Here is a 57,054-nt window from a genome sequence, read left to right as displayed (position 1 = left end):
TGTGCACTCCGAGCTTGGGGTAGGCAGAGTTGAGGTAGTTCTTGACGGTGCGGGGCGAAAGGAACTGCGCCTGGGCAATCTCGTCGTTGCTCATGCCCGACGCGGCGGCTTCCAGCACGTCCGCCTCCCGCTCGGTCAGGCGGGCCCGCAGGGGGTTGAGCCGCCGCGGGGTGGACACCGGCCCAGCCTGCACGGCGTTGGCCGCCTCCCGCCCGAGCACCATTCCCCCGGCGCGGCAGGTGGCTAGCGCCCCGGCGATCTCGTCGGCGCCCAGCTGCCCGTGCACCAGGTAGCCGCGCGCCCCGCTGGTGAGGGAGCGGCGAATGGTCTCGGTGTCGTCCCGGTTGGTCAGCATGATGACGGCAGAGGTCAGGGCGAGGGTGGGCAGGGCATCCAGCCCGTTCATGCGGGGCATCTGCACGTCGAGCAGCACGACGTCGACGTTGTTCGCCTGCGCCACCTCGATCGCTTCCTGCCCGTCGCCGGCCTCGAAGATCTCCACTGGGTCCTGCAGGCGACTGAGCACGGTCCGCAATCCGGCACGGACGATCACATTGTCGTCAACAACTAGCACCTTCACCTTGATTCCTCCCTTAGTGGCACCCGCACCACCGCCCGGGTTCCGCCAGCCTCGCGACGGCTTAACTCGAGGGTACCGCCTAGGCGAGCCAGTCGTTCGCTAATGCCTGCGATCCCGTAGTGCCCCTGCAAAGCCAGCTCCGGACGTTGGGTGATTTCCGAGCTTAACCCACGTCCGTCGTCTTCCACGGCCAAAAGGAACTCTACTTCCGCGACATGGATGAAGACCCACACAAAGCTGGCGGCCGCGTGCTTCTCGACATTGGTGAGCAGCTCTCCCAAGACCTGCGTGATGGCCCACTGCCATTCGGCGTTAGGACGCCGCTCGTCCAGGCTGCCCTGCAGGTGGACCGAGACGATGACGCCGGTGCGGGCGGCCCACGCCCAGGTCAAGGCTTCCAGGCGGTGCTCGATCTGTTCGGCTCCCCCACCGCGCAGACCGTCGAGCACGATGCGGGCCTCGCGGGAGGCGTCGTCGGCGCTTTGGAAAATGAGGTTCGCCAGGTCCAGGTGGCGCGATTTTTCTGCGGCCAGCTCGTCGCGAAGCGCCTCGGCGAGCATGCGCATGCCGTGCACCGACTTCGCCAGGGAGTCGTGTAGGTCGCGGGCGATGGCCAGGCGCTCGGACTCGGCGGCATCGCGGGCCTGGGTGGCGATGGCTTGCCGCGCCAGTTTGCCTGATTCCCGCAGCTTTTGCCCGAGCACGCTAGCAAACCACATGAAGCCCGCCAGGATGATGGGGGCCCACCAGAAGTTGGGCCAGGACTCGTACGGCGTGGATTGTGCGACGAGGAACGTCCCGAGGAAGGCTCCGCCCCACATGGCGATAATGTTTCGACGAGCGGTCATCCCGATCAAAATTGCCGATTCCGCTAGGTAGAGCGCGGTGATAGCGGCTCCCGCCGTGGAGCGCGTACCAAATCCGGCGATTACCCCGGTAATGATCGCGTCGGCCAGCGGAAACTGCCAACCCTGGGACATCTGTTCGGGCTGCCGGGCCCACAATCGCAACGGAATCCAACTCATGGGCACCGCCAGCAGCAACGTCCAAAACTCGATATCCAGGTGCTGCATCTGCACGGCGGAGATGACGATCAGTAGCGACAGCGTCACGAGCCGGACGTCGCACAACACCCGGGCAGGAGCAGCCAACGCCTCGTGTTCGAAGCGGTCGCCGACGTTGTCGCTACTTTTTGTCCTCAAGTTCTCCCCCACACTGGGTCCAACGTAGCCGCTGCCCCGCGTGGGCTGCTGAGGCGCAACCGTGTCGTGGAACAAACGACCCGCGCCAACCCTATCGCACAACGTCGTCACATTTCCGACACAGGAATGTCCATGGTTTGCGGAACCAGGCAGCGAAAGAACCTAAAGGGTCACTGCCGGAGACACACTGCCATTAGTGTTTGCCCGCCTGCCTGCCCCGCCCGGTCTGATTCTGTCCCGGACCGGACTCGGACGACAACTGGAGGGTTAATTCGATGAAGGCGAAGGACGACTCGAGCGTGTCGCGGATTTCGGCGTACTCCTCGGTCATTAGCAGGGTGACCACCGCCGTTTGCTTGCCGTCGCTCAGTGTCCAGTTCCAGCCGGGGTACTTTTCGTTATGGGTGAGCGGCGTGCGGATAGCGGTAAGGCGGCTGCAGCGATAATTTCCCCTCGGCTTCCACGACTAATGTGGGATGGAGAGGATCATCGCTGGCATCCGCGGTGAGCTGACCGCTCGGCGCCAGCGAGGGCGCACTACTGACCTCGGTTGCCACTTTTTCACCAACGGCCGAGGAGCTGGCTGCCGGGTTAGGAGCGGGCTGGGCTGTCTCGCCCTGCCCGCATGCCCCCAAGCCCCCGCGTAGCACCGCCGGGACCAGCGATCCCACCCATTTTTCTACCGTGTCATAACCGTCATTTTCCCGCTGCCACTTTCCAATCTGCGCATTTGCCTACCGAATTTTCGCATCAGCAACTGGCTGCTCGCAGGAAATTCGACCGCAAGTTAACTAGCGCTTCCCATCATTCCGCGAATTGCTCCCGCCAGGGAACCTAATATCTCACTGAGCTGGCCGCGAAAAGCCATAGCCAAGGCCACGACAACGAAAACGATGCCGACTCGTTCGACGGCAGTCTGCCCTCGTTCATCGCTACGCAGCTGCTGCAGCCACACCAGTGCTGCTACTTGCAGGGCCCTCAGCTTGTCTCTGCCCACGATTATCCCTTCGCGTGCGGTCACGACGGGGCAGCTGGCGCGGGCGGCCCCAGCTACCGAACGTAGCAGGCAGTTCAGGAAGGGGGACAGGGGCGGGTGCCCCAAGGACACCTGCCACCTGCCCCCGCTTCACCACCGTGGGTGGGGCAAGCTCGTTTACTCGGTCACCGCTACTCACACTTAGTTAAACGCGAATGACGCCTCAATGGTGTTGTGAAGGCCCTCGTACTCCCCGGTCGTCAACCCCCGCGCGGTCAGTGACAACACGAGCCGGTCGATCCCGTCCAGGCGGCGCTTGCGCTTGGGGACGATGACGGGCTCGAACGCCCCGTCCCGTTCCCTGGGCACCTCGATCTCGACGGGGCAGATCTCGGTGAGCACCGTCTTCGAGCCGGTGCCCTTACGCATGTTCACCCCCAGCGGGGTCTGGCCGTGTTCGTGACCGAGGTATTCGGTCAGCTCGGCGTTCAGCGCGGTCTCGAGGGTGTTCTACGTCAGCTGGTTCAGCAGGCCACCTGGCCGACCAGGCTCACGCCCTGCCCCTTGGTCTGCGTCGGCGGGCGCTCGGCGAGCTCTTTGTGATTGATGATCTGTCCGGTCACGCGGGATCAATCATCACCTCGTCTAACAGTTCGGTCGTGTCGTCCACGGCCATCTCCTCCCGGATCAGGCCAGACCCCTACACACCGTGATTCAGACAGTCGCCGCAATCGTTCTACTGCGCAACCGGAACATCGCTGATTCGCCACCCCTCGCTGTCTGCTCGCTCGCCGTTGACGTCAATCGTTGCTTTGTCTCCACCAAGGTCCGGCCACACCGCGGTCACGGTGTAGACGGACTTTCCGTTCTCTGCACCAGTTCTGTAGAGGTTCGGATCGGTCAGCGCCAGCCGCCCCTCGGCAAACTCGAACTCCACCGGGAACACCCGCTCGTCGCCAGCCAGCAGGGCCAGCTGCGTGGCCGGTGTGAACGGCCCTTCCGGCTGGTTATCCCGGTGAGGAGCCGAGGCAAGCACCCGTCCGAAGGCCTTCCAGGCGAAACCGTCGGTGCACTGCTCGCAGCTGACCTCCAGCTGTCCGACCAGGAACTTGCCGCGCCGTTCCAGCGAAGCCACCCGCACCGCCAGCTCTTCCTTTGAAACATCGGCGGGCACACGAAGCGTGTCAGTCCCTTGGCCCGTGACCGCCCCGGCGGCCGGACTGGGAACGGCAGAGGCGACCGCCGCTTCCTCCCGCCGCTTGCCGGTCACCCGCAGCTCCACCCGGCGGTTCAGCTGGCGGCTCTCGTCGTCCGTCTCCTCGACCCGCGGCTCGCTCTCGCCGCGCCCGTCGACCGTCACCCCGAACCCCTGCAAGGCGCCGAGTGCGTCCAGCCGCTGCCGCACCGCCTCCGCGCGTCGCCGCGACAGCTCGAGGTTGTGGGCATCATCGGCCACCGAGTCCGTGTGGCCCACGATCTCAACCTGCCCGCCTTCGAAGACCCGCAGCTGCGCGGCCGCGTCCTGCAGCACGCCGTCAGCCTCCCCGGACAGCTCGGCGGAATCCACGGCAAACAGCACATCGGCGGCCAGGTTCACCTCAACCTCTTCGGCCGCGGCTGCCACATCGAAGGCCCCGTCGACCCGCTCCCGATACTCGGTCAGCGGCAGCGGTTCCTTGACCACGGTGCCCCGGTCCACCGAGGCCAGAAAGTCCTTAGCGCTTTGCGGGGCCGGGCCGTCCACCACCGGGACGTCGTAGACCATGCCGGAAAAAGGCACCAGCACATCCACCGTGTCTTTGGTCGTCTGCCCGAAGAATGCAAACGTCTCCAATTCTCCCTTCTCGCCGCCAAAGGAGGCAAAAATCGGGCTACTCTTCGCCCCCGGTTGCGCCGTGCCGGCCTCGAAATCGACCAACGTAAAACCTGATGTGTCCCCCAGCGAACTTCCCCCTGTCCACGACGACTCAAGCAAAGTCTCAGGTGCTCCCTTTTCCGGCATCACCCGCACCGGCAGCAAGGTGCCGCCGTCCATCCGGTAGGCAGGCCCTACCTCCAGCACCGCCGGTACCCCCAGCACTGAGCGCTCGACGCGCACTGCCTCGGCCGCTGGCGTCGCCACCCCGGAAGATGCAGCCGTGGGCGCCGTCGAGCTAGACGGCACCGCCGTGGGGGCGGGGTCAGAATCGGCACCACAGCCCACCAATCCCCAGGCGACCGCCACGGCGACTCCAATTCGCCAAACCCGCATTTCACATTCCTTTCCTCGACGGCCGATCGGCCGCACCACCTAACCCAAGAACGAGAACGAGTCTCGATTGGCAAAGAACATGCCCCCCAGCATAAGAATCAGAGTCGCCAGAATCAGCAGGAAGGTCGCCACCATGGACACCTTCGGGGTGGCCTTGGCCGCGGCCCGCCGCATCCGCTGGGAGCGTTCCTTGCGGATCTCGCTGGAAATCTCGTTGCGGGCATCGCGGTCCTTCTGCCGCCAAGCGCAGCATGGGGATCATTTTCGCCGCCGCGACGGAAACGGCCCCCCCCCCGCTCGGACCGTATTCTGCCCATCTTCCTCCCCCTCACTTCTCGTAGACAATGCCAGATTGGACCACCACCGGGGGCAGCTGCAGCAGCGACGGCACGTGCACCGATGCCTCGCCGCTACCGCCCCGCGGGGGCAGGCAGCAGGCTCACCCCGCCCCGCAGCGGGTAAACCACTGCGCTCAGCTCCCGACCTCCCGCCTCCAAGGCGATATTGGCGCGATCGGCGATCGAACGCCGCACTCGGGCCCCGCCGCACGACGCCAGGTCTCCCTGTCGCACGTCCAAATCCATCAAGCAAGTGTGGGTGAACTGGCTAAACTCCCGGGCCAGCAGCATCGAAATCATGGAGGTTCCCACTCCGTCCTTGGCGCCCACCACCGCAACGGTGTAGCTCAGCACCCGCGGGCGGGAACCCCCTTCCGGCGCCGGACTATCCGAGGTCTACTTCTGCCCCTCTGCCGGAATCTGCCCGTCGTCACCCACCTCACGCAGGGCAAGACGGACCTTCACGGCAAAGCTCTGCGCAAACGCCAACTTCAAAGAGTTCTCCGTATTGAGTACGAACGTCACCGGCACCCCCTCGGTTTCCTGGAAGCCTACGGTCTTAGAGTCCTCCTCAGTGGTGGTCACGACGCCCACGTCAATGACCAGGGCCTTTTGCACCACCACCCGCGCGTCACGCACCTTGGTATTCGGGTCCTCAAGAGTGGCGATGTTGTCCCCCCGATCCTCGGAAGAGACCTTGCCGACGACGCCGACCTCGGCGTTGACCATGATGGCCACCTCACGGTAGCCGGGCTCCAGCCCCGGTGTCTGCATCAGCATGCCGCGTTGGAGAGAGGAACCCTCGGTGAGCTACCCGGCGGTAACCTTGCCCGCTTGTTCCTCGATGCTGTTGAGGGACGACGTTGGCAGCCACCGCTCGGGCATCTGGACCACCCCGCTCTCCTCTGCGGAGAGTTTGCTGAGGCTGGGTACCGTGCGCTTCAGCTTTACTACATCCGCCATCGGCCCCACCTGGATGTTCTGGAGCAGGTAACGCGCCACTTGCACGATATCGGCGGGCAACATCGAGACTTCAATAAATTCCTTGGCCTGCCACACCGCCGAAGAGTCAACCTCGAAGCCGGGGCCAGGCAGCCTGCAACGCCGTAGCCTCGTCGTCTGCTTGCACGGCAGTCCCCTGCGCGGCATCACGCCGCGTCCCCGCCACTAGCAGCGTCCACCCTCCCCAGCCGTCCGGCACGATACAGGATCCAATCAAGGCTATCCGCCTGACCCGGGCCCCTGCCAGAGCAAACGCCCCTAATCTGACGTCGGCTGCTACGGGACCACTGTCGCTTGTCTCGCCGAAGCCCAAAATGGGATCTTGTCAAGGGAAGGATGGACAATCGTGCCCACCAAACCAGTCTGGGCCGCCGACGGCGAGGCCCCAGCTCGGCTTGTTGTCGACGGCGTGCCCACAGCCGTCCCCCTCTGGGGCGCCCGTACGCACCGCTCCCAATCGCAGGGGCTATTGGGTACCGCGGATTCGGCCGCGGACCTCTGGATCGAGAAATGTCCCGGTAGTCACACGTTCGGTATGCGCTATCCGCTCCGCGTGGCATTCGTGGATAAGCACGGCGCTATTGTGGCGATAAAGACCTACAGACGAAACCGGCTCGGCGCCTATCATTGGCGAGCTGCGCACGCGGTGGAGTTTCCCCTCCCCCTCGGCGAGCAGCTTCCGCTTCGCCCGGGCACCAAACTCGAGATTGGCCCCGATGCTTAGCACCACGTTCATCCCCGCCTGCGCAGCAGCAGCAACCATCGCTTTGACCACCGGCCCCGGCGTCAGCTTTACAAACCACTACCTCCAGTCGGTAGGGGAAACCCGACGTGTGGGCCGTCTCTGGGCGGGATTAGCCGCCGCTGTTGGCTGCGGCATGGTTGGGTGGTTTGGCACTCGCCACGACATGCTCGCCACCGCCGCGCCGGTGCTGGTACTCGTCGGCGCCACGGTCTTGTTGACGGTAACTGACTTTTGGACCCATCGACTGCCAGACGTCATCACCCTGGCCTTGACGGCGGGCGCCGGGCTCAGCTGCCTCGTCTCGGCTCTATTCGGCCTCCTGCCGTGGGAGGCCGTGGGTCGAGCTTTTTTGGGGGCGCTCGCCGCCGTTATCACATTCGGGCTCATCTACCTGCTGCCCTCCGGCCTCGGGGCGGGCGACGTCAAACTCGCCTTCCCCCTCGGGCTGGTGGCGGGCTCGGTGTCGTGGACCTGCCTGGCCCACTCCTTTCTCTACACCTACCTGCTCGGAGGCCTGGTGGCGCTCGGGCTCTTGGCGGTGCGGAGGCAACGCGGCACGCACATGGCCTTTGGCCCCTACATGCTGGCGGGCACCCTCCTGGCCTGGCTGACCGCCCCCACCGGCTGGCTGGCCTAGTTGACTTCCACGTCGCTCACGCGCCAGCCGTCGACCCCGATCCGGTTGCCGTCCACGTCCACCGTTACCTTGTCGCCGAGCCCGTCTACCAGCGGCCAGATAACCGTCACGGTGTAGCCGCGGTTCGGTTCCATGGTCACGTCGAGCTTCCGGTCGGTCAGGTAATCCACGGTGGTGCCCTCGCGGTATTGGGCGGGGTAGATGCGGGCCTGCCCCTGCAACAAACTGACCATGTTGGCGGGGGAGGAAAAGCTCGTGGACAACGCCCCGGAGGCAGAAGAGGAGATGGCGGGCGTGCCCAAAAAGTCGATGGGCGCAACCGTCGAGTCGGGACCGTTGGCCAGCGCCAACTCGCCCACCAGGTAGTTGCCGCGCTTGGTCACCGAGCGCACGGCGATGCGGGCGGTGGTGTCCCGGTCCAGTTGACGGCTGACGAAAATCGCGTCCTTGCCGCTGGCCGTCGCCCCCACGGGGGCCACCATTTGCCCCGAGCCGGTGGAGACCACCTGCGGCTTTTCCACCTTGGTGCCCTGCACCAGCAGCTCCACCCGCCGGTTAGCAGCCAAATCTTCCGGGGAGGTGCCCTCGTTGCGGGGCTGGCTGGCTCCCCGTCCTTCCACGGTCGCTTGATAGCTGGCGGCATCGGTCTTCGTCGCCAGGTAGTCGTACACCGCCTGCGCACGCTGCACTGATAGCTCTTGGTTGTAATCGGCGTCTCCCACCGCGTCGGTGTGCCCCGTCACCGTCAACTGGCCGCCGCCGATTCCGCTGAGCTGGGCAGCGACCTGGTCGAGGGTGGCGGCCGCCTCCGGGCTCAGTTCGGCCGAATCGACGTCGAACAGCACATCGGACGGCACCTGCACCTTGATCTCTTGGCCCCGCACCTCCAACCCGAGTTGGCTCTCCGTGTCTTCCGAGAAGACCTCCAAATCCACGGGCAGGCGCCGGTCGGCGTTAACTTTCAACTGGGCCAGGTATTCCTGGGCCGCAGGCAGCTCGCCATCCACCACCGGAATGTCGTAGAGCATCCCGGTGACTGGCAGCATCAGGTTGGTTTTCTCGCCCGCCACGGGTCCGAAGACCGCGAAGGTGTTGAGCAGCTGGCCGTCGAGCACGAGGTCCTGGCTGACTGCCCCCAGCGGCAAGTACACCTGCCCGGCGTCGAAGTCCACTAGCCGCAACCCGGCGGAGCCGGAGTCGCCGAACCCGGCATCCCAAAACTCCCCCAGGTTGACGTCGGTCTGCTCGGACGACGACACACTAATCGGCACCACCGTCATGCCTTGGCTGCGCACCGCCGGGCCTGCCGTGACGCTGACGTGGACCCCGCCCGCCGACTGGAAGCGCGTCACGGCGGTGGCCACCGGCGCGGCCACGGCGCTGGCCGACGACGCCGCAGGGGTGGGGGTGGCGGTCGGACTGGCGCTACAGGCAGTCAGCCCCAGGCACAGCAGGCTCGCCCCCGCTGCCACGGCCACAATCCCCCGAGCCATCTCGTCCTCCTCGCATAACCAGTTCGGGCACTTGAAACATTTTACGGGCAACGGCGGTGCTGCTGCCCGCCGCCCAGTTGGCGGCTACGGCAAGGGGCGGCGCCCCATAGTGGGTGCGCCGCCCCTTGCCTAACCCTGCCTTAGGAAGCGTCTTCCGACAGCAGGTTGCGGGTCTTGGAGGCGTCCAGCGGGATGCCCGGGCCCATCGTCGTCGTCATGGTGGCCTTGATCAGGTAGCGGCCCTTGGCGGCCGACGGCTTCAACCGCAGCACCTCGTCCAGGGCGGCGGCGTAGTTCTCCACCAACTGCTCTTCGGAGAACGAGGCCTTACCGATAATGAAGTGCAGGTTGCCGTGCTTGTCGACCCGGAACTCGATCCGCCCACCCTTGATGTCAGTGACCGCCTTGGCCACGTCCATGGTGACGGTGCCGGTCTTCGGGTTCGGCATGAGGCCACGCGGACCCAGCACGCGGCCCAGGCGACCCACCTTGCCCATGAGGTCGGGGGTGGCCACGGCGGCGTCGAAGTCGGTCCAGCCACCGGCGACCTTGGCGATCAACTCGTCGCCACCGACCTCGTCGGCCCCGGCCGCCACGGCCTGCTCGGCGCGCTCGCCGACGGCAAAGACGATGACCCGGGCGACCTTACCGGTGCCGTGCGGCAGAGAGACGGTGCCACGCACCATCTGGTCCGCCTTGCGGGGGTCGACGCCGAGGCGGAAGACAACCTCGACGGTCTGGTCAAACTTCGCGGTCTGGCCCTTGGCCAGGCGCACAGCCTGCAGGGGGCTGTACAGGACGCCGTCGTGGATCTTTTCCGCGGCGGCGCGGTAGTTCTTGCTGCGCTTAGGCATAGCGTTTTGCTCCTTGCTATTCGTGGTCAACGGGCAGCGCCTGCCCTGCCACTGGGGTTTGCGGGACGGAAAAGCGTTCCGTCAGTCGACGACCGTGATGCCGAGCGACCGGGCGGTCCCGGCGATGATCTTCTCGGCGGCTTCGATGTCGTTGGCGTTGAGGTCCGGCATCTTGGTTTCGGCGATCTCACGCACCTGGGCGGCGGTGATGGTGCCGACCTTGGCGCTGTGCGGGGTGGCCGAGCCCTTGGCAACACCGGCGGCCTTCTTCACCATCTCGGCAGCCGGCGGGGTCTTCAGGACGAAGGTGAACGAGCGGTCCTCGTACACGGTGATCTCGACCGGAATGACGTTGCCGCTCTGCGCCGCGGTGGCCGCGTTGTACGCCTTGCAGAACTCCATAATGTTGACGCCCTTGGCACCGAGGGCAGGGCCCACGGGCGGCGCCGGGTTGGCTGCACCGGCCTGGATCTGCAGCTTGATGAGGCCGGTGACCTTCTTCTTCGGGGGCATGGATGTAAATCCTTCTGTGAACTTGACTAGCCGCCGGCTGTCTTCCGGTCCGACGGCGCCAGTGCCACGCAAGCACTGATGCGCACCGCACGTGGCGGCACACAAACCGGCATTCTACCGCTATCTTTCACCCGGCTGCTGGTGGACATCGTCACACCGCCCGGGGCGCTTGCTACCGGAGACGGCGGTGGGGGCGGTGCCGCCTGGCACCGCCCCCACCACATACCCGGTCAGAGGTTGACTTTCTCCACCTGGCTGAAGCTGAGCTCGACCGGAGTCTGGCGCTCGAAAATGGTGACCAGCACGGTGAGCTTGCGGGCCTCGATGTTGATCTCGGAAACCTCCGCCATCTGCTCTTCGAACGGCCCGTCAACGACCTTGACGATCTCGCCGATCTCCAGGTCGATCTGGATGTCGCGCGCCGCCGCGGCCTGCTCGTCGGCCGGGACCCGGTCCAAGGTCTTTTGGTGCTCGCGCACCGCGGCCTTGATCAGCGGGTCGAACATGTTCATGACCTCGTCCTCCAGGAGCGGGACGGGGTTGCGGGCGTCGCCGACGAAGCCCGTGACGGCCGGCGTTTCACGCACCACACGCCAGGCCTCGTCGGTCAGGTCCATGCGCACCAGCACGTAACCGGGGATGCGGATCCGGGAGACGGTCTTCTTCTTGTTGTCGCCCTTGAGCTCCACGACCTCTTCCATCGGCACCTCGACCTGGAAGATGTAGTCCTCCATCTCGAAGTTGGCGATGCGGGTCTCCAGGTTGGCCTTGACCTTGCGTTCGAATCCGGCGTAGGAGTGGATGACGTACCAGTCCCCCGGCAAGGAGCGCAGGTTGGCGCGGAAGGCCTCCACGGGATCCTCGACCGGCTCGGTGGCGGTGGCTTCCTCGGCAGCCTGCGCGGCGTCCTCGCCGACGGCGGGCGACTCCACGTCCTCCACCGTGGGCTCCTGCCCGGGATCGGGCGTTGTGAGCTCGTCAGTGAGGTCGGCAGGTTCGAACGGGTTAGCGTTGGCGGTCACTGTGACTCCTGGAGATAGTTACGGACGAGCTAGGCCGCCGTAGGGTCAGCCAAAGAGCAGTCTAGCCAGTTGACCGAAGACAAAGTCCAGCAGACCGACGAAAGCCATGACGGCGACAACGAAGACGATGACCACCAGGAAGTAGGTCCACAGTTCGTCCCGCGTGGGGGTGACGACCTTCTTCAGTTCGGCAATGACCTGGCGGATGAACAGCGCGATTCGCCCAAAGAACCCGCGGGTCTTCTCCGCCTGCTTCGAGCCAGCGTCGCTCACGTTGCTTCCCCTTGTCATGCTGCGGCGGCCATCCGTCCTTCGGATGGCAGGGCAGGCGGGACTCGAACCCACAACCGCCGGTTTTGGAGACCGGTGCGCTACCAATTGCGCCACTGCCCTTCGTCGTCATTGTTTCACACCCGCTGCGCGAGCCTGCCACAGTGGCGACCTGCCGAACTGTACACACACTCCGGCCGAACCAGCAAATGCGCGTGGGCGCCCCCCACCGTTCCGGGACGAAAGTCTCAGCCCGCGCACGTGTCATTGTCGCGAGCCTTCGGGCATGAAACGATTCTGGGGTGAACACTTCAAACCGTATTTCTCCGCGTCTGGCCGCCATCGCCGAGTCCGCGACCCTCGCCGTGGACGCCAAAGCCAAGGCTTTGAAGGCCGCTGGCCGCCCGGTCATCGGTTTCGGGGCCGGCGAGCCAGATTTCCCGACCCCGGACTACATCGTGGCTGCCGCCGTGGCGGCCGCCCAGGATCCGGTTAATCACCGTTATTCCCCGGCCGCGGGGCTGCCGGAGCTGCGCCAGGCGATTGCCACCAAGACCCTGCGGGATTCGGGCTACGAGGTCTCCCCCGCCGACATTCTGGTGACCAATGGCGGTAAGCAGGCAGTGTTCCAGGCGTTTGCCGCGATCATCGGGCCTGGTGATGAGGTGTTGCTGCCGACCCCCTATTGGACCACCTACCCGGAGGCCATTGCCCTGGCGGGCGGCAGGTCCGTCCCGGTTTTCGCCGGGGCGCAGGCCGATTACAAGGTGAGCGTCGAGCAGCTGGAGGCGGCCCGCACCCCCGCCACCAAGGCGCTGTTGTTCTGCTCGCCGTCCAACCCGACCGGCTCGGTCTACACCCCGGCCGAGGTGGAGGCGATCGGCCGGTGGGCGCTGGAACACGGGGTGTGGGTTATCACCGACGAGATCTACGAGCACCTGCTGTACGACGATGCCGCACCCGCCCCCATCGTGCGGATCGTGCCGGAGCTGGCCGACACCACGATCGTGCTCAACGGCGTGGCCAAGACCTACGCCATGACCGGGTGGCGTGTGGGCTGGATGATCGCCCCCAGCGACGTCATCAAGGCCGCCACCAACTTCCAGTCGCACCTGACGTCAAACGTGTGCAACGTCGCCCAGCGGGCGGCCCTGGCCGCCGTGGCGGGCGACCTGACGGCGGTGCACGAGATGCGCAGCCACTTCGACCGGCGCCGCCGTCTCATCGTTGACCTGCTCTCCCAGATCGAGGGCTTCGAAGTGCCGGTGCCGAAGGGGGCCTTCTACGCCTACCCGAGCGTGGAGGCATTCATGGGGCGCGAGGTGGCCGGCCGCACCATCAACTCGTCTGCTGACCTCGCCGCCGTCATCCTGGACGAGGCCGAGGTGGCGGTCGTGCCCGGGGAGGCCTTCGGCCCGTCGGGTTTCCTGCGTTTCAGCTACGCCATGGGGGACGACGACATTGTCGAAGGCATCGGCCGCGTCGCCCGCCTGCTCGGCTAGTCCGCTCCACGCACCCGTTGGGGGCGCCCGCCAAAACAGCGGGCGCCCCCAAACGTTTTCCCTCGCCCCCTAGGCGGCCGGGCCGTCGAAGAGCGAGGTGACCGAACCGTCGTCGAAAACCTCCCGAATGGCGCGCGCCAGGAGCGGGGCGATCGACAGCACCGTCAGGTTGTCGAAACGCTTCTCCGGCGGGAGGGGCAGGGTGTCGGTGATGATGACTTCGCGGGCCCCGCACTCGGCCAGGCGCTGCGTCGCCGGATCGTTGAGCACCCCGTGCGTGGCGGCGATCAGGACGTCCCCGGCCCCGGCCTCCTTCAGCACCCGCACGGCCCCCGCGATCGTGCCACCGGTGTCGATGAGGTCGTCCACCAGCACGCAGGTGCGGCCTTCGACGTCACCCACCACCCGGTTGGAGACCGCCTGGTTGGGACGAGAGGTGTCCCGGGTCTTGTGCACGAAGGCCAGCGGCCCACCGCCGAGTTTGGCTGCCCACTGTTCGGCGACGCGGATACGCCCAGCATCGGGCGAAACAACGGTGACGTTGGCGGTGTCCACGCGGGTGCGCACGTAGTCAGTCAGCACCGGCATGGCCCACAGGTGATCCACCGGGCCGTCGAAGAATCCCTGCGCCTGGGCGGCGTGCAGGTCCACACTCATCAACCGGTCGGCACCCGCCGTGTGAAACAGGTCAGCCATCAAGCGCGCCGAGATGGGCTCGCGCCCCAGGTGCTTCTTGTCCTGGCGGGCGTAGGGGTAGAACGGGGCAACAACGGTGATGCGCTTGGCCGACGCCCGCTTGAGTGCATCGACCATGATCAGCTGCTCCATCACCCATTGGTTGATGGGCGAGGTGTGGGACTGCAAAACAAAAACGTCCGCTCCCCGAACAGATTCGTTGAAACGAACGTAGATTTCCCCGTTGGCAAAGTCGTAGCTGGTGGTTGGCAGAATCTCGATGCCCAGTTCCCGCGCGACATCTTGCGCCAGCTGCGGATGCGCCCTCCCGGTGACTAGCACTAGGCGTTTTTCCCCGCTGGTGACGATCCCCGTCATTGACAAGCCTTCCGTTTGGTGCCGGTACGCGCCCGCCGCCACAGCCACTGCGGGCAGCAACGCGGCAATGGTATCGCCATTGCGTGGCCGCCTGCACCAGGAGGACCCGGCTCCGCCCCCAGGATTCGAACCCGGACTTCGAGGCACCAAAGGCCTGAGTGCTGCCATTACACCAGGGCGGATCGTCTTGCGACCTGCCCTATTGTGCCACCTCTTGGCATGATGGGCGACATGGACAGTCCCCGCCGTACCCGTATGACCGCCGTGGAACGTCGGGAGCAGTTGCTCTCCGTCGGGCGGACAGTGCTTGCCGAGAAGGGCTACGACGCGGCCAGCGTCGAGGAAATCGCCGCCCGAGCTGGGGTCTCCAAACCGGTGCTTTACGAGCACTTTGGCGGCAAGGAAGGCCTCTACGCGGTGATCGTGGACCGCGAAGTGCAGGCCTTCACGCAGACCATCCGAGACTCGTTGGCGGCGGGCGGCAATGCCCGCCAGGTGGTGGAGCGCACAGTCTGGGCGCTACTGACCTACATCGAAGACTCGCGGGACGGCTTCCGCCTGCTGGTACGTGATTCTCCTAACACCCAGGCCGCCCGCTCCTTTTCCTCCGTCATGGGCGATGTCGCCAGCGAGGTGGAGACCCTCTTGGCCGCCGAATTTGCGCAGGCAGGCCTCCCCCCTAGCCCCGCGCCGCTGTACGCCCAAATGCTGGTGGGCCTCTACGCCTTCATCGGGCAGTACTGGCTGGACGACGAAACGCGCACCAAGCAGGAGGTGGCCGCCCACGTGGTGAACCTGGCGTGGAACGGGCTGCGCGGCATCGACCCGACTCCCCGCTTGGTCACCCTGCCGCACCCCGACGTTTAATCGCCTTAATCACGTACCGAATCTCTCCGCCCCGCCTGGTCAGGGTCGCTATCGTGTGCACCACAGAACTCGGTGGCCGGGAGGGACCATGGCACAGTCGACGCACGACGAAGTCGATCGGATTCTCGCCGCCTGGCGCGCGGAGCGGCCGGACTTAGATTGCTCGCCGATGGCGGTGTGGTCCCGGCTAACGCGCCTCGCGCGCCACATGGAGCTGGCCCGTAAGGCGACGTTTGCCGCCCTCGACCTGGAAACCTGGGAATTCGATGTCTTGACTGCGTTGCGGCGGGCAGGCAGCCCCTACACCCTCACCCCGTCCCGTTTGGCTACCGAGACTCTGGTCACGTCGGGCACTATGACTAATCGCTTAGATCGCTTGGAACAGCGAGATTTTGTGCAACGCAGCACCGCCCCGGAAGATGGAAGGGGGATTCGCGTAACCCTAACCGCATCCGGTATAACGAAAGTTGATGCAGCACTTACATCACTCCTGGAGTTTGAGCAGGAAATGCTCACGGTTCTCTCTGATCCAGAACGTTTGGAACTGGCGAATCTTTTGCGGGCCATCCTGCTCCGCTTCGACACCATCTAACATCCCTCTGTCAACTAGGAGTTAAATAGTGAGACTCAATCGCGCGGCTGCCAGCTTTTTGTGCGCTGGGGCCTTAATCGCGGCGAGCACGCCTCCCGTTCACGCCGATCCCGCGGACCCCGTCGATCCCCTGCCGCAGTGGGCGGCGGAGCTAGATGGGCAGGCAGAACCAGCCGCGTATTTCGTCAGGCTGCGCACGACTCCCGCCGTGCAGCGCATCTCCCTCGCCTCCGCCGACCGGGACCCCACCACCCGCCTAGCCATTGAGGCCGAGGTGGCGGCAGACGTCAATGTAGACGCCCAAGAGATCCTCACCGAAATTCCTGAAGCAGATTTGCTTTACACCACCTCCAATGGGGTAAGCGGGGTGGCGCTTTACACCTCCGGCGAATCCCTCACCGCCTTGGCGGACCGCCCGGACGTTGCCTCCGTTACCCGCATCCCAGTTTTGTATCCCTCGACTAGCACCACCGACGTGGTGACCGAGGCCTTTAACACTTGGGGACAAAACACCGGCCGCGATGTCACAATCGCGGTAATTGACAGCGGGATCGACTTTACCCACAAGGATTTCGGGGGCGATGGCAATGCCGCCCAGTATCGTGACCCGGCGGCCCGGGCTGCCGCGCCCGCTGCCGACGACTTTCCCAATGAGGTGATTGTCGGGGGTTGGGACTTCGCCGGGGAGGATTACACCGGCGGGCCGGGGGCCCAGGAAGACCCCAACCCGATGGACGTACCGGCCGACTGGTGCACCGCCCCCACCCACCTGCAGCGCGTGGATGGGCACGGCACCCATGTGGCGGGCTCAGCCGCGGGCCGCGGGGTGACGGAGACCGGGGAGACCTTTACCGGCGACTACCCGTCCTTAAAGCCGAAGGATCTAGCGCGCATGAAGGTCGGCCCCGGGGTGGCCCCGGGCGCCCAGATCGTGGCGCTGCGCATCTTCGGCTGCGCCGGCGGCACCACCCTGATGTACAAGGCTTTCGACTGGCTGCTCTCCAGCGACGACCAGGGCCAGCCCCGCATCACCGACGTCATCAACCTGTCGCTGGGCTCTGAATATGGGGCGCACGACGAAGACATCACCGACGAATACATCAAGCGGCTCACGGAGCGCGGTGCCCTGGTGGTAGCCGCAGCAGGCAACGAGGGCAACCTCCCGGAGATCATCAGCTACCCGGCCTCCGACCGCCAGGTGCTGGCCGTCGCCAATTCGCACGCCGACGTGTGGATGGAACAGGCAGACGACCTATCCCAGGTGCAGCCGCAGAGCCACAATAACCAAATCAACATCCACTCTTCGCGCGGCCTACACGGCTCGCACGGCGTAATAAAGCCCGACATTTCAGCCCCGGGGCAGTGGATCAGCTCGGCAGGCGTGGGCACTGGAGACCAGGCCAAGGTGGCCACCGGCACTTCGATGTCCTCCCCGGCGGTCGCCGGGGCGGCGGCGCTCTTGGCCGAGGCTCGCCCCAATTTCTCTCCCATGGAGCTGAAGGCCGCCTTAATGAACACGGCCACCACCGACATTGTTTTTCCCTCCGGCACCCCGCAGACCCCCATCCGGGCCGGGAGCGGGCTATTGAATGCGCGCGCCGCGGTTGACACAGACGTCTTGGTGTACGCCACCAACGACCCCGATCTGGTATCGCTCACCTTCGGGGTGGTGGATGTACCGGCCGCTGGGTGGGAGCAGACGCAGGAGGTGACGGTGCGCAACGTGGGCGACTCTCCGGCGTCGTTCGCCCTCAGCTACGCCCCCGCTCTCGATATGCCCGGGGTGGACTTTGCGATCGAACCCACCCAGGTGGAGGTGGCAGCCGGGCAAAGCACGACGGTCCGGGTCACTGCCCGCGTCACCGATCAGGCGGCCTTGCGGCGCGTGGCCGACGAGAGTGAGGGCTACGACTTCGTGGCCCAAGAGGCCGGCCGCCTGGTGCTCAGCGGCGACACCCAGACTTTGCGCCTGCCCTTGCACGTGGCCCCGCGCCCGGTTGCCGCGCAGCAGGTGCCCGCCACCGCAGTGTTGCCGCAGTTGGCCACCACCGCTGACCTGGCGGCAAGCGAGGTGCCACTCGCGGTCAGCGGAGAGGGTTTCGTTGGGTCCGCCGACTCCGACCGGTTCAATTCCTACGCCTTCACCACCAAGCTGGTGGCCGAGCTCCCGCGCGGCAACGACGATAAGAAAATCCAGACCGACTGGCTGCGCGCCATGTATCTGCGCCGAATCGGTATCGCCACCAACCTGGACGACGTGGCCCCAACCAGGCCGCAAGATGCGCACGTTTTCCTGGCCCTGGAGACCTGGGACGAATGGACACGGCTAGGCAGCGAACGAGCCACCTTCCACGTGCGGTTCTCCCGCAAGGACAGCAACGGCAAGGGCGAGGTGTACGTCGCCTCCGTGGAGGCCCAGGGACAGGAGAGCAACCTCCTCATTGTCAATCGTGGCACGGTCAAGACCACTGACAAGGTCCCGCTGCTGGGCCTGGACCATGAACACGACAACGCCCTGTTTGATTCCCGGGTCATCGGACTAGAGGTGCCGCTGCAAGCGCTGGGCTACTCGCTGCACGACATCCGCAACAAGAACGTTGAATTCGACTATCAGGTGACGGCGGCTACTAACGCTGCCCCGTATCGGCCCGGGATCGGGGACTGGGACATTGGCTCGCGCTCCCCCGAACTGCGCTTCTCGGCACAGGATGCCCGCGTGCTGCCACCCACCGATGTCGACGCCGCCCACTTTGTTATGCGCTCAGGCCCGGACATGACCTTGACGCCCCGGGTGGCCGGCCCGGCCGAGCAGGTCAAGGCCATGCGGCTGTTGACGATCTTTACCCGCAACACGGATGACAAGGTCTCGGCTATCACCACGTTGCAGGCCCCACCGTCGGTCACCCCGACGCCGACGGTCACCCCGACGCCGACAGCTACGCCCACCCCGACGCCGACGGCTACGCCCACGGTCACGGCTACGCCCACCCCGACGCCCACGGTCACCCCGACGCCCACACCGCGTCCGTCCCCGACCGTCACTCGTATCTCCGGCGCCAACCGTTTCGGCACGGCCGCGGAGCTGTACGCGGCGCGCGCAGACTGGGGGCCGGCAGTCGTGTTGGCCTCCGGCGATAATTTCGCTGATGCCCTGGCCGCCACCCCCTTGGCCGCGGCCCTGGATGCACCGCTGCTGCTCACCAACCGGGAACAGCTGCCGACGGACACCCTGACTGCCTTGCAGCGCGCCCGCCGTTTGGGGGCCACCAAGGTCTATGTCGCCGGGGGCACAGGAACCATCGGGCACCGCGTGGTGACACAGCTAGAGAGCCTCGGCTTCACCGTGGAGCGCCTCCACGGATCGTCCCGCTACGAAACCGCCCACGCCCTGGCCGGAAAAACTCGCCAAGTGTTGGCCAGCCAAGGACTGCTCGTGGGGCACGTGGTGTTGGTGGACGGCACCAACTTTGCCGATGCCTTGTCCGCCGGTCCGGTTGCTGCCACACACCACGGCGTGATCTTGCTGACGGATGGGACGACGTTGCGGCGCGACACGATGCGCATGGCGGCCAGCATTCAGTCCCCGAAGGTGGCCATTGGCGGGGCGGCGGCCCGGGCCAGCGGGGCACTCGCGGACAGCAGTGTCGTGGGCCCCAACCGGTATGCGACGGCGACGCTCGCCGCCGAGCAGTACCTGCCCACCGCCCGAGGCGTTGTCCTGACTTCCGGCCTGTCGTTCCCTGACGCGCTCGCCGGCGGGGCATTCGCGGCCAAGCACGATGCGGCCCTCCTGCTGGTCACGACAAGCCAGCTGCCTGCCCCAGTAGCCCAGTATCTGCAACGCACGCAGCCCCCACAGGTGTGGATCACCGGTGGGGTGAGCACCGTCGATGCCACGGTGGAGCAAGCGACACGGCACGCGCTGCGCCACTAATGCACAGGAAGGGGGGCGCGGCGGGTTACCGCCGCGCCCCCCTTCCTGGTTTCTCCGCCGGAGATGGGTTAACGGTCTGCCGAGGCGGCGTCCTGCTCGCTCCAGGCCAGCTCCCGCAGCGTCGCGATGTCCATATCCTCCACCGGCCGGGCAGGGGCTACCACCGCTCCCCCCGCCAAAACGAGCACCTCGTCGGCGACGTCCAGGATCTCTTCCTCCTCGGAAGAGACCATAACCACCGCCAGTCCCTGGCTGTGGGCCAGTTCGCGCAGCAGCACGTGGATCTCACTCTTCGCCCCGATGTCGACGCCCTTCGTCGGCTCATCCAGCAGCAACACTTGCGGGTTTTGCAGCAGGGCGCGGGCGAGCACCACCTTCTGTTGATTGCCGCCGGAGAGGGACACCACAGCATTACGTGCGTCCCCGCGCAGTTGGAGCTTGTCCAGCAGCTGTCCGACCTCCCGGCGCAGCCAGGACTTCCGGAGCCAGCCCGAGCGCGAGAACCGCTTGAGTACCGGCAGCGCGGCGTTAAGTTGGGCATCAAGCTCCGGCACGATGCCGTCCGCCTTGCGTTCCTCGGTCACGAAAGCCACGCCGACCTTGATGGCTTTGGCGGGGGTCCGGGAGCGCAGCGGGCGCCCGCCCACCTTGATGTCGCCAGTGTGGGCGCGCTCCACCCCCGCCACCGCCCGCAAGGTCTCGCTGCGCCCGGATCCGCTCAGCCCATAGATGCCGAGGATCTGGCCCGGGTAGGCGGCAAACGACACATCGCGCAACATCGGACTTCGTAATCCCTCCACCTGCAGCGCGGGGGCCTGCTCCGCCGCCCGCCGCACGGGAGTGCGCTGGTTGATGGTGAAATGGTCGGCGCCCGCGATCGCGGCGACCACCGCCTGCCGGTCGACCTCGCGCACGGGCGTGTCGATGACGCAGCGTCCGTTGGTCAACGCCACCAACCGATCGGCCACCCCGAAGAGTTCATCGAGCTTGTGATTGATGAGCAGCACGCCTATCTGCCGCTGCGCGGCCAGATTCGCCACGTAGCGCAGGAGGTCATCGGCCTGGTCGCCTTCCAGTGCCGTTGTCGGCTCGTCCAAGAGCAGGAACTTGGTGTCGCGATCGCAGGCGATGGCTATCTCCAGCAGCTGCCGCTGAGCCACCGGCAGGTCCCGCAATAGCGCATCCGGGGACAGCTCCAGCTGAAATCGCTCCAACAAGGCCCGAGCGTGGGCGCGCATGGCGCGTTTTTGCAGTTGGCCCGCGCGCGTGATCTCGTTACCCAAGCAGATGTTCTGGGTGACAGTGAGGTTGTCTAGGAGCGACAGCTCCTGATACACGGTCCCCACCCCCGCCGCGATGGCGTCGGCGGGCGAAGAAAAACTCACCGGCTCCGCCCCCAGGAACAGTTCACCGCTGGTGGGCTTGTGGGCGCCCGACAGCACCTTCAGCAGCGTGGATTTTCCCGCCCCGTTGTGCCCGACCAAGCCCACCACTTCCCCAGCAGCGATCTCCAGGGACACGCCCACCAGCACGGCCGTGCCCGCGAAAGACTTCGTGATGTTGCGGGCGGCAAACACACCGGGGCGGGTGGGCGTGTCCTGGATTGTCACTTGCTCAGCCCACCTCTCCGGGCCCTGGGGTCTGGCCAGTCACGAACAGCTTCAGCGGCCGCAGTATTTCCGCCTCCACCTTCTCCCCCTTGGCGTACTTGACGATCTCGGCCACCGTGCGGCGCCCATAATCTTCCGGTTCCTGCGCCACGCACGCCGGGTACTGGGCCGTCAACGGCACCTCGGGGGCGCAAAAACCATAGACCTTCACGTCGCGTCCGGAAGTGGTGACGGCTTCCAGGGCCCCCTGCGTGGCCGGGCCGGTGGAGGCGAAGATGGCGTTCATGTTCGGATTGCCCTGGAGCATGTCGCTGGTGACGTTTAGGGATTCTGGTGCCTTCACGTTGCCGTCGACTTGGGCCGCCACCTGGGCGTTCGGGTTGGCCTTGATCGCCTCTGCAAAGCCCTCGTCGCGGATGACCACCGGTACTTCGTCGGGTTCAGTCACGAAACCGATCTCAAGTTTGGCGTCCGCCCCGAGGTCCTTGAGCATCTGCTCGGCGATGAGCTCGCCCCCGGCCTTATTGTCGGCCCCGAGGTATTGGACGACCGTGGCCCCCTGCGCTTCCAGGGCCTGCGGGTCAACCCCAATGTTCACGGTAAAGACGGGCACCCCGGCGTCGTTGGCGGCCCGCACGATGGCGGCGGCGGGCTCCGATTTCACCGGGTTGAGCGCGAGGGCACAGGGCTTCTTTTGCAGGGCCGCCTCCGCCTGCGCCAACTGCTGGGCGTCGTCGTCGCCCGCAATCTGCACCTGCGCCTCCATGCCATTCTCCTGGGCCGCCTACTCGAACCCCTTCTTCATGGCGACGTAGTACGGGTTGGTCTGGTTGGGCAACAAGACCGCGATGTGGGCGCCCTCTGCCTGGCAGGCGGCCGGTGCCCCCGCCGCAGGCGCATCGGTGGCGGCGGTCTTGCCGGTACCGGTGTCGATGGCCCCGCTGCAGGCTGTCACGGTGACCAATGCGCCCGCCAAAGCTGCCGCGATAGTGCTTACTCGCCTCACGATGTCTCCTTCACTGGCTGGGTACTGGATGCGGGAAGGGCTGGGGGCGCTGCGGGCCGGGCGAGGAACCGGTCGCGGAGTGCCTTGAGGGAACCGCGGTTGGAGTCCATGAGGACACCGACCAAGATGATGGTGCCGATCACCAGGGGCTGCCAGTAGCTATCCACCCCGATAACGTTCATCCCGTTGGAGACCTCGGCGATCAGCAGGGCCCCAATGAACGCCCCCAGGATGGTGCCCACCCCACCAAACAGGCTCACTCCCCCCACCACGGCGGCCGCGATGGAATAGAACTGCTCAGTGCCGGAACCTGCCGTCGGGTAACCAACCATGAGGCGGGAGGTGACGATGATGCCGCCAAACGCGGCGCACACTCCGGACAACACGTATACGAGGATGCGAGTGCGCGCGATGTTGACCCCGGCCAACCGGGAGGTTTCCGCGTTCCCACCCACCGCGTAGATGTGCAGGCCCGCGGCCGTGTTATGCAACAACAGCGCGATGAGGAGGGCGGCCACAACCACCAGCACAATTGGGGTGGGGATCCCAAAGATCGCGCCGCGCCCGAAAAAGGCGAAGAGTGGGTCTGAGGCGGTGACGGACTTGGCCCCGGTGAGGATCTTGGGAATGGAGGCGGAGATGCCGAACGTGGCGAAGGTAACGATAAAGGGCGGCATGTTCGCGTAGTGCACGAAGACTCCGTTGAAAACCCCGACCCCGGCCCCCACGTGACGCCGGTCACACTAAGATTGGTGCAGGATACGTGGCTAACTGACACAAAGCAAGCAGAAAGCACCCCGATTTGGGGGAAAATTAGCAGTCGACACCGACCGCGCCGAAACGGCGGCTGGTGCTCGCCTGTGTCCCGTTCAGCGCGCGAGTTGCGCGTACAGCGCGGCCTGGTCGGCAACCTTGCCGTTGTAGTCCAGCGAGTTGTTGTAGGCCCGCACCGCGCGAATCCAGTCTTCCGCCTTGGTCATGTCACCCGCCTGGCACAGGTACCGGGCCGCCGCCAACGCGGCGTCGTCGATCTGGTGCGGGTCGGTCTTGCCATCAGCATTGCCGTCGGCAGCCTGCGTCGCCCAGGTGGTGGGGATGAATTGCATGGGTCCGACCGCCCGGTCCCACACCTTGTCGCCGTCGAGACGCCCTTGGTCGCTGTCCGCGATCGCGGCAAAGCCCGCACCGTTGAGTTGCGGCCCGAAGATCGACGGGGTGATCACTCCATTGGCGTCCGGCCCGCCCCCACCGAGGCGGCCGTGGTCCGACTCGATCAATCCGATGGCGGCCAGCGTGTTCCACCCCAGCTGGCAGCTCGGCAGCTCGCGCCCCAGCTGCAAGCTGGCACCGGCGTAGGCCGCCAGTTGGCGCTTCGGAATCTGTGTGGCTTGCGCGGTGCGCTCCAGCCAAGCCTGGTCCGGCAGCGTCGTGATGGACGCCGTCAGCGGCCCGCCGGGGGTCCCAGTGGGTGACTGGCTGGGCAGGGGCGTGGCATTCGGCCCACCGCCGGGCACGGCCGCTGCCCCCGGACTGACCGAGGGGCGCGGCAGCCCTCCGGGCCCCGGGCTCGGCAGGCCGGGCACGGGGGCAGAGAAGGCGGGAAGCGGATCACCGCTGGCCCCGCGCGACTCACTTGGCGTCGGCGACGGCACCACGGGCCGCAGGGTCTTCGGGGCCGGGCTCGCGGCAGTGGGCGACGCCGCCACGGCGGCGGCCTGCGCCGGGGCCTGCGTGACCCCGGGGGTCGGCGACGCCACGGCGGGCGCGCTCGGGGCCGCCGGAGCGCGGCCCAGCAGAATGATGGCCAGCGCGAAGGCCGCGAGGGCCGCAGCGGCGCAGCACACCGCCCCCACCGCCAACCAGACGGATTTCACGGAGTGAGTCATACGGTTGCCTTTCTGCGCCGGGTCGCCAGCAGGCCCTGGCGGGGCGCAGCCAGCCACGCCACCAGGAACAGGGTGGTCAGCACCAGCACGATCGTGCCCCCCGTGGGCAGGTCCCAGGACCACGAAATGTACATGCCGAGGAAAGCAGCGCTCGCCCCTACCAGGGGCGCGAGCCACATCATGACGGCCAGCTTGTCCGTCAGGAGGCGGGCGGTAGCCGCGGGGGTGACCAGCAGCGCCAGCACCAGCACATTGCCAATTGTTTGGATGGAGATGACGACGGCCAGAGTCACCAGCACGTACAGGATCAGATCAAACCAGAAGACGCGCAGTCCGAGGGCGCGGGCACTCTCCCGGTCCAAGCTCACCGTCACAAATTGTTTGTGCAACAGCAGGATGATGCCCAACACCAGCAAACTGGTGCCGCCCACCACGTAGAGGTCGGAGGTCGGGATACCGGTGATGGAACCAAAGAGGAACTGCTGGAGCGAACCGGCGTAGCCGGGGGCCTGCGAAATGATGACGATCCCCAATGCGAAGGCCGCCACGAAGAGGATGCCGATGACGGAGTCTTCCTTCAGGCGTCGGTTTTGGCTCAGCACGGCCACCAGGACGGCTGTCAGGACCCCGGCCGCGATTCCACCGAGCACCAGGTTGCCACCGATCACGAAGGCGACCGCCAAGCCCGGGAAGACGGCGTGGGCGACCGCGTCGCCGATAAAGGCCATGCCGCGCAACACCACATAGCAGCCCACCACGCCGCACACGATTGAGGACAGCATGGACACCGCCAATGCCTTCGGCAGGAAAGACAGAGCCGGGTTAAACAGGTCGGTAAGAAAGTCGAGGAAGCTCATGCAGCGGCAGCTTTCATGGCGCGCAGCAGGGCGGAGTTCTCACTCACCCCGAACGCGTCGATCCAATGTTGGTCGGTGGCGGCGATCTGCCGGGCGGGCCCGTCGGCGACAATACGCCGGTTGAGCAGCACGAGCCGGTCGGCCCCATCGACGGCCCCCACAAGGTCGTGGGTGGTCATCAGCACGGCCCGTCCCTCGTGCGCCAGGGAAGCGAACAGGGACGCCAGCATCTCCTGCGTGGGCAGATCCAAGCCGGTGAACGGCTCGTCGAGCAGCAACAGCGGCGGCTTGGTGACCAGGGCGCGGGCCACGAGCACCCGCTGGCGCTGGCCCCCCGAGAGCTGCCCGACGGGACGGCGCGCGAGGTCGGCCATTTGCACCCGATCGAGGGCGTCGTACACGGCCTCCCAGTGGGCGGCCTGCGGGCGACGCCACAGCCCCAACTGACCAGTTAGCCCGGTCAGCACCACCCCGGCCACGTCGATGGGAAACTCCCACGCGAACTCGTGTCGCTGGGGCACGTAGCCCGCCTGCGTGCGGCCCCCGTTGACGGTGATCTGGCCGCTGGTCAACGGCGTCAAGCCGAGGATGGCGCGCAGCAGTGTCGTCTTGCCAGCACCATTGGGGCCAATGAGGCCGACGAGTTCGCCCCCCGCCAGTTGCAGGTTAATGTCGGTCAGAACGTGACGCCCGCCCAGGTGCACGTTGACGTCCTGCACGCACAGGGGCGCGGTCACTTGGTGTCCTTCCCGCGGGCGGCCTCCACCTGACTGCGGGCCGAGCCGCGGGCCCGCACCGTCAACACCACCCCGACGAGCACCGCTAGGACCACGACAGCGATGGCAATGACCAGCACGACCACGATGGGATTTGCCTGGCTCGGGGCGCCACTGGCTGCGGCGGGCGTCGCCGCGGCGGTGGCGGACGCCGTGGCGCTGGTGGGCGCGGGGCCCTGCCAGGTGGCCTGCTGGGCTGCGCGAGGCTCGGTGGCGTCGCCCACCGCGAAACGCAAAAGGCGCGTGTCTTCCACGTGGTTCCCGTCGACGAGGTCGGCGCTGGCCTTGACCTGCAACAGGTAGACGCCGGGCTGCGTGAATACCCAGTTGGAGTGGGTGTGGGTGTTGACATCCACCCAGATCGGCTGCGTTGCCTGCTGGCGGGAATCCCACAAGACCTCCGGGGCTCCGAACGAGCCGGACTGCAGGTACATCAGCACGTCCCCCGGTCCTTGCACGGCCTCCAGCGACAGCGTCACCCCGCGGTCAATGCGGGACATCACCTCCGGGTCCTGCGTATTCCAGCCGAGCCACACGACGTCCGGATGCTGGGTTTGCGGCATGACCCACACCTCGGTGCCCGCAGGCTGGGCGAGAAACTCGTAGGCGGGATCGTCTGGCACCGGTAGTTTGGCCGCGTCCTTGATCTGCAGGACCGTGGCGTCCGGATAGCGCCACACCGATTCCCCGCCGCCCCCGGCCCGGGCAACGTCGTCGTGAATCATCAACACCCACCGCCCGTCGACGAACTTCGGTCCCATGTCGACATGGCCCGTGGTCAGCACCCGCTCATCGGTGGCGACCGCCAGATTGCCGAGGGTCTGTTGCAGGTCGGGGTCCTCCTTGGGGGCAGCGTGGGCCGGGCCGGGGAGGCAGGCCAGGGCCAGGGTCGCGAGCAGGCCAGTGCAAAAGCGTCGAAGCAGCATGGGTTTCCTTTTCATTTCCCGGCGGCCTGGTTGGAGGCCGGGCGCAGGCATTTGGCGAGGGAATCAGCGTTAAAGCGGACCAGGGACACGTAGTCGGTGACGCGGGCGTCAAAGGTGTCCCCGTAGATGGGGCACACGGCGATACCGTGTTCGGCGGCCACCTCGGTCAGCGTCGAGGCCCGCGCCGCCAGGTTGGGTTCGAGGAAGACGGCGGGCACGTGCAGGTTGCGGATCGTCTCGCCCAGTTTGCGGCGGCCAGCCAAGCTCTCCTCGACCGCCGGGTTAGGGGTGACAAAACCCGCCACCTGGAGGCCGTATTCGTGGGCGAGGTAGCCGAAAGCGTCGTGGGTGGTTACCAGGTAGCGGCGTTCGGGCGGGATGGTGGCGATGGTGGTGCGCACGTAGTCGTCGGCGGCGGCCAACTCGGCCAGATAGGCCTCGGCATTGGCGCGATACTCCACGGCCCCGGCCGGGTCTGCGGCGCTGAGCGTGTCGCGGATGAGCTGCACGTAGGCCATAGCGTTGCCCACCCGCTGCCACAGGTGCGGATCGATCTCCCCGTGCACGTGTTTACCGAGCACGGCCTGCGGCAGCTGATACACGTCAGTGCCGGCCTTGCCGATGAACGAGAACTGCTCGCCCGCGGGGATCTCCGCGATCGCCTTGGACGGGACCGAGAGCACGACCTCCTCGGGCGCATACCGCTGCTGCGTTGCCTCACCGCCGCCGGAGGGGTCGTAGAAGACGACCCACTTGCCGGTGTCAATGTCGATGGCGAGGTCGGCGTGCCCCTGGTCGAGCACCACGCGCCCGGGCGCGGCGGCGGCCGGGTTGACCCCCACGGCGAACGTGAAGGTAGCAGTCTCGAAGCTCTGCGGCCGGGCCGTCGGGGTGGTCTGCAGGGCGGCCCCCATGGTCAGCTCGTAGGTCCCCGGAGCGGTAAAGGCCCACGACAAATGCGTGTGGGCCCCCACCGGCAGTGCCAGCGAATCGGTCTTGTAGCCGGCGGCCGCGTCGAAACCGTTGGCCGAGTTGAGGGAAACCTCGGTCTGTCCAAACGAGCCGGTGAGGTAGCCGAACATCTCGCCCGGCCCTTCCACGCCGGTGGCGTACAGCCGCACCTGGGAGGTGCGGGTAGCCCCGAAGGCACTGCCGGTGCCGGTGGCCCGCAACCCCAGCCACACGGTGTCCAGGTTGATGTTTTCAACCAGCGGGATGAGCTCGGCGGCGTACTTTATGGACTCCTCGGCCAGGGACACGTTGGGGACTCCGGGCCGCAGGTTAGCGTCCAGGGTCCGGATGACAGCTTGCTCCTCAAGCATGGCGTAGTTGGAAAATGCCACGTCGGCATAGACGACGTTGCGGGCGTCGCGCAGCGTCGGCTCGTAGGAGTGTGGGTCAGCGGAGTCGGGAATGAGGGAGACGACGTCAACGCGGTCTCCCCCGACGTTTTGCACTAGGTCGCGCAAGATGCCGGTGGTGGCCACTACCTGCAGGCGCGGCGAGTCGGCCGCCAGGGCGGGTTTGGCCGCGCAGGCGCCGAGGCTGAGGGTCGCCGCGAGCAGTGCTGCCAGCGTGTGGCGCGAGTTCACCGCAACCGCCTGCGTAGCACGGACAGGGTCACCGAGCCGGCACTCAGCGCTCCGCCGAGGATGATGAGCAGGTGGGCGATGAGGCGTTCGTCTTGCCGCACCGCACCCGTTTGCCGGGCGACGGCCGCCGGTTGTTCGGCACTCGCAGCAGCCACCTGGGCCAGGGCCTCCCGGATGAAGGGGCGCGCCGCCCCCGGTTTGGCGGTCGGGGCGACCGTCGGGGCAGCGCCAGCGGCCAGCGCGTGTGCCTGCGGAGCGGCCTTGAAGCCATCCGCGTCGGTCGGCAGCGCAGGCAGGCCGGTCACTCCGGCCGCCCGGCCGGGGGTCAGGCCGCCAGAGGCGGAGGTCGCGGAGCAGTCGTGCACCGTGGCCACCGATTGCGGGTCGACATCGCCGACGACGATGGTCATCGTCTCGGTGTCACTGACTCGCTGACCGGATGGCAGGGTGACAGTCTGGGTGGAGTTGATGCGGTAGACGCCCTCGGCGCTAAATGCCCAGTTGGCGTGCGCGTGCACGCCGAGCGGAATGCGGTAGCTGCCGGGCCCGGAGAAGACAACTTCTTGCACCCCGCCAAAGGCACCGGTCAGGTAGACCGTCAGGCGGCCCGGACCGTCGACGGAGTTGATGGTCCACTCCACCGGGCCAGCGGCGCTGGCACTGGTCAGGCTCTCGGTGGACCAGCCGAGCCAGATGAGATCCGGCTTTTGCGTTTGGGGAATCTGCCAGATTGCCGCGCCGGGCGCGCCCACCTGGGCAAAGCCGCCGGGCAACTGCACCCGGGCGCTGGGCTTGAGCCACAACACCACCTTGCCGGGGTCCCGGAACACCTTGTTGCCGCTGGTGTCATCGCCGATGACCGACTGCAACTGCCCACCATTTAGTTGGGTTGCGTAATCAATGTGCCCGGCTTCCAAGATGGGGAGTTGCACTTGGCAGGAGCGCGGCGCCGCACCAGGTACGGCCGGGCGGCCCACCGGACCGCGCGGTCCGCGCGGGCTCGACGGCGGGGGCGGGGGCGGGGGCGGCGCAATGCGGGGCGGGGGGAAGAACGGGGGCCGGGAGGGGTTGCCGGGAGCACCCGGGTTGGAGGGCTGGTTGCCCCCCGGGGGGTGCGGCTGGTTGCCGCCCGGATTACCCGGACGGCCGGGTTGCGGGCCCGGCCGCGGGGCGGGGGCGGCGGACTGGGCGCACGACTGCGGGTCGAGGTGGGTCACGTCGGTTTCCCCGACCGCCACGTGCAGGTAGAAGGTGTCGGAGACGACCTGGCCGTCGGCGGTGCGGGCGGTGCGGGCCATGCCCAGGCAGTAGCTTCCCGGCGCGGTAAAGACCCAGCTGCCGTGCGCGTGGGTCCGCTCACCGATGACCATGCGGTCTTTTTCGTTGACTCCGTCTATCGAGGACAGCAGCGGCTTGGCTCGCCCGAAAGCGTCGGATTCAAAGAGCACGAAGTGCCCGGGGCCGCGCACATCGGTCAGCCCCCAGGACACCCCACCGGGGGTTTGCCCGCCGGGGATGTGCTCGGTGGACCAGCCCGGCCACAGCAGCCGCTGGTCCTGGCTCTGGGGCAACAGGTAGACGAACTCCTGCCGCAGCCCCAGCTGCTGCGCGGAGACCGCAGGCACTCGTTGCCAGGCGGCGGGCAGCACCTGCAGCACGGTGCGGGCCGGGGACAGCCACCGCGGCTGCCCACCCTGGGTGGTGTCCTTAATGACGGTCTGCAGGCGCCCGTTGACCAGCAGCGAGGCGACATCGATGTGCCCGGTGTTCAGCACCGTGGCGCCGCGGGCGTTCACGCTGCGGTTGGGCACCGGCCGCCAGGGGGCGGGACGCGGGGGGCGCGGCGGGCTGGCCGACGGTCGCGGTCGGGGGGTGAGGCTGGGCGTCGGCTTGGTGGTCGGCGTCGGTTTGGCAGTGGGCGTCGGCTTGACAGTCGGCTGGGCAGATGGGCTGGCTGTCGGCGTCGGGGCGGGGGGCGTCGTCGGTTCGCTACTGGGGTCCGCGGTCGGCGCATCGCTGGGCGCGGACGTCGGCGGCGCGGGCTGCGGCTGCGGGCTGGGCGTGCAGTGGTGCCCCGAGACTCCTGCCGGGTCACTGTCTACCGCCACCGCCAGGGTGGAGGTAACCGACTGTGCCTGACCGTCCACCTCGGCAGCCCGCGTGAACTGGAGGCAATAGACGCCGGGGGCGGTAAAGGCCCAGCTCCCGGTACCGCGGCTAGAGTCAATCTGGAAAGAATCCGCCGCTGTCACGCCGTCGCCCGAATTCCACAAGACCTCCGGCCCGGCCGCAGCGCTGCGGTAGAGCGCCACTTGTCCCGGCCCGGTCGCCGCTTGCAAGCTCCAGGTGACCGGGCCGGGCAGCTCCTGGGTGGACCACCCGAGCTGCACCGTACTGGACTCTTGTGGCGGTAGCAGCCAGACCTCTCCTTGCCCGAGGACGGCCGGAGCGTCTGCTGGCACCGGCTGGCGCGAGTCGTTGGCCACAACTAGCACGGTATCCTCCACCGCGTGCTGGCTCACCTCGCCAGTTTTGGTATCGTGCAGAACGCGGGTGACGAGATTGCCGTTTTCTAGCCCGCTCACGAGGTCAACGTGACCAGTGGCCAGTATCACTGGAGCGGTCGCTGTGGTCTCCTGCGGGCCCACCCCCGCCGCGGCGGGAGTTAGGGCGAGGGCAGGGCACAGCAAGGCGGGAAGCAGGAATGCGCGCACGATCAGCCTTTAACCACACCCATCCGCAATTGCGAATGGTTCTCAATTCATTTAGGTTCAATGATGGAATCCCTTGCGGGCTCTGTCAAATCTTCCCTGCAATCCACCAGTGCGGCAACCTCCTCCACACTCAAGCGAAAGGTACTTATGCGAAAGCGGCTATTTTCTAGCTTGCTCACGGCTGGGCTGGGACTGACTCTGCTGTCTCCAGCAGCGTGGGCCAGTCCCGTCGAGCCAGATCCGACGGAGACCACCGCCGAAACTCTCGCCCCGGCCGAACTGCCGGATGCGGACGAGCTAGCGGCAGACGACAGCGCTCCGGCCGAACTGCCGGATGCGGACGAACTAGCGGCAGACGACAGCGCCCTGGCCGGAGAGGCGGAGGCAGCGGCGGCCCCTGGTGGGCGGCTCTTGCTGTCCAATGTGCATGCTGACGTGGTTACCGCGTTCTGGGGCGCCGGCGCGCTCCAGCTGGGGTCCCAGGCCGACTTCGACGGACAGCTGGCGCAGCGGGTAGACCCCGCCAGCACGACCTTCGTCCTGTCCGACGCCGCCCGCACGACGCTGCCTGCCGGTTTTGATTTCGTGGGAGCGGCTGGCAGCGAAGTGTGGCTGGTCACCCAAACCGGTAACCGCACGGCAGACCAGAAGCTCACCGCCCTGTGGCCGGGCTTCTCCACCGAGCACCTCCCGGCGGGCGCGGTGGACAACGACACCGTCCGCCTGCGGCTGCACCGGGTCTCCGGCCCGGCGGGCGGCAAGGTCGAACTGTGGCAGGGCGGCGGTGCTGAGGAACTCAAACGCCTGTGGTCCAACACCGACCGGCAGTTCAGCACCTTTAGCCTGCCGCGTACCCACATGCACGCCAATTGGGCCTTCACGCAACCAGGTGTCTACCGCCTGCAGGTGCGGGCGTTGTATAGCGTCGGCGGGCAGGAGCACACCACCGACCAGTTCTACACGTTCCGGGTCGGGGAGCCCGTCTCCCGCCTCGCGGGTGCTAACCGCTACGCCACCGCCGCGCAGCTTTACTTCGCTGGCACGCAGTGGGGCAATCACATCGTCTTGGCCTCCGGGGAGAACTTTGCCGATGCGCTGGCCGCTACCCCGCTGGCGGGTCTCCTCAATGCCCCGTTGCTGCTCACCCCACGCAGTGGGCTGCACGCGGAGACGCGAGCCGCGCTGGTTACTGCGCGCCAACGCGGTGCCGAGGACCTAATCATCGCAGGAGGTACGGGCTCAGTCTCGCAGCAGGTGGAGGACGAGGTGCGGGCCTTGGGCTTCAACGTGAGTCGGGAGGGCGGCACCAATAGGTACGCCACCGCCACCGCCATCGCCCGGCGGATCCACAACTTCCTGGAGCAAGAACGGCGCAACGTCGAGGCGGTCTTCGTGGTCGACGGCACCAACTTCGCCGATGCACTGGCTACCGGCCCGGTGGCTGCCCAGCAGAGCGGCATCATCCTGCTGACCAACGGGGGCGCGCTGCCGCGGGAGACTGCCGAGGCCTTGAACACCTACGCCCCTCGCCCCATCGCGGTGGGTGGGGCGGCACAGCAGGCCACCGCGCACCTGCAGCCGGAGGTCATCGTCGGCAAGTCCCGTTACGAGACTGCGGCGGCCGTGGCCCAACGGTCCGCTGGCAGCTCCGACCAGCTTGCCCTCGCCTCTGGGACTGGATTCCCGGATGCGCTGGCGGCCGGGGCCTACGCTGCCCGCACTAACCAGGTGTTCCTACTCACCGACCCGGCCCGGGTCCCTGCGCCCGTGGCGCAGGCAATTCAGGCCGCGCCCCCGGCGCTGGTCACCGTGGTGGGCGGGCCTGGCTCGATTCAGCCCGCGGTCACGCAGGCGTTGACCGAACAGCTTGAGGAGCTAACCCGCAAGCAGTAGGCGGCGCAACACTTTGCCCACCCCATCGTCGTCGTTGCTGGGTGCCCGATAACGGGCGCTGGCCGCCACGGTGGGGTGGGCATTTGCCACGGCGAAGGAGTAGTCAGCGGCTTGCAGCATCTCCACGTCGTTGAAATAGTCCCCGAAGGCCATGGTCTGGGCAGAAGTCACCCCGAGCAGGGCTTGGAGGCGGGACAGGGCCTGACCTTTGGAGACGTGCGGATCCATGATGTCGATCCAGTGCGCGCCCGATACCACCACCTGGTTGGTGTGCGCGACGGGCGCGAAAAGCGCGCGGGTGAGGTTCGCGCGACCCGCTGAGTCGTAGACGGCAAGCTTGAGGGCCTGATCGGTGACAGCTTTCAGGTCCTCCACCACTTCCAACCGGGCGTAGTACTTGTTGGCCTCGCTCCGAAACGCCTCGTCGTCCCGCTCGATATAGGCCGAGCGGGCGCCGCAAAAGACGAGGTCCAGCTGGGTGTCGGCAGGGGTAGCGGCCCGCACCAGGTCAATGACCTGCGTGACGACGGCCGCCGAGACCGTGGTGGTGGATACCGTCTGCCCGGCGTGCACGACGATGGAGCCGTTCTCGCCGATGTAGGACAGTGGCACCGGACTGGCCGCAAAGACGCGCCGCAGGCTGTGATATTGCCGCCCGGAGGCGGGGACAAAGGTCACTCCCCGGGCGGCCAGTTGCCCCAGCAGCTCCAGGAAGTCGGCGGGCAGCTGCCCGGCGGCGGTCAAGAGAGTACCGTCCATGTCGGCTGCCACCAGGCGAATGTCGAGGGTGGTGGGGTCCAAAGTGTCCCAGGCGAGCGGCATGAGTTTCCTTTCCCGGATAGGCCTCCAGTCAACCATGCCTGCCCACCGGTTGGCCGCTTTTTCCGAGGTAACGGTTACCGCCCTAGAATGAGGGCAGCTCCCGTAAGTAGAAAGGCCTACCCATGGCAGCCCCCTCCCCGGCCAGCCCGCCGCCTGCCGCCCCCGCGCTGGCGGAGCAGGCCCTCCCCTTCGCCCTGTTGGTAACCCTGTCTTCCCTGGGCGGCCTAGCCCGGCGGTGGCTCAATCGCCAGGCCGACCACGACGCGGGTCTCACCGGCCCCCGCGTGATGTTGTTGCTGCTGCTATCCACCCAGCCGTCGTTCACGATGAGTGAGCTGGCCGAGCTGCTGGATGTCACCCCGCGGGCGATCACCCGGCTGGTCGACGGACTAGAGGAGCACGGCTACGTGCGCCGGGTGCGAGATGAGGCCGATCGCCGGATCGTGCACGTGGGCTGCGCCCCGCACATCCGGGACTCCATCCGCGATTCGCTCAGCGAGTTCGACGCCCGCGTGGCTCACCTGGCCGCCGATATTGACCCGGCGGCCTTGCGGGCGGCCTTGGAGGTGCTCGAACAGTTCGGACACGCGCTGCGCGAGGAACTCAGCTAGTCCACCGGTTGCCAGGACGCGCGAGCACGTCGCGGCGGTGGGCATTGGGGCGGGCGAAGCTGGCGCGGGCGCGCTGCCAGGCGGCCAAAAGGGGATGTCTTGGATTGGACGCTGCCTACCCCGCCTCGCTATACGCGAAGAGTATACCCTCGATGTATAGTGACGGGTATGGACACGAAACATGCGCTGCTGGGGCTGGTCGGCGCCGGTACCGGCTACGGCTACGACCTCAAGCACAACTACGACCGCTGGTTCCAGGCCAGCAAACCACTGGCCTTCGGGCAGGTCTACGCCACCCTGGCGCGCCTCCTGCGCGACGGGCTCATCGCCGCCACGGGCGTGGCGGCCGGGGCCGGGCCGGAGCGCAAACACTACGAGATCACCCCCGCCGGGCGGGCCGCTGTGACCGAGTGGATGTTCCAACCGGTCGCCGCCACTGCCTTCCTGCGTCCGGACCTCTTCGCCAAGACCGTCATCGCCCTATTGCTTAACGAGGACGCCGACCGCCTGCTCGATGCGCAGCGTTCCGCCCACCGGGCCGAGATGCGCGAGCTGACGCGCCGCAAACAGGGCGCGGACCTGCACACCGTGCTCCTGGCCGACCACGCCCTGTTCCACCTGGAGGCAGACCTGCGGTGGATCGACCTGACGGCGGCCCGGCTGGCTGAGTTGCGGGCGGAGCTGCGGCCATGACCGTCCCCTGCCTGACCGGCCGCGGTCTACACAAGCACTTCGGCCCCACCCACGCGCTGCGCGGGGTGGACATCGACATCTATCCGGGGCAAACCATCGCCATCATGGGCCCCTCCGGCTCCGGCAAGTCCACCCTGCTGCACGTGTTGGCCGGGGTGCTCACCCCCGACGAGGGCCGCGTGGACTTTGCAGGCCAGGAACTCTCGGCCTTGGACGAGGAACGGCGTTGCCAGCTGCGGCTGGAGAACTTTGGTTTTGTCTTCCAGTTCGGCCAGCTGTTGCCCGACCTGTCGGCGTTGGACAACGTCGTGCTGCCCCTGTTGCTCGCCAAGCACTCCCGTCGCACCGCCACCCGGCAGGCCGCCAAACTGTTGGCGGAGCTGGGGCTAGCCGAGCACCAGGCGAAGTACCCGGCCCAGCTGTCGGGCGGACAGGCCCAGCGGGTGGCCGTCGCCCGGGCCTTGGCGCTGCGCCCCCGGGTGTTGTTCGCCGACGAGCCCACCGGCTCCCTGGACTCGCTGGCGGCCGAACACACCATGGAAGCCTTCCTTAACGCGGTACGGGCGACGAACACGGCGCTGGTGTTGGTCACCCACGATCCCCGCACCGCGGCCTGGGCCGAACGGGAGATCACCATGCGTGACGGGCGCATCACCGCTGACTCGGGTGCCGTGGGAGGCCCCCAATGAGCCACCTGTCTTTGCTGCGCCTGGTGCTGGCCAGCGAGCGGCGCGCCCGCACCCGGCAGGTCGGCATCGTCGTTGGCATTGCTGTCGGCATCGCCCTGGCGCTGCTGCTACTGGCGGGGGCGAGCGGCATCGCGGAACGTAGCCAGCGGGGCAGTTGGGCCCAGCCGCCGCTCGGCGAGGCCGTTGAGTTGGAGCGGGGCGGGCCAGCGCTGGAGGCGCACCAGGTGGGCGTGGCAACCACGCACCTGCCCTACCGCGGCCACCTCGTCGAGATCATCTACCTCACCTTGCCGGACCACCCCCACCTCGCGGGCCCCGGCGGCCTGCGCTTGCCGGGCCCCGGACAGTTCCTCACCTCCCCCGCGCTGGCCGACTTGACACAGGATGCCTCTGGGCCCGAGTTCGCCGACCGCTTTGGCACCCTCGCCGGGCACCTGCCCGCTGCGACACTGACCGGGCCGGACTCGCTCGTGGCACTCGTTGGTGTCTCGCGCGCTCAGCTGGACAGTTTCTCCTTCGCTTCGGGCCCGCACCTGCTCACGGAGTTCCGCGGCAACGCCTACGCGTCGGACGCCTACCGCTACCTGGCGTTGTTGGGTGCCGCCGCGGTGCTGCTGCCGGTCTTCCTTTTCATCGCCATCGTCACGAACCTGGGGGCAGCCAAACGGGCGGAGACATTCGCCACCCTCCGGCTGCTCGGGGTGGGGCCGCGGCGCCTGGCGCGCCTGACGGCCGGGGAGATGACGCTCTTGGCCGGGCTGGGCGGCCTGGTGGGCTTAGCTCTCTATCGTCTGGCCGTGCCGCTGGCCGCCCAGGTGCGCATCGAAGACACCCGTTTCTACTCCGCTGACTTGCTGGTGCCAGCCCACACGGCGCTCGGCGTCGTGCTCGGCACGGTAGCGGCGGCCGCTGCTGTCGCGTGGTGGCGCACCCGGCGCGCGGCCCTCGGCTCGCTCGGGGCGGTGCGCGAGCGCGACGAACGTCCGCCGCGCTGGTGGACGCTGGCCCCGCTGGGAGCCGGGCTGGGCCTATTTGCCTTGGTGGCCAGCCGCCTGCTGCCCCTGCCGCCCGGCCCCACGCTGCTGGCGGGCACCGTGCTCACCATGGTCGGCCTGTTGGTGGCGGGCCCGCTGCTAACCCACCTCACCGCGAACCGCCTGCGGCACCTGGCCCGCACCGGCGCCACCCTGGTGGCCGCCGGCCGCATCGCCCGCCACCCGCGCGCCGTGTTTCGCTCAGTGGCAGGCCTGGTGGTCGCCCTGTATGCCCTGACGATGTTCACAGTGGGCATGACCTCGGTTAATCAGGTAGCCGCCGAGGGCCTCGGTACCGGGGCGCCCGCCCCGCGCGCGTTGCGCGTCGCCCTGCCCAAACCCGATCCGGGGCTGCAGGCCGCGCTGGCAGCCGAACCGGCAGTGGCGTACGTCGGATTGCTGGTTGACGACGGCGCGGGCAAGTTGGTGACAGACCGGCAAACCGCGGAGCATTTCGGGATTGCTGCCGACCTGGCGCCGGAAGTCCAGTGGGTGCGCCTGGACCATCGCTGGCTGACCGGACGGCCCGCGGCAGCTGAGGCCGCCGCCCACCCGCCTCACGCCACCGGATTCCAGACCCTGCTGGTGGAACCCACTGCCGGGCCGCAGGCCCTCGAAATCGCCCGCACTAGCGTCATGCGCCACGCGGCCTCCCTGCCGGAGCTGCCGTACGCCCCCCGCGACTACGCGCTCCTGACCGCCAACGCCCCGGAGTACCAATTCCAGACCCTGGGCTACCTGGGCATGCTGGTGGCCGGACTCATCTCGGCTCTCTCCCTCGGCATGTCAACGACGATCGCGGTGCTGGAGCGGCAGCGCAGCTTCGGGCTGCTGCGCCTGGCGGGCATGCCACGCCGACGCCTGCAACTGGCCGTGACCTGGGAGGCCGTGCTCCCGGTAGCCACCATGCTGCTGGGCACGCTCGGGGCGGGCATCTTCTCTGCGTGGGCCGCCATCACCGGACTCAGCGAACGCCAGCTGGCCTGGCCAGCCGCCAGCAACTACCTGGTGTTGGCTGCCTGCCTGGCCCTCCTGGCGTTCGCCGTCGGTACCTCCCGCCGGGCGGCGGGCCGGATAGGTGCCACGGCTACGCGCTTCGAGTAGTGCGCCCCGGTGGCCCGGGCGGCTCCCGCTGCCTCGGCCACCGTCGTCGGCCGCTCGATTAAGGTGGAAAACGCTGACGTGCGCCAGGTTTTACCGCCAGGAAGCACAGCTTCTCCCCGGGCATTTGCCTACCTGGCTTTCCTGCCACCCCCGCGAGGATTGTCATACTGACGAACATGGAGAATCCGCGTCGTATCGACTTGACCACCTGGCCGCGGCGAGAGCACTTCGCGCACTACCTCCAGGCCGCCTGCAGCTACAGCCTGACCGTGGAGCTGGATGCCACTGCCGCCGCGGCGGCGCTGGCGCATTCCCGGCGCAAAACCTATCTCGCCCAGGTCTGGGCCCTGGCCAACGTCGTCAACCGTCACGAGGAGTTTCGGCTGACGGTGACGACCGACTCCGCCCCGGCGGTCTGGGACGTCGTCCACCCCTCCTTCACAATCTTCTGTTCCGCCCACGAGACCTTCGCGAGCGTGTGGAGCCCCTACGACGCCGACTTCGCCACCTTCCACGCGGCGGCGGCCGAGGTGGCGGCCACCCACCAGCAGACCACCTGCCTGTTTCCGCAGGGGCCTCCGCCCACCAACACGTTCTACGTCTCGGCCCTGCCATGGGTGCCGTTCACGGGCTTTCACCTGCAGTTGCCCACCGAGGAGGCCTCTCTGGCCCCGAAATTCACCCTGGGGCGCTACCGCCAAAGCGCCGAGCGCACCCTGCTGCCGCTGGCCATCCAGGTGCACCATGCGGCGGCCGACGGCTTCCACGTCGGCCGCCTGGTGAGCGAGGTGCAGGAGCTGCTGGCGGCGCCAGATTGGCTGGGCTAGCGGGGGCGGGACCACGCGGACTCGGTCGCGGCCCGGCCTCCCTGGCGGAGCTGGGGGTGCAGCAGCGCCACGAGGAGGCAGGCGGCCAGTAGGGCGCCCGCCAGCACGAGGGCCGCTGCAGGCCACCACCCGTACAGCGCAGTTGAACAGAGGGGGGCCAGGGCGTAGGTGACGCCGTTGTTGGCGCTGATGAGCCCCGCCAGCGCGCCCTGCTCGCTGCTGTCCAGCTGCAAGGTGGGGCCTGCGTTGTAAGCGGGCATGGCCAATCCGAAGCCGGCGCCCAGCAGGAGCACCCCGAGGGCGGCTAGCAGGTAGGAGCGCCCCGGCAGCAGGCAGGCCACCCCCACCAGACTCAGCACCGCGCCCGCCCGCAGCAGGCGCGGGGCCGCCCACCCCAGGCGCGGGGCGAGGCCGGTTTGCACGGCGGCCAGGGTGATCGCCAGGGCAGCCAGGTAGGCGGCGGTCACGGACGCGGTGGCCTCATCGCTCAGTCCGAAGCGATCCTGCACAAGGAAGCCGAAGATCGTTTGCAGGGTGGCGAAGGCGGCCATCAGCGGCAGCCCGGCCAGCAGGTAGCCGAACACGCGGGGATCGCGGTAGGACACCCGCCGCGCGGCGGGCCGCTCCACCTGCTTGGCATCCCCGGGGCGGAACCTGGTCAGCAGCGCCAAGGCCCCGGCCACCAACACGGGCATGACCACGAGCGGCAGCGCCAACCCACCGATCCCGGCTAGGGCGCCACCGAGCACGCCGCCGACGATGGCGGCCAATCCCATGACCGCCCCCACCGCGCCCACGGCCGCCACCCGTTCTTGCTCGGTGTTGGTGTGGGTCACGAGGTGGGACTGGACGGCGGGCTGCAGGGAGGCGATCGCCGCCCCATAGAGCAGTCCGCGGGTCACCACGACGCCGACCACCAGGAGCGGGCCGCCAAGCGCGTGCCGCATTCCCAGCAGGGACACGAGCGCGAAGGCCGCGAGCGCGAGGGCGGCACCGAACAGGCCGACAACGAGCACCGGTTTGACGCCCCAGCGACCGCAGGCCCAGCCCCAGAAGGGACTGCAAGCGGCCAGGGCCAGGGCCGCCAGCGAGATGGTGGCTCCTACCTGCCACTCGGCCAGTCCCAGCTGGCGGGACAGGGGCGCCAGCAGCGGGTTGAGCAGCATCTGCCCGAGGAAGCCCACCAGCAGGATGCTGAGCAGGAGCCGCGGCTGGGCGGCGGCGGGCAGCGGGGTGGATTTGGGTTGGGACATGGCGCACCTCGGCACTTGAACGGTGTTCTACGCCGCGATACTAGAACTATGTTCAACAGCGGTCAAGGCTTGCTACCGTTACCCCATGGCCGCCTCTTCCCCCGCCCCCACCGCCCGCCGGGCAGGCCTCAGCCGCGCCCAGATCGTCGCCAAAGCGCAAGAACTATCGGCCACCGCGGGCCTGGAAGGGTGGTCCATGCGCGACATCGCCCAGGCCCTGACCGTCACCCCCTCCGTCCTCTACCACTACTTCCGCAACAAGGAGGACTTGAGCGATGCCGTCGTCGACGCCGTCGTCGCCACCGTGCCCCTGCCGGACCCCGCCCTGGAGTGGAAAGACTGGTTCACCCGCCTCCTGTTCGCCGCCCGCCCCGCCCTCCTGGCCTGCCCCGGCGTCGCCGACCGCCTCATGACCGGGCACCTGACCGCCCGCACCATCCCCCTGGCCGAGGCCACCGCCGCCCAACTGCAGCGCGCCGGCTTCGGGCCGCTGGCCCCGCTGGCCGGCTCCCTCATCTTTAACTCCGCGCTCGCCGCGCTCGCCGCCCACCACGGCCGCCGCCGCCAGTGGGCCCACGGCCACTACGCCACCCAACGCACCCACCTGCTAGCCCTCGCCGACCAGTCCCCCGCCATCGCCCAACTGGTCACCCACTTTTTTCCCGCCGACCAGTCCCCCGCCGCCCTGGCCGAAGCCAGCCTCGACTACTACCAGCTGCTCATCGCCGCGCTCCTGGACGGAGTCGAACACGTCCTGCTGCCGCTCGCTGCCGCGGCCCCACCCGCCGCCGGCCCCTGACCGGCCGCCCCGCGGCGGCGGACGCCCGCCACCACGGGCTCACCCCAACTGCTCGGTCAGCTCCAGCCACCGGCCCTCCAGCTTCTCCACTTCCTCCTCCAGGTCACGCAGCTGCGCCGTGTAGCGCGCCAACCCCGCAAAATCGCTCTGGTCGTGCTCCGCCAGCGTCTGGTGCAGCGCCGCGATGCTGCGCCCCAGCTTCTCCAGGCGCCGCTCAAGGGCCGCCGCCTCCTTCTCCAGCGCCCGCCGCTGCGCCCCCGACAGCTCCCCATCGGCCGCCGGGGCGGCGCTCGCGGGCGCGGGCCCCGGGGCGGCAGGCGCGTCGGCGGCGCGACTCAGCCGCAGGTACTCCTCCACCCCGCCGGGCACGTGCCGCAGCCGCCCGTCCAGGATGGCGTACTGCTGGTCGGTGACCCGCTCCAGCAGGTAGCGGTCGTGGGAAACGACCACGAGCGTGCCCGGCCACGAGTCCAACAGGTCCTCGAGGGCCGCCAGCATCTCGGAGTCCACGTCGTTGGTGGGTTCGTCCAGGATGATGACGTTGGGTTCGCTCAGCAGCAACAGCAGCAGTTGCAGCCGCCGCTTCTGGCCACCCGATAGCTCGGCCACCCGGGCCGACAAGTGCGCCCGGGAAAAGCCCAGCCGCTCCAGCAGCTGGGCGGGGGTGAGGTCCTTGCCGTCGAGCGTGAAGGTCGTCTTGGTGCGGGCCAGCACCTCCCGCACCCGGTCCTGCCCGATCTCGGCCAGCTGGGAGAACTGCTGATCGAGCACCCCCACCCGCACCGTTTTGCCGCGCTTGACCCGCCCGCTGGTCGGCTGCACAGTGCCGCTTATTAGCCCCAGCAGCGTCGACTTTCCCGCCCCGTTGGCGCCCAGAATGCCGGTGCGCTCCCCGGGGGCCAGGCGCCAGGTAACGTCCCGCAGCACCTCGACCTCGCCGTAGCGCACCGACACATCCTCGATGTCGACCACGTCCTTGCCCAGGCGCGCCACCGCCAGGCGCTGCAACTCCAGCGGGTTGCGCACCGGCGGCACGTTGGCGATCAGCTGGTTGGCGGCCTCGATGCGGAACTTCGGTTTGGAGGTGCGGGCCGGGGCCCCGCGCCGCAGCCACGCCAGCTCCTTGCGCAGCAGGTTCTGCCGCTTGGCCTCGCTAGCGGCCGCCATGCGGTCGCGCTCTAGGCGCTGCAGCACGTAGGCGGCGTACCCACCCTCGAAGGGCTCGACGATGCCGTCGTGCACTTCCCATGTCTCGGTGCACACCTCGTCCAGGAACCAGCGGTCGTGGGTGATAACCAGCAGCCCTCCGGTGTTCTTGGCCCACCGGCCCCGCAGGTGCGCAGCCAGCCAGGCGATGCCCTCCATGTCCAGGTGGTTGGTGGGTTCATCCAAAGCCAGCAGGTCCCATTGGCCGATCAGCAGCGCCGCCAGGGCCACCCGGCGTCGCTGCCCGCCCGAGAGCGTGGCGACGGAGGCATCCCACGGCAGATCAGCCACCAGCCCCCCGATGATGTCGCGGATGCGGGCATCCCCGGCCCACTCGTGCTCGGCCATCTCCCCGACGATCGCCCGGCCGACTGTGTCGCCGTCGGCCAGCTCGTCGCGCTGGGTCAGCACCCCAAACCGCAGGCCGCTGCGGCGGGTGATCTGCCCGGCCGAGTACTCGACGGTGCCGACCAGCATGCCGAGCAGGCTGGACTTGCCGTCCCCGTTGCGCCCGACGATGCCGATGCGGTCGCCCTCCTCAATAGCAACGCTCACGGAGTCGAAGACGACGCGGGTCGGGTATTCCAGGTGCAGGGACTCGGCTCCCAGCAGGGCTCTGGCCATCGGGGCTCACTTCCTGGCGCGGGGCGCCGGTTGCAGGACGGGACAGGGTGGGGGCGGGCCGCGCGGTCAGGAGGCAGCAGGGGCGAGACTGGCGCCGGGGGCGGGCCCGGACACGGCGTAGGTGGCGGCCACGTGCCGGTGGGTGGCCAACTCGCCCGCCAGGGCGACGGCGTGGGCGCGGTCGCGCGCCAAGGCCGCGACCGTGGGGCCGGAGCCGGAGATGAACGCGGTCAGGGCCCCGGCGACGCGGGCGGCGGCGAGCACGTCGGCCAGCTCGGGCCGCAGCCGCAGGGCAGGGGCGGCCAGGTCGTTGTGGATGAGAGGTGCCAAGGTGGGCGCGTCCCCGGCGGCCGCGGCGGCCAGCAGGGCGGGCGGCGGCGGGGCGGGGGTGGCGGGCAACGCCTGGGTGTCGAGCTCTCGGAAAACGGCGGGGGTGGCCAGGCCGCGGGGCGCGGCGGCCAGGGCCAGGTGCAGAGTGCCGGTGGTCGGCAGGCCGCCGACGACGTCTCCCCGCCCGGTCGCGTGGGCTAGACCGCCGACCAGGCCGAAGGGCACGTCAGCCCCGAGGCCCCGCGCCAGCTCCGCCAACTCGGCGTCGGACAAGCCGGTGCCCCACAGGGCGTTTAGGGCCCGCAGGGTCAGGGCCGCGTCGGCCGATCCCCCCGCCATGCCCGCGGCGATGGGGATGCCCTTGTGGATCTCTAGTCGCGCCCCGCCCCGGTAGCCGGTGGCCGCGGCCAGCGCCCGGGCGGCCCGCACGGCCAGGTTGGTCTCGTCCACCGCTAGCTGCTCGGTGCCCGGGCCGGTGAAGGTCACCTCCAGGCACGCGGCGGGCCGCACTTCGGCGCGTTCCTCGACGTCCAGCCCGAGAAAGACCGTCTGCAGTGGGTGATAGCCGCTCGCGTCGCCCGCCCCGGCGGCCAGGTACAGGTTGACCTTGCCGGGCGCGCGGGCAGTCAGCACGACACTCATAGCCACTCCCCCAGCTGGGCCGCCAGCGCGGCGAACTGGTCGATGGTGAGCTTCTCCCCGCGCAGGGCCGGGTCGATGCCCGCCGCCCGCAGCGCTTCTTCCGCGCGCGCCGGAGAGCCGACACTCGCCCCCAGGGCGGCGCGTAAGGTCTTGCGGCGTTGGGCAAAAGCCGCGTCCACCAGCGCAAAGACCTGCTCGCGGGAAGCGGGGGTGGCGGGCGGGTCGTGGCGCAGCAGCCGCACCAGGGCCGAATCAACGTTGGGCACCGGCCAAAACACGTTACGGCCGATGAGCCCCGCGAACTGGGTCTGCCCGTACCAGGCGGCCTTGACGCTGGGCACGCCGTAGACGCGCGAACCGGGGCGGGCACACAAACGGTGGGCGACCTCGGCCTGCACCATGACCAGCACCTCGCGCAGGCTCGGCAGGGCGGGCAGTAAGGTCAGCAAGACGGGCACGGCGACGTTGTAGGGCAAGTTGGCCACCAGCCGGTTGGGCAGCTGCGGGTGAGGGCCGCCCGGCGGGGGGCTCGGCAGGTCCGCAGGGCCGGTAATGGTCAGCGCGTCAGCGGGCAGCACGGTGCAGCGGTCTGCGGCCGCGGGGGCGCGCTCGGCGATGGTGTGCGGCAAGGCCTGCGCCAGTGTGGGGTCTATTTCGATGGCGGTGACGCGCGCCCCGGTGGCAAGCAGGGCCAGGGTGAGGGAACCAAGCCCGGGGCCCACCTCAAGCACGTGATCGGTGGCCTGCACGTGTGCAGCGGCCACGATCTTGGTGACCGTACCGGCGTCGTGCACGAAGTTCTGGCCGAGAGTCTTGGTGGGACGCACCCCCAGGCGGTCGGCCAGGGCACGAACGTCGGCGGGGCCAAGCAGGGCAGTCATATGTTCCAGGGTAGCGGTAGCGATCGACCTGCGCGTACGCACGCCTGTGGGCGGCCCCGCACCAGGGGGACCGCCCACAGAAATGCTGTTTAGTACCAGCCCACGGACTCGGAGTGGGCCCAGGCGGCGCACGGCGAACCGTAGCGGCCCGCGATGTAGCTCAGGCCCCACGAGATCTGGGTGGCGGGGTTGGTCGCCCAGTCGGCACCAGCCGAGGCCATCTTGGAGGCAGGCAGCGACTGGGGAATGCCGTAGGCCCCGGAGTAGGGGTTCTCCGCGTAGGGGTTCCAGTTGGATTCCCGTTCCCACAGCGCGTCCAGGCAGCCAAACTCGCTCTGGCTCCAGCCGTAGCTGGCGAGCATGGACTGGGCGATGCCACGCGGGTCGCCACCGGAGTAGTTGCCGGCGGGAGCGGGCGGGTTCGCGGGGGCGGCAGGCGCCTCAGCCTCGGTCTCGGCGGGAGCCTCCGTGCTCGGGCTCGGACTCGGGGTGGCCTCGGCCTTCACCTTGGTGCCGACGGCCACGATCTCCTTGACCGGCTCTTTGGTCACACCCTCCCCCAGCACCACGCTCACGATGGCTTTGCCGTCGCGCGTCTCGCTGTAGGTCTGCTTGGTCTTCTCCCCGGCTTGCCCGGCCTGGCGCACCTCGGTGGTGCCTTCCTCCAACTCCGGGTCTTCTTCCTGCACGGTTTCGAAGGGAACCTCGGTCTTTTCGGCGGTGAGAGTGCGCTTGACGCGCACGACGCTGACCTTGACCGCGCCGTTGTCACCCGGAGCGGCCTGCACGTGGTCAATGGGGCTGGCCTCCACCCCGGCGGCGGCCAACACCGCTGCGGTGTCCAGATCCGTCTCCGCGGTGAACTGCTTCTCCTTGCCGTCGGCCATCACCGTCACCGGGGTGCCTGCGGCCACCAACGGCAACGTGGTCAGGGCGTCGCGGGAAGTGGAGCGGGTGGCGGCGTAGTTTTCCAGGCCCGCCTCCGCGGCGGCCGCGGACAGCGTGCCCTGCGTGGTCCACACTTTCTCGCCCCCGACGTGCAGCGGTTGGGCGCGCTTGACGGTGATGACGGTGCCGTCTGTCAGGGCGGACCCGCCGGCCGGCACCACGAGGTCGTGAGCCGTCACCTCCACCCCGGCGGCCGCCAGCGCGTCGTTGACCGAGCCGGAGAAGGTCGAGACGGCGTGGCTGCGTCCGTCCACGTGCACGGTGACGGACTTGTGGGCGCTGTAGGCGATGGCGCCCCCGGTCAGGGCCAGGGTGAGGGCGGCGCCACCGGCGGCCAAGAGCCGCCAGCTCTTCTTAGCGGGGCGGGCCCGGCGGGCAGTCTGCTGGGGGTTTTCTAACTCAGTCATAACGTCCTTCGCTGTTCTGGGGTCAGGGGCGGAGTGGTTCCGCCGGGAGAGCTGACCCCGGGGCAGCGCGCGTGAGCTGCGCACTCGCGGAAACTTTGCAGCCTCCACGCCGAAATCGTAACCAGACTGTTATGCGAATTGTCCAGCCGCAGGCGTCACAAGTGGTAATCCACACAACCATTGCATCGGTTTGGTAAAACCATTGCCAACGGGGGCGCGGGTGCTGCAAGCCCGCCCCAACAGCATCCCCAGGCAGCCTGGACGAAGGGCCGACCCGACCTGGGTGTTTGCTGAAGTGCGGGGTGCTAGAGCAGGCCGAGGGAGGCCGCGCAGGCGGGCCACTGCCCCCACCCGGCGCGGGCCTGCAGCATCTGCGCCCGCATCGTCTGCTCCTCGGCCGACGCCTCCGACGGCAATCCACTACCGCCCATTGCCTGCCAGGTGGGCAGGGAGAACTGGTAGAGGCCGTAATAGCCGTTACCGGTGTTAGTGGTGGGGTCCCCGCCCGACTCGCACTGGGCCAGCGCTGCCCACACACCCTCCACGGGAGCCCCGCCGCCCCCGCCGCCCGCGGGCTCCGACGGCTTTTCCGGTTCTTCTTCCTGCTTCTTTTTCGTCCCCACCGCGGTGATCTCCGCCACCGGGGCGCGCGAGACTGCGTCGCTGACGACGACGCTCACCGTCGCCTTGCCGTCGCGCGTCTCGGTGTAGGTCCGTTTGGTGTGCAGCCCGGCCACGCCCTCCTGGACGACCTCGGTGCTGCCCTCCTCCATCTCTTCGTCTTCCTGTTCGACCTGCTCGAAGGGAATCTCGGCGGTCTCCTCCGTCAGGGCGCGCACGACCCGCACAACCGTCACCCGCACGCCCCCCGCATCATCAACCTCCGCCAGCGCCTGATCGATGGCAGACAGCTGCACCCCGGCGGCCGCTAGCACCTGGGTCATGTCCATCTCCCCGGTGGCGGTCACCTGGGCTTCCTTGCCGTCGGCCACCACCGTGACAACCGTCCCGTCCCCCACGAAGGGCAGTGGGCGCACCGCGTCGCGGGAAGTAGACCGAGTGGCGGAGAACGTTCCGAGGCCGGATTCGGCGGCCGCGGCCGCCAAACTGTCGCGGGCACTCCACACCTGCCGCCCGCCCACGTGCAAGGGCTGGGCCCGTTTGATGCTAATGACGCTGCCGTCCGCGACCCCCGCGGTCAGGGCAGGCACCACCAGATCGTGCTGGGCGACCTCCACGCCGGCGCTCGCCAGCGCCCCCTCCACCGAACCGGCGAAGGTGGTGACGGTCGAGGTTTGCCCGTCCAGCTGCAGGGTGATGGTCTTGTGGGCCGTTAGTGCCAGGCCGACGCCCGCCGCTGCCAACGCCACCGCGGCGGCGCCGCCCACCAGCAGCCCACGACGCCGGGACGGGGATTTGCGGGCATGCTGCGCATTCGGGCTGGTGGAGGGGCTGGCGGTCATGATGTCCTTTAGGTCTAGGCAGCGGGGAGGCCACCGGGGCAAGCGACGGCGCCACGGGCGGGCACCACCAGCACTGTAATGCCAGGCATACGGGGGCTGTCTAGGGCCCGGCCGCCCCGAGTGTCAGCTGCCACAGGGGCCGCCCAGTGGCGGCCAAGTGCCGTAGACCGCCTGCGTATTGCGCTCCAGCTGCTGGCACACGTCAGCGAGGTCAGCCTGCCAGACCTCGGCCATCGCCCGCACGGTGACGGGCATAACGTAGGAGGCGTTTGGGCGTCCCCGCAGCGGATGGGGGGCCAGGTAGGGGGCGTCGGTCTCCACCAGCACCAAGTGGCGGGGCAGGGCCCGCAGGGCCCGACGGGCCTCCTCGTTGGCGTGGTAGGTCACCGGACCGGCGATGGAAGCAAACCAGCCGTGCTCGGCGAGCACCCCCGCCATCTCGGCGTCACCGGAGAAGCAATGGAAGACGGTGCGAGCCGGGGCACCGTCGGCCAACAGAATATCGATGACGTCCTGGTGGGCATCCCGATCGTGGATCTGCAACGGCTTGTCCAGTTCCTTGGCCAGGGCAATGTGAGCCCGGAAGGCGGCCTGTTGCGCCGCCCGGGCAGGTGGAGCGCCCCGGAAGTAATCCAGACCGGACTCCCCCACCGCCACCACCCGCGGATCGGCGGCCAGGCGGGCGACCTCGGCGACAGCGTCGTCCAAGCTGGTGGCGTGGTGGGGCAGCAGGCGCGGCTCCAACCCATCCGGGGCGCCGCCGTCCGCGTAGTGCTGCCCCCCGGCGTGCAGCGGGGCCTCATTGGGGTGCAGGGCCAGGGCCACCCGCACCCCCGGCAGGTTGCCCAGCTCTAGGCTGGCGGCCAGATCGGGCAGTTCACAACCGACGGTGATGATGCGCTCGACCCCGACCGCAGCGGCGCGCCGCAACTGCTCCGGCAGCGGCAAGCGCTCACCTTGCACCAGCGGAATGTCCGCCAAGCGCACCGGCAGGTGCGTGTGATTGTCGGTGACCGGGGCAGGCAGGGCGGCGCCGACGTCGGGCCAGCGCTGGGACCGTTTGGACTTACCCACCGGCTACTTGGCCTTCTCCAACCGGGCCAATTCCTCGGCGATGACCGACTCGTCGAGCTTGACGAAAACCGGCGTCGGCTTGGCCACCGGTGTGCCCACCACCACCGGGCGGGACGCCCAGGGGCGCACATTGGTGTAGTCGCCGGTGATGATCGGGTAGTCCAACGGGCTGCCATCCTCGCGGGTGATGTCAAGATCGACCACTTCTTCAATGCGCGGCAGGGGTGCCAGGTCTCCGGCCCCGCCCAACACCCGATCGATGGCGTTAGCCGAGTGCGGCAGGAACGGCGACATCATCGTGTTCAGATCCGCCACCGCCTGGGCCAAGGTGTGCAACACGGTAGCCAGGCGCTCACGCTGCTCGGGCGCCTTCAGCCGGAACGGTTCGGTCTCGGCCACGTACCGATTGGCCTCCCCCACCAGCCGCATGACCTCACCGATGGCGGCGCGCTGCCGGTGGGCGGCAATCAGCGAGCCGACGGTAGCAAACCCGGCCGCAACCGCCTCCAGCAAGGCCGCATCGACGTCGGCCAGCGGCCCCGGGGCAGGAATCTGCCCGAAGTTCTTGGCAATCATCGCGGCCGTGCGGTTGACCAGGTTGCCCCAGCCGGCCACCAATTCGTGGTTGGTGCGGCGCACGAACTCCGCCCAAGTGAAGTCGCTGTCCTGGTTTTCCGGCCCGGCGGCGCAAATGAAGTACCGCAGGGCGTCACTCTGGTAGCGCGAGAGCAGGTCACGCACGTAGATGACCACCGAGCGGGAGGTGGAAAACTGCTTGCCCTCCATGGTGAGGAACTCGCTGGAGACGACCTCGGTGGGCAGGTTTAACACCCCGAAGGCGCCGGGCTGGCCGCCGCGCGCGCCCTGGCCGTTGTAGCCAAGCAGCTCGGCGGGCCAGATCTGGGAGTGGAAGACGATGTTGTCTTTGCCCATGAAGTAGTAGCTGAGGGCCTGCGGGTCGTTCCACCACTTGCGCCAAGCGTCCGGGTCCCCGCTGCGACGGGCCCACTCGATAGAGGCCGAAAGGTAGCCGATGACGGCATCGAACCAGACGTAGAGTCGTTTGTTTGGCTGGTCCTCCCAGCCCGGTACCGGAATCCCCCAGTCGATGTCGCGGGTCATGGCCCGCGGGCGAATCTCGGCCAGGATGTTTTGGGAGAACCGGATGACGTTGGGGCGCCACGAACCCGCCGCCTCCCGCTCATCCAGCCACTGGCCGAGCGCCTCGGCGAGCGCCGGTAGGTCCAAGAAGTAGTGTTCGGTCTGCACAAACTCGGGCACCTCGCCGTTGACCTTGGACCGCGGAGCGATCAGGTCAGTGGGATCCAGCTGCTTGCCGCAGTTGTCGCACTGGTCCCCGCGGGCCTCACCGTAACCGCACAGCGGGCAGGTGCCCTCAATGTAGCGGTCGGGCAGGGTGCGGCCCGTTGACGGCGAGATGGCCGCCCCCATGGTGCGCTTGATCATGTAGCCGTTGTCACGCACTGTCTCGAACATGGCCCGCACGACGGCATAGTGATTACCGGTGGTGGTGCGCGTGAACAGATCGTAGGACAGGCCCAGCGCAACTAGGTCTTCCACGATGATCCGGTTATTCTTATCCGCAAGCTCGCGCGCGGTCAGGCCCTGCTGGTCAGCGGCCACCAAAATGGGGGTGCCGTGCTCATCGGTTCCCGAGATCATCAGCACCTCGTGCCCCGCCATCCGCATATAGCGCGAAAAAACGTCGGAGGGAACACCAAAGCCTGCCACATGGCCGATGTGTCGCGGCCCGTTGGCATACGGCCACGCCACGGCGGAAAGAACACGAGTCATGGCCTCATCCTAGTGGCCCGCCCGCCGCGCCGAGCCCCGCCTGCCGAGGCGTCTCCACCAGATCGTTACGTGCCGAATCCGCTTATCTCGCCCACCAGGCCCTACGCTGCCACCGACGCCAGCCACACCGGGAGAAAGTCATGCGCAACGAAGTCCAACTCATCACCTACGCCGACCGGCTCGCCGGGGACCTGCCGAGCCTGCGCGGCCTGCTCACCACCCAGCTGTCGCACTGGTTTGGCGGCGTGCACGTGTTGCCATTCTTCACCCCCATCGATGGCGCCGACGCCGGCTTCGACCCGGTGGACCACACCGTCGTCGACCCCCGCCTGGGCAGCTGGCAAGACCTGCGGGACCTCGCCGCCACGCACCAGGTGATGGCGGATCTGATCGTCAACCACGTCTCGGCGGCCAGCCCGCAGTTCGTCGACTGGCAGGCCCGGGGAGCGGACTCCCCCGCCGACGGCATGTTCCTGACGTTGTCCTCGGTCTTCCCCGACGGGGTGAGCGAGGCCGACCTGACCGCCATCTATCGGCCCCGGCCCGGCCTGTGCTTCACCCCCTACCGGGTGGCCGGGAAACTGCGGCTGGTGTGGACCACCTTCACCGCGCAACAGATCGACATTGACCTGGGCCACCCGGCAGGCTGGGCTTACCTGGAGCGGGTGCTAACCACCCTGGCCGATGGCGGGGTGCGCCTGGTGCGGCTCGACGCCGTCGGTTACGCCATCAAGACCCCCGGCACCTCCTGCTTCCTCACCCCCGAGACCTTCCAGTTCATCGACCGTTTGACGGCCCGCGCCCGTGAGCTCGGCATGGAGGTGCTCGTCGAGGTGCACTCCCACTACGCCCGGCAGGTCGCCATCGCGGCGGCCGTGGACTGGGTCTACGACTTCGCCCTGCCCCCACTGGTGTTGCACACCCTCTACACCGGTGACACCGCCCCGCTGCTGCGGTGGCTCCAGGTGCGGCCCGCCAATGCCGTGACGGTCCTGGACACGCACGACGGCATCGGGGTCGTCGACGTCGCCCGCGACCAGATCGACCCCACCCAGCCGGGCCTGCTGACCGATGCGCAGGTTGATGCCCTGGTGGAAGCCATCCACGCGCACACCGGTGGCCAGTCCCGCCAGGCCACTGGCACTGCCGCCTCCAACCTGGACATCTACCAGGTCAACGCCACCTTCTATGCCGCACTCGGCTCGGATGACTCCGCCTACCTACTGGCCCGCGCCATCCAGTTCTTCACCCCCGGCATCCCGCAGGTTTACTACGTGGGGGCCCTGGCGGGCGGCAACGACATGGAACTGCTGGAGCGCACCGGCGTCGGGCGCGACATCAATCGGCACTACTACTCCCCCACCGAAGTGGACCAGCAGCTGGCCCGCCCCGTCGTTAAGGCCCTGGGGGCGCTGTGTCGGCTGCGCAACACCCACCCCGCCTTCGGAGGAGAGTTCACCTGCACCGCCGACGGGCCGCACCTGCAGCTGCGCTGGCAGGCGGGGACCGATGAGATCACGCTGCGTGCTGACACCGCCACCCACGCTGCGACTTTGACCTGGTCGACGCCCGACGGCCCGCAGCAAGTCACCGAACTGCTGCAGCTGGCGCACCGCTGAGGTTCGCCCCGCGGGGGCGCTGCGGTGACCGCACCGTCCCGCCCCGGCGGCTAATCCTGCGGGGTGACCGCCCGGGAGCGGTGAGCCACCACCGCGGCGTACAGCTCGCGCTTGGCTACCCCGGTGTCCGCCGCCACCGTGGCGGCCGCGTCGCCCAGCCGGGCCCCACCCGCCACCAGTTCCTCCACCCGGTCCACCAGGCTCGCCGCCGCCACCGCCTGCGGTTGTGCCCCCGCCACCACGATCGATACCTCGCCCTTGACGCCGTCCGCTGCCCAGGCAACTAGCTCCGCCAACTCCCCGCGCACGACCTCCTCGTAGGTTTTGGTCAGTTCGCGGCACACCACTGCCCGGCGCTGCTCCCCAAAGGCTTGCGCCAGGGCCGCGAGGGCCGCGGCCGTGCGGTGCGGGGCTTCGAAGAAAATCATGGTCCGCTCCTCGCCTGCCAGGCTCGCCAGGCGGCGGGAGCGCTCCCCCTCCTTGCGGGGCAAGAAGCCTTCGAAGCAGAAACGGTCCGACGCCAGCCCCGAGATCGCCAGCGCCGTCAGCGCCGCGCTCGGTCCCGGCAGCACCCGCACCCCGATGCCCGCCGCGGCCGCAGCCGCCACCAATCGGTAGCCCGGGTCAGAGACCGACGGCATGCCCGCGTCGGTCACCAACAGCACCCGGGCTCCCGCCCGCGCCTGCTCCAGCAGGACCGGGGTCTTGGCTTGCTCGTTGTGCTCGTGGAACGCCGTCACTTTGCCCGTCAGGGTGATCTCCAGGCGCCGCGCCAGGTCGCGCGTCCGCCGGGTGTCTTCGGCGGCGATGATGTCGGCCTGTCCCAGGGCCGTCACCAGGCGGGCCGAGGCGTCGCGCGCATCGCCGATCGGGGTGGCGGCCAGGGCAATGGTGCCCGGGATGAGGACCTCAGTTGACTCACTAGCTTGCACGGCGCCTCCTTAAAAAACGGACCCATCGTATGCTGTAGCGCGTGAAAGCCAAGGTAACCGCCAGCAAACGATCACCTGCCCTCGCTCCTTTGGGGGGTGCCAGCCCGGGCGAGGCCGCAAGTGAACTGTACTGGCGCTCCCGCCTCGGCCTCGGGGCCTTAACCAGTTGGCGGGTGGCGGCCGCGGCCTGGATCGTGCCGCTGGTGGTGGGCCTGTTCGCGTTCGTGCTGCGCACCATCCATTTGGGCCACCCGCACTCGATCGTCTTCGACGAGACCTACTACATCAAGGACGCCTACACCCTGTGGCAAAACGGGTACGAGTCCGAGTGGGCGGACGGCGCCAACGAGGCGTTTGCACGCGGCGACTTCTCGGGGGCCAAGACGAGTCCGTCCTTCGTCGTGCACCCGGCCGTCGGCAAGCTGATGATCGCGCTGGGGTTGCAGCTGTTTGGCCCCGAGTCGTCGTTTGGCTGGCGGTTCGGGGCGGCCCTGACTGGCACCCTGACCGTGGTGCTGCTGACGTGGCTCGCGGCCCGCCTGTTCCACAACCAGGTGCTCGGGGCAGCGGCCGGGCTGTTCCTGGCGCTGGACGGGCAGCACCTGGTGCAGTCCCGCACCTCGCTGCTCGACATCTTCCTGACCTTCTGGGTGTTGGTGGCCATGGTGTGCATCGTGGTCGACCGGGACGTCTCCCGCGGGGCTATGGCCCGCGATCTGGCGCGCCACGGCGGCATCACCCCCTCGCACTACGGGCCGCGCACCGGCGTGCGCTGGTGGCTCATCGGTGCCGGGGTGGCCTTCGGGTTGGCGTGCGGCGTGAAGTGGTCGGGCCTGTACATGCTGGCGGCCGCCGGGCTGCTGGTGCTGGGCTGGGAGCTGGGTGCCCGCCGGGCCGTGGGGGTGCGTCGCTGGGAAGAGGCTGGCATCGTGCGCGGCGGTATCCCGGCCTTCTTCGCCCTGGTAGGGGTGGCGGCCCTGACCTACACCGCGACCTGGTTGAAGTGGTTCAGCAACCCGGGCGCCTACAAGCACGGGTGGGCCGCGGCCGAACGCCTGGCGGGCCGCGAACCGTGGACCCCGAGCTTCCTGCCCGATGCCATTGCCGACTGGTTGGACTACCACAAGGCCATCTACACGTTCCACGTGGGGGTCACCAGCGAGCACAGCTACATGTCCAGCCCGTTCGGGTGGCTGCTGCAGCTGCGCCCCACCTCCTTCTACTGGCCCGATGACTTCTCTCACCGGGCCGGGCAGACGTGCGCCTCCGATCGGTGCGTGGAGGCCATCCTGGCCATCGGCAACGTGGCCGTGTGGTGGCTGGGGGCCGCCGCCCTCCTCCTAGTGCTGTGGGGGGCGATCTTTAGGCGCGACTGGCGGGCCTGGCTGATCTTGGCCGCCTACGGCGGCCTATACCTGCCGTGGTTCCAGTACCTCAACCGCACCATCTTCACCTTCTACACCGTGGTGCTCTCCCCCTGGGTCTGCCTGGCGCTTACCTACGCGGTGGCGCTGCTCTGCCAGTGGCTGGGCGCGCGGCGCGCGCAACCGGCGGTACCGGCGGTGCCCGAGTCGACCAGTGAACCGGCAGCGGAACAGCCAGCCGCCCAATCGACGCCGGGCGCCGGACCGCTCCCCGCGGCCCCGGTCGAGGGCGCCACCTGGGGCCAGGCCATGGCCTGGCTGTGGGCCCCCACGCGCACCTGGCGGGCGCGGCAATGGGCCCTGGTGGGCGGCGTGACGGCGCTGGTGGTGGCCGTGGCGTGGTTCTTCTGGCCGATCTGGGTCGGCGACTACATCCCGTACGAGGAATGGCAGCAACGCATGTGGTCCGAACGCTGGATCTAGCCGGTCGGCTGCTCCCCCGTCGGCGCCCACACGATATTCACACCGTCCCTGTGGCTCATCCCCGGTAGGCAGGGCCCCCGCGGGGGCCCTGCCGCTTACTTGCCTAGGCGGGAGTGGGCGGCGTCGGCCTGGGCGGCGTCGTGCTCCCCAACGTCCTCCCCGCCGGCCACCTCGGGGCGTTCAGATAGTTCCCCGTCCCGGATTTCGTAGACCCGGTCGCAGTAGCGCAGCAGCCGCTGGTCGTGCGTGACCATGATGGTGATCTTGTCTAGGTCGTGGGTGAGCTCACGCAGCAGCTGGACGGTCTCGAAGGCGCGGGAGGTGTCCAGGGCCGCGGTGGGTTCGTCGGCGAGGATGACGTCGGGATCGTGCATGAGGGCGGTAGCGATCGCTACCCGCTGGCGTTCACCGCCGGACAAATCAGCGGGGTATTTTCGCGCCAGCTTCGTCAATCCCAGCCGCTCCAGGAGCTCGGCGCGCCGCTGCAGGTCCGTGCGGCGACCGCGTACCTTGTCGTGTAGCAAAAGCTGTTCTTCCACCCGCAAGAACGGCACCAGCGAGGAGGACTGCAGGATAAAGCCGAGCTTGTCGAAGCGGGCGGCAGAGCGCTGGGCCGGGGTGGCGTCAGTGATGTCTATGCCGGAGAGCACCACCCGGCCCGAGGTGGGACTTTGCAGGCCCCCCACGATGGTCAGAAACGTCGACTTGCCGGAGCCGGACGGCCCGATGATGGCCACCAGCTGCCCCGGGTGGGCGGAAAAATCGGTGGAGCGCAGGGCGTGAATGGTCTCGTCGCCTTGCTGAAAGTCTTTCGTGACACCGGTTAACTCAATCATCAGCCAATCGCCTCAATCGGGTCGATACGGGAAATGGTGCGGATCGGCACGAGTCCGCCGATGACAGTGCCAAGCAGGAAGGCACCGATAACGCCCGCGAACAAGACCGGAGACACGGCGAACGGCACCTTGCCCGCCAGGGCCACAGAGGTGCCGAAGGCCAGGGCCAGCCCAATGCCGACCCCCACCATGGTCAGGAAGAAGGTTTGCACCGCGCCGGATACCACTATGTAAGAGGTGCGGATACCTTGCGCCTTCATAATGCCGAAGAGGGAACGCTTTTGCAGCGTCAACACGTAGATGAAGATCGCCAACACTAAGGTAGCGATGCCGATCAAGGAGCCGATCATGAGGGAGAAGGTCAATACTTGGGCGTTGTAGCCTGGCAACGCTGATATTAGAGCGTCACTGGACAGGTACTCCAGCCCCGCCTCCTCCAAGGCCGCGGCGTCCGGGGTCGCATTCGGGCCAAGAACGACGGCATGGGCCGCCACCTCCCCATCGCGCCCGGCCAGGAGGTAACCAAAGCGGTCCCGGTACTGGTCGATGCTGACATACATGACTGGCGCGGTCTGGAAACGCTGCGCGTCGGTGAATCCCACCACCTGCCAGGTGGTATCGGAATCGGCCAGCTGCACCTGGCTGCCCAGGGCAAATCCTTCCCGCGCCAGCGTGGCATCGAGCAGGATCTCGCCGCCAGCGCGCGGGTAGCGGCCCTCCGTGACCGCGGGGGCGGCCGGGCCGGCCTCGTCGACGGCGAAGAGGTAGGCGTTAGCCCGCTCCTCCTGCCCGGCGGACGGGACGTACACCACCGCTTGCAGTAGCAACGGGGCCGCCGCGGGGGCCTGTTCACTAGCCACCTCCAATTGCCGAGCGGACAGGCGGGAGGCCATGAGGTTCTGATTGGCGGTACTGGTGGTCACCACCCCGCTGGCCGACCAGTTACGGATGGCCTCGGAATAGGCGCTGGCCAGACCATAGGCCAGGCCGGTTAGGAAAAAGGCGAGGTAGCTAACCAGCACCACCACGATGGTGATTAGCAAGAATCTGGCTGGCTGGTGCCTAATCTCGCGCAAGGCCAGGAACAAGGTGGTCTCCGTTTCTGTCTCGACACACCGGGTCGATACGGCACCACGCTAGCGCACACTCGACGGTGGCGGGGTGTGGAGTGGAACGCGCGGCTTGCGGAGTTGGTGGTTGTGGTTGTGGGCCCCGCAACTGTGTTGTTGGGGGGCCCACTGGGTGTGGTGGCGGCGGTGTCCTACTCTCCCACACCCTGGCGGGTGCAGTACCATTGGCGCTGTCAGGCTTAGCTTCCGGGTTCGGTATGGGTCCGGGCGTTTCCCTGACGCTGTGACCGCCGCACGTTTATTTAACTCACCGTGTTTCCTGCCCCCCGGGTGGGGGGGGTGTTGTTTGGTGGGTTTGTAACTGTAGAGCGGGTGTGTGCATGAGTTTGTGTTGGTCGTGTCTGGGTTTGTGTTTAATGTGTTGTGTTTGTGTTGGT

The 57,054-nt window shown here is 68.0% G+C and carries 50 protein-coding genes, 2 tRNA genes, 1 rRNA gene and 1 pseudogene (1 of these 54 only partly in view); 14 read left to right on the top strand and 40 right to left on the bottom strand.

Annotation, left to right across the window (positions count from 1 at the left end):
- The 9 genes from BSZ40_RS09740 to BSZ40_RS09705 all read right to left on the bottom strand — a co-directional run.
- A protein-coding gene (locus BSZ40_RS09740; RefSeq protein WP_084542781.1) for a response regulator transcription factor crosses the window boundary here: on the bottom strand, positions 1–580 show its 5' portion. It extends 47 nt beyond the left edge of the window; only the first 580 of its 627 coding nucleotides appear in the window; the start codon lies at positions 578–580; its stop codon lies beyond the left edge, outside the window.
- Positions 577–1,782: a sensor histidine kinase gene (locus tag BSZ40_RS09735; RefSeq protein WP_124912764.1), complete on the bottom strand. Its 1,206-nt coding sequence runs from the start codon at positions 1,780–1,782 to the stop codon at positions 577–579. The genes BSZ40_RS09740 and BSZ40_RS09735 overlap by 4 nt, the downstream gene beginning before the upstream one ends.
- Positions 1,783–1,975: 193 nt before the next feature.
- The gene (locus BSZ40_RS11950; protein WP_158020893.1) at positions 1,976–2,128 is read right to left on the bottom strand and encodes a hypothetical protein; all 153 of its coding nucleotides are present in this window, start codon (positions 2,126–2,128) and stop codon (positions 1,976–1,978) included.
- Between the two features lie 831 nt (positions 2,129–2,959).
- Entirely contained in the window at positions 2,960–3,250 is a 291-nt protein-coding gene (locus BSZ40_RS12105) for a transposase (RefSeq protein WP_222842777.1), read from the bottom strand.
- A gap of 244 nt (positions 3,251–3,494) precedes the next feature.
- Entirely contained in the window at positions 3,495–5,009 is a 1,515-nt protein-coding gene (locus BSZ40_RS09720) for an OmpA family protein (RefSeq protein WP_073825806.1), read from the bottom strand.
- A 39-nt stretch (positions 5,010–5,048) separates the two neighbouring features.
- Positions 5,049–5,183 carry a hypothetical protein gene (locus BSZ40_RS12410; protein WP_281246645.1) on the bottom strand — a complete coding sequence of 45 codons (135 nt, stop codon included), beginning with the start codon at positions 5,181–5,183 and terminating at the stop codon, positions 5,049–5,051.
- Positions 5,184–5,419: 236 nt separating this feature from the next.
- Entirely contained in the window at positions 5,420–5,701 is a 282-nt protein-coding gene (locus BSZ40_RS09715; protein ID WP_073825803.1) for a P-loop NTPase family protein, read from the bottom strand.
- 42 nt (positions 5,702–5,743) lie between these two features.
- The gene (locus tag BSZ40_RS09710) at positions 5,744–6,127 is read right to left on the bottom strand and encodes an RcpC/CpaB family pilus assembly protein (RefSeq protein WP_073825800.1); all 384 of its coding nucleotides are present in this window, start codon (positions 6,125–6,127) and stop codon (positions 5,744–5,746) included.
- Between the two features lie 30 nt (positions 6,128–6,157).
- Positions 6,158–6,496, bottom strand: a complete 339-nt coding sequence (locus BSZ40_RS09705) for a hypothetical protein (RefSeq protein WP_073825797.1) — start codon at positions 6,494–6,496, stop codon at positions 6,158–6,160.
- A gap of 731 nt (positions 6,497–7,227) precedes the next feature.
- Between BSZ40_RS09705 and BSZ40_RS09695 the strand changes: the two genes are divergently transcribed.
- Positions 7,228–7,731, top strand: a complete 504-nt coding sequence (locus BSZ40_RS09695; protein ID WP_073825791.1) for a prepilin peptidase — start codon at positions 7,228–7,230, stop codon at positions 7,729–7,731.
- On the opposite strand, the gene BSZ40_RS09690 is transcribed toward BSZ40_RS09695, so the two are convergent.
- The 6 genes from BSZ40_RS09690 to BSZ40_RS09665 all read right to left on the bottom strand — a co-directional run bounded on the left by BSZ40_RS09690 (position 7,728) and on the right by BSZ40_RS09665 (position 12,006).
- A complete protein-coding gene (locus BSZ40_RS09690; RefSeq protein ID WP_073825788.1) occupies positions 7,728–9,224 on the bottom strand; it encodes an OmpA family protein in 1,497 nt (498 codons plus the stop codon). The genes BSZ40_RS09695 and BSZ40_RS09690 overlap by 4 nt on opposite strands.
- A 140-nt stretch (positions 9,225–9,364) precedes the next feature.
- A complete protein-coding gene (rplA, locus tag BSZ40_RS09685; RefSeq protein WP_073825785.1) occupies positions 9,365–10,078 on the bottom strand; it encodes a 50S ribosomal protein L1 in 714 nt (237 codons plus the stop codon).
- A gap of 81 nt (positions 10,079–10,159) precedes the next feature.
- A complete protein-coding gene (gene rplK, locus BSZ40_RS09680; RefSeq protein WP_073825782.1) occupies positions 10,160–10,591 on the bottom strand; it encodes a 50S ribosomal protein L11 in 432 nt (143 codons plus the stop codon).
- A gap of 230 nt (positions 10,592–10,821) precedes the next feature.
- Positions 10,822–11,613, bottom strand: coding sequence for a transcription termination/antitermination protein NusG (gene nusG / locus BSZ40_RS09675; RefSeq protein ID WP_073825779.1), 792 nt, complete (start codon positions 11,611–11,613; stop codon positions 10,822–10,824).
- A gap of 45 nt (positions 11,614–11,658) precedes the next feature.
- Positions 11,659–11,886: a preprotein translocase subunit SecE gene (gene secE / locus BSZ40_RS09670; RefSeq protein ID WP_158020892.1), complete on the bottom strand. Its 228-nt coding sequence runs from the start codon at positions 11,884–11,886 to the stop codon at positions 11,659–11,661.
- Between the two features lie 44 nt (positions 11,887–11,930).
- Positions 11,931–12,006 (bottom strand) — tRNA-Trp (locus BSZ40_RS09665).
- A gap of 179 nt (positions 12,007–12,185) precedes the next feature.
- Here BSZ40_RS09665 and BSZ40_RS09660 point away from each other — a divergent pair.
- Complete coding sequence (locus BSZ40_RS09660) at positions 12,186–13,385, top strand: pyridoxal phosphate-dependent aminotransferase (protein WP_073825775.1); 1,200 nt, start codon at positions 12,186–12,188, stop codon at positions 13,383–13,385.
- A gap of 69 nt (positions 13,386–13,454) precedes the next feature.
- Here the strand turns inward: BSZ40_RS09660 and BSZ40_RS09655 are convergent, their stop codons facing one another.
- The gene (locus BSZ40_RS09655; protein WP_073825773.1) at positions 13,455–14,438 is read right to left on the bottom strand and encodes a ribose-phosphate diphosphokinase; all 984 of its coding nucleotides are present in this window, start codon (positions 14,436–14,438) and stop codon (positions 13,455–13,457) included.
- Between the two features lie 110 nt (positions 14,439–14,548).
- Positions 14,549–14,620: transfer RNA gene (locus tag BSZ40_RS09650), tRNA-Gln, on the bottom strand.
- A gap of 49 nt (positions 14,621–14,669) precedes the next feature.
- On the opposite strand from BSZ40_RS09650, the gene BSZ40_RS09645 reads away from it, so the two are divergent.
- The 3 genes from BSZ40_RS09645 (at position 14,670) to BSZ40_RS09635 (ending at position 19,831) form a co-directional block, all read left to right on the top strand.
- Positions 14,670–15,305, top strand: a complete 636-nt coding sequence (locus tag BSZ40_RS09645; RefSeq protein WP_245794004.1) for a TetR/AcrR family transcriptional regulator — start codon at positions 14,670–14,672, stop codon at positions 15,303–15,305.
- 88 nt (positions 15,306–15,393) lie between these two features.
- Positions 15,394–15,897 (top strand): MarR family winged helix-turn-helix transcriptional regulator, encoded by a 504-nt coding sequence (locus BSZ40_RS09640; protein WP_073825768.1) that lies wholly within the window; start codon positions 15,394–15,396, stop codon positions 15,895–15,897.
- Positions 15,898–15,925: 28 nt separating this feature from the next.
- Entirely contained in the window at positions 15,926–19,831 is a 3,906-nt protein-coding gene (locus BSZ40_RS09635; RefSeq protein ID WP_073825765.1) for a S8 family serine peptidase, read from the top strand.
- Positions 19,832–19,899: 68 nt separating this feature from the next.
- On the opposite strand, the gene BSZ40_RS09630 is transcribed toward BSZ40_RS09635, so the two are convergent.
- The 10 genes and pseudogenes from BSZ40_RS09630 to BSZ40_RS09590 all read right to left on the bottom strand — a co-directional run bounded on the left by BSZ40_RS09630 (position 19,900) and on the right by BSZ40_RS09590 (position 31,198).
- Positions 19,900–21,441 carry a sugar ABC transporter ATP-binding protein gene (locus BSZ40_RS09630; protein ID WP_084542778.1) on the bottom strand — a complete coding sequence of 514 codons (1,542 nt, stop codon included), beginning with the start codon at positions 21,439–21,441 and terminating at the stop codon, positions 19,900–19,902.
- Positions 21,442–21,445: 4 nt separating this feature from the next.
- Positions 21,446–22,213, bottom strand: a pseudogene (locus BSZ40_RS09625) (substrate-binding domain-containing protein); the annotation flags it as partial.
- Between the two features lie 12 nt (positions 22,214–22,225).
- The gene (locus BSZ40_RS12295; RefSeq protein WP_245794000.1) at positions 22,226–22,447 is read right to left on the bottom strand and encodes a hypothetical protein; all 222 of its coding nucleotides are present in this window, start codon (positions 22,445–22,447) and stop codon (positions 22,226–22,228) included.
- Positions 22,444–23,175, bottom strand: a complete 732-nt coding sequence (locus BSZ40_RS09620) for an ABC transporter permease (RefSeq protein WP_281246644.1) — start codon at positions 23,173–23,175, stop codon at positions 22,444–22,446. The genes BSZ40_RS12295 and BSZ40_RS09620 overlap by 4 nt, the downstream gene beginning before the upstream one ends.
- Before the next feature lie 141 nt (positions 23,176–23,316).
- Entirely contained in the window at positions 23,317–24,333 is a 1,017-nt protein-coding gene (locus tag BSZ40_RS09615; protein WP_073825762.1) for a lytic transglycosylase domain-containing protein, read from the bottom strand.
- A complete protein-coding gene (locus tag BSZ40_RS09610) occupies positions 24,330–25,190 on the bottom strand; it encodes an anchored repeat-type ABC transporter permease subunit (RefSeq protein WP_073825759.1) in 861 nt (286 codons plus the stop codon). Before BSZ40_RS09610 ends, BSZ40_RS09615 begins: the two co-directional genes overlap by 4 nt.
- Positions 25,187–25,927 carry an anchored repeat-type ABC transporter ATP-binding subunit gene (locus tag BSZ40_RS09605; protein ID WP_073825756.1) on the bottom strand — a complete coding sequence of 247 codons (741 nt, stop codon included), beginning with the start codon at positions 25,925–25,927 and terminating at the stop codon, positions 25,187–25,189. Before BSZ40_RS09605 ends, BSZ40_RS09610 begins: the two co-directional genes overlap by 4 nt.
- Positions 25,924–26,892 carry a choice-of-anchor M domain-containing protein gene (locus BSZ40_RS09600; RefSeq protein ID WP_073825755.1) on the bottom strand — a complete coding sequence of 323 codons (969 nt, stop codon included), beginning with the start codon at positions 26,890–26,892 and terminating at the stop codon, positions 25,924–25,926. The genes BSZ40_RS09605 and BSZ40_RS09600 overlap by 4 nt, the downstream gene beginning before the upstream one ends.
- A gap of 11 nt (positions 26,893–26,903) precedes the next feature.
- Entirely contained in the window at positions 26,904–28,484 is a 1,581-nt protein-coding gene (locus BSZ40_RS09595; RefSeq protein WP_073825752.1) for an anchored repeat ABC transporter, substrate-binding protein, read from the bottom strand.
- The gene (locus BSZ40_RS09590) at positions 28,481–31,198 is read right to left on the bottom strand and encodes a TIGR03773 family transporter-associated surface protein (protein ID WP_158020891.1); all 2,718 of its coding nucleotides are present in this window, start codon (positions 31,196–31,198) and stop codon (positions 28,481–28,483) included. Before BSZ40_RS09590 ends, BSZ40_RS09595 begins: the two co-directional genes overlap by 4 nt.
- 147 nt (positions 31,199–31,345) lie before the next feature.
- On the opposite strand from BSZ40_RS09590, the gene BSZ40_RS09585 reads away from it, so the two are divergent.
- Positions 31,346–33,091, top strand: coding sequence for a cell wall-binding repeat-containing protein (locus BSZ40_RS09585; protein WP_073825748.1), 1,746 nt, complete (start codon positions 31,346–31,348; stop codon positions 33,089–33,091).
- On the opposite strand, the gene BSZ40_RS09580 is transcribed toward BSZ40_RS09585, so the two are convergent.
- Positions 33,074–33,913 (bottom strand): Cof-type HAD-IIB family hydrolase, encoded by an 840-nt coding sequence (locus BSZ40_RS09580; RefSeq protein ID WP_073825746.1) that lies wholly within the window; start codon positions 33,911–33,913, stop codon positions 33,074–33,076. The genes BSZ40_RS09585 and BSZ40_RS09580 overlap by 18 nt on opposite strands.
- A 122-nt stretch (positions 33,914–34,035) precedes the next feature.
- Here BSZ40_RS09580 and BSZ40_RS09575 point away from each other — a divergent pair, with 122 nt between their 5' ends.
- From BSZ40_RS09575 to BSZ40_RS09555, 5 genes are all read left to right on the top strand, one after another.
- Positions 34,036–34,524, top strand: a complete 489-nt coding sequence (locus BSZ40_RS09575; RefSeq protein ID WP_073825742.1) for a MarR family winged helix-turn-helix transcriptional regulator — start codon at positions 34,036–34,038, stop codon at positions 34,522–34,524.
- Between the two features lie 168 nt (positions 34,525–34,692).
- Complete coding sequence (locus BSZ40_RS09570) at positions 34,693–35,217, top strand: PadR family transcriptional regulator (RefSeq protein ID WP_073825739.1); 525 nt, start codon at positions 34,693–34,695, stop codon at positions 35,215–35,217.
- A complete protein-coding gene (locus tag BSZ40_RS09565) occupies positions 35,214–35,906 on the top strand; it encodes an ABC transporter ATP-binding protein (protein ID WP_073825736.1) in 693 nt (230 codons plus the stop codon). The genes BSZ40_RS09570 and BSZ40_RS09565 overlap by 4 nt, the downstream gene beginning before the upstream one ends.
- Positions 35,903–38,044: an FtsX-like permease family protein gene (locus tag BSZ40_RS09560; protein ID WP_084542776.1), complete on the top strand. Its 2,142-nt coding sequence runs from the start codon at positions 35,903–35,905 to the stop codon at positions 38,042–38,044. The genes BSZ40_RS09565 and BSZ40_RS09560 overlap by 4 nt, the downstream gene beginning before the upstream one ends.
- 176 nt (positions 38,045–38,220) lie before the next feature.
- Positions 38,221–38,871 carry a CatA-like O-acetyltransferase gene (locus BSZ40_RS09555; RefSeq protein ID WP_073825734.1) on the top strand — a complete coding sequence of 217 codons (651 nt, stop codon included), beginning with the start codon at positions 38,221–38,223 and terminating at the stop codon, positions 38,869–38,871.
- Here BSZ40_RS09555 and BSZ40_RS09550 read toward each other — a convergent pair.
- Positions 38,868–40,124, bottom strand: coding sequence for an MFS transporter (locus tag BSZ40_RS09550; protein ID WP_073825731.1), 1,257 nt, complete (start codon positions 40,122–40,124; stop codon positions 38,868–38,870). The two genes, BSZ40_RS09555 and BSZ40_RS09550, sit on opposite strands and share 4 nt — an antisense overlap.
- Before the next feature lie 85 nt (positions 40,125–40,209).
- Here BSZ40_RS09550 and BSZ40_RS12100 point away from each other — a divergent pair, with 85 nt between their 5' ends.
- On the top strand, positions 40,210–40,923 hold the full coding sequence (locus BSZ40_RS12100) for a TetR/AcrR family transcriptional regulator (RefSeq protein WP_073825728.1): 714 nt from the start codon (positions 40,210–40,212) through the stop codon (positions 40,921–40,923).
- A 39-nt stretch (positions 40,924–40,962) separates the two neighbouring features.
- Here BSZ40_RS12100 and BSZ40_RS09540 read toward each other — a convergent pair whose 3' ends face one another.
- The 7 genes from BSZ40_RS09540 to metG form a co-directional block, all read right to left on the bottom strand.
- The gene (locus BSZ40_RS09540; RefSeq protein WP_073825725.1) at positions 40,963–42,753 is read right to left on the bottom strand and encodes an ABC-F family ATP-binding cassette domain-containing protein; all 1,791 of its coding nucleotides are present in this window, start codon (positions 42,751–42,753) and stop codon (positions 40,963–40,965) included.
- Positions 42,754–42,819: 66 nt separating this feature from the next.
- Positions 42,820–43,725 (bottom strand): 4-(cytidine 5'-diphospho)-2-C-methyl-D-erythritol kinase, encoded by a 906-nt coding sequence (locus tag BSZ40_RS09535; protein ID WP_073825723.1) that lies wholly within the window; start codon positions 43,723–43,725, stop codon positions 42,820–42,822.
- Positions 43,722–44,606 carry a 16S rRNA (adenine(1518)-N(6)/adenine(1519)-N(6))-dimethyltransferase RsmA gene (gene rsmA, locus BSZ40_RS09530; protein ID WP_073825720.1) on the bottom strand — a complete coding sequence of 295 codons (885 nt, stop codon included), beginning with the start codon at positions 44,604–44,606 and terminating at the stop codon, positions 43,722–43,724. Before rsmA ends, BSZ40_RS09535 begins: the two co-directional genes overlap by 4 nt.
- An 89-nt stretch (positions 44,607–44,695) precedes the next feature.
- On the bottom strand, positions 44,696–45,961 hold the full coding sequence (locus BSZ40_RS09525; protein WP_084542775.1) for a resuscitation-promoting factor: 1,266 nt from the start codon (positions 45,959–45,961) through the stop codon (positions 44,696–44,698).
- 305 nt (positions 45,962–46,266) lie between these two features.
- Complete coding sequence (locus BSZ40_RS09520; RefSeq protein WP_073825717.1) at positions 46,267–47,424, bottom strand: resuscitation-promoting factor; 1,158 nt, start codon at positions 47,422–47,424, stop codon at positions 46,267–46,269.
- A gap of 123 nt (positions 47,425–47,547) precedes the next feature.
- The gene (locus tag BSZ40_RS09515; protein ID WP_073825715.1) at positions 47,548–48,498 is read right to left on the bottom strand and encodes a TatD family hydrolase; all 951 of its coding nucleotides are present in this window, start codon (positions 48,496–48,498) and stop codon (positions 47,548–47,550) included.
- 3 nt (positions 48,499–48,501) lie between these two features.
- Positions 48,502–50,313, bottom strand: coding sequence for a methionine--tRNA ligase (gene metG / locus BSZ40_RS09510; protein WP_073825713.1), 1,812 nt, complete (start codon positions 50,311–50,313; stop codon positions 48,502–48,504).
- A 140-nt stretch (positions 50,314–50,453) separates the two neighbouring features.
- Between metG and gtfA the strand changes: the two genes are divergently transcribed.
- On the top strand, positions 50,454–51,932 hold the full coding sequence (gene gtfA, locus BSZ40_RS09505) for a sucrose phosphorylase (RefSeq protein WP_073825710.1): 1,479 nt from the start codon (positions 50,454–50,456) through the stop codon (positions 51,930–51,932).
- A 50-nt stretch (positions 51,933–51,982) separates the two neighbouring features.
- Here gtfA and rsmI read toward each other — a convergent pair whose 3' ends face one another.
- On the bottom strand, positions 51,983–52,864 hold the full coding sequence (rsmI, locus tag BSZ40_RS09500; protein ID WP_143180939.1) for a 16S rRNA (cytidine(1402)-2'-O)-methyltransferase: 882 nt from the start codon (positions 52,862–52,864) through the stop codon (positions 51,983–51,985).
- A 41-nt stretch (positions 52,865–52,905) separates the two neighbouring features.
- Here rsmI and BSZ40_RS09495 point away from each other — a divergent pair, with 41 nt between their 5' ends.
- Positions 52,906–54,711: a dolichyl-phosphate-mannose--protein mannosyltransferase gene (locus BSZ40_RS09495; protein WP_143180938.1), complete on the top strand. Its 1,806-nt coding sequence runs from the start codon at positions 52,906–52,908 to the stop codon at positions 54,709–54,711.
- Positions 54,712–54,806: 95 nt separating this feature from the next.
- Here the strand turns inward: BSZ40_RS09495 and BSZ40_RS09490 are convergent, their stop codons facing one another.
- The 3 genes from BSZ40_RS09490 to rrf form a co-directional block, all read right to left on the bottom strand.
- Positions 54,807–55,547, bottom strand: coding sequence for an ABC transporter ATP-binding protein (locus BSZ40_RS09490; protein ID WP_073825706.1), 741 nt, complete (start codon positions 55,545–55,547; stop codon positions 54,807–54,809).
- Positions 55,547–56,635: an ABC transporter permease gene (locus BSZ40_RS09485; RefSeq protein WP_073825705.1), complete on the bottom strand. Its 1,089-nt coding sequence runs from the start codon at positions 56,633–56,635 to the stop codon at positions 55,547–55,549. The genes BSZ40_RS09490 and BSZ40_RS09485 overlap by 1 nt, the downstream gene beginning before the upstream one ends.
- A 160-nt stretch (positions 56,636–56,795) precedes the next feature.
- A 5S ribosomal RNA gene (gene rrf / locus BSZ40_RS09480) occupies positions 56,796–56,912 on the bottom strand.
- Positions 56,913–57,054 lie beyond the last annotated feature (142 nt).

Origin of the sequence: Buchananella hordeovulneris (assembly GCF_001907235.1) — a bacterium.
Classification (GTDB): Bacteria; Actinomycetota; Actinomycetes; order Actinomycetales; family Actinomycetaceae; genus Buchananella; species Buchananella hordeovulneris.
Note: the sequence above shows the minus strand (reverse complement) of the source record. Positions and strands in the feature narration are given on the sequence as shown.

Excerpts from the sequence above, each read along its gene's own strand:
- rplA (WP_073825785.1), bottom strand. The coding sequence starts at position 10,078 with ATGCCTAAGCGCAGCAAGAACTACCGCGCCGCCGCGGAAAAGATCCAC.
- BSZ40_RS09550 (WP_073825731.1), bottom strand. The coding sequence starts at position 40,124 with ATGTCCCAACCCAAATCCACCCCGCTGCCCGCCGCCGCCCAGCCGCGG.
- BSZ40_RS09690 (WP_073825788.1), bottom strand. The coding sequence starts at position 9,224 with ATGGCTCGGGGGATTGTGGCCGTGGCAGCGGGGGCGAGCCTGCTGTGC.
- BSZ40_RS09555 (WP_073825734.1), top strand. The coding sequence starts at position 38,221 with ATGGAGAATCCGCGTCGTATCGACTTGACCACCTGGCCGCGGCGAGAG.
- BSZ40_RS09580 (WP_073825746.1), bottom strand. The coding sequence starts at position 33,913 with ATGCCGCTCGCCTGGGACACTTTGGACCCCACCACCCTCGACATTCGC.
- rplK (WP_073825782.1), bottom strand. The coding sequence starts at position 10,591 with ATGCCCCCGAAGAAGAAGGTCACCGGCCTCATCAAGCTGCAGATCCAG.
- BSZ40_RS09520 (WP_073825717.1), bottom strand. The coding sequence starts at position 47,424 with ATGACCGCCAGCCCCTCCACCAGCCCGAATGCGCAGCATGCCCGCAAA.
- BSZ40_RS09600 (WP_073825755.1), bottom strand. The coding sequence starts at position 26,892 with ATGCTGCTTCGACGCTTTTGCACTGGCCTGCTCGCGACCCTGGCCCTG.
- BSZ40_RS09615 (WP_073825762.1), bottom strand. The coding sequence starts at position 24,333 with ATGACTCACTCCGTGAAATCCGTCTGGTTGGCGGTGGGGGCGGTGTGC.
- BSZ40_RS09705 (WP_073825797.1), bottom strand. The coding sequence starts at position 6,496 with ATGCCGCGCAGGGGACTGCCGTGCAAGCAGACGACGAGGCTACGGCGT.
- BSZ40_RS09540 (WP_073825725.1), bottom strand. The coding sequence starts at position 42,753 with ATGGCCAGAGCCCTGCTGGGAGCCGAGTCCCTGCACCTGGAATACCCG.
- BSZ40_RS09525 (WP_084542775.1), bottom strand. The coding sequence starts at position 45,961 with ATGACTGAGTTAGAAAACCCCCAGCAGACTGCCCGCCGGGCCCGCCCC.
- BSZ40_RS09535 (WP_073825723.1), bottom strand. The coding sequence starts at position 43,725 with ATGAGTGTCGTGCTGACTGCCCGCGCGCCCGGCAAGGTCAACCTGTAC.
- BSZ40_RS09575 (WP_073825742.1), top strand. The coding sequence starts at position 34,036 with ATGGCAGCCCCCTCCCCGGCCAGCCCGCCGCCTGCCGCCCCCGCGCTG.
- BSZ40_RS12410 (WP_281246645.1), bottom strand. The coding sequence starts at position 5,183 with ATGCGGCGGGCCGCGGCCAAGGCCACCCCGAAGGTGTCCATGGTGGCG.
- BSZ40_RS09490 (WP_073825706.1), bottom strand. The coding sequence starts at position 55,547 with ATGATTGAGTTAACCGGTGTCACGAAAGACTTTCAGCAAGGCGACGAG.
- BSZ40_RS09695 (WP_073825791.1), top strand. The coding sequence starts at position 7,228 with ATGGTTGGGTGGTTTGGCACTCGCCACGACATGCTCGCCACCGCCGCG.
- gtfA (WP_073825710.1), top strand. The coding sequence starts at position 50,454 with ATGCGCAACGAAGTCCAACTCATCACCTACGCCGACCGGCTCGCCGGG.
- BSZ40_RS09645 (WP_245794004.1), top strand. The coding sequence starts at position 14,670 with ATGGACAGTCCCCGCCGTACCCGTATGACCGCCGTGGAACGTCGGGAG.
- BSZ40_RS09655 (WP_073825773.1), bottom strand. The coding sequence starts at position 14,438 with ATGACGGGGATCGTCACCAGCGGGGAAAAACGCCTAGTGCTAGTCACC.
- BSZ40_RS09570 (WP_073825739.1), top strand. The coding sequence starts at position 34,693 with ATGGACACGAAACATGCGCTGCTGGGGCTGGTCGGCGCCGGTACCGGC.
- BSZ40_RS09720 (WP_073825806.1), bottom strand. The coding sequence starts at position 5,009 with ATGCGGGTTTGGCGAATTGGAGTCGCCGTGGCGGTCGCCTGGGGATTG.
- BSZ40_RS09640 (WP_073825768.1), top strand. The coding sequence starts at position 15,394 with ATGGCACAGTCGACGCACGACGAAGTCGATCGGATTCTCGCCGCCTGG.
- BSZ40_RS09610 (WP_073825759.1), bottom strand. The coding sequence starts at position 25,190 with ATGAGCTTCCTCGACTTTCTTACCGACCTGTTTAACCCGGCTCTGTCT.
- BSZ40_RS09585 (WP_073825748.1), top strand. The coding sequence starts at position 31,346 with ATGCGAAAGCGGCTATTTTCTAGCTTGCTCACGGCTGGGCTGGGACTG.
- BSZ40_RS12100 (WP_073825728.1), top strand. The coding sequence starts at position 40,210 with ATGGCCGCCTCTTCCCCCGCCCCCACCGCCCGCCGGGCAGGCCTCAGC.
- BSZ40_RS09565 (WP_073825736.1), top strand. The coding sequence starts at position 35,214 with ATGACCGTCCCCTGCCTGACCGGCCGCGGTCTACACAAGCACTTCGGC.
- BSZ40_RS09710 (WP_073825800.1), bottom strand. The coding sequence starts at position 6,127 with ATGCTGATGCAGACACCGGGGCTGGAGCCCGGCTACCGTGAGGTGGCC.
- rsmA (WP_073825720.1), bottom strand. The coding sequence starts at position 44,606 with ATGACTGCCCTGCTTGGCCCCGCCGACGTTCGTGCCCTGGCCGACCGC.
- BSZ40_RS09560 (WP_084542776.1), top strand. The coding sequence starts at position 35,903 with ATGAGCCACCTGTCTTTGCTGCGCCTGGTGCTGGCCAGCGAGCGGCGC.
- metG (WP_073825713.1), bottom strand. The coding sequence starts at position 50,313 with ATGACTCGTGTTCTTTCCGCCGTGGCGTGGCCGTATGCCAACGGGCCG.